48 protein-coding genes and 1 pseudogene are annotated in these 57,671 nt (G+C 60.9%); 25 read left to right on the top strand and 24 right to left on the bottom strand.

The window, feature by feature from the left end; translation table 11 throughout:
• Nucleotides 1-63: 63 nt before the first annotated feature.
• A complete protein-coding gene (locus ACFX5Q_RS22355; RefSeq protein WP_404281616.1) occupies nucleotides 64-2,022 on the bottom strand; it encodes a putative bifunctional diguanylate cyclase/phosphodiesterase in 1,959 nt (652 codons plus the stop codon).
• Between the two features lie 304 nt (nucleotides 2,023-2,326).
• Between ACFX5Q_RS22355 and ACFX5Q_RS22350 the strand changes: the two genes are divergently transcribed.
• Complete coding sequence (locus tag ACFX5Q_RS22350) at nucleotides 2,327-2,788, top strand: MucR family transcriptional regulator (RefSeq protein WP_404281451.1); 462 nt, start codon at nucleotides 2,327-2,329, stop codon at nucleotides 2,786-2,788.
• Nucleotides 2,789-2,791: 3 nt separating this feature from the next.
• On the opposite strand, the gene queC is transcribed toward ACFX5Q_RS22350, so the two are convergent.
• From queC to ACFX5Q_RS22335, 3 genes are all read right to left on the bottom strand, one after another.
• Entirely contained in the window at nucleotides 2,792-3,526 is a 735-nt protein-coding gene (gene queC, locus ACFX5Q_RS22345) for a 7-cyano-7-deazaguanine synthase QueC (RefSeq protein ID WP_404281449.1), read from the bottom strand.
• A gap of 922 nt (nucleotides 3,527-4,448) precedes the next feature.
• Complete coding sequence (locus ACFX5Q_RS22340) at nucleotides 4,449-4,661, bottom strand: cold-shock protein (RefSeq protein WP_404281447.1); 213 nt, start codon at nucleotides 4,659-4,661, stop codon at nucleotides 4,449-4,451.
• A gap of 654 nt (nucleotides 4,662-5,315) precedes the next feature.
• Nucleotides 5,316-5,828 carry a DUF309 domain-containing protein gene (locus tag ACFX5Q_RS22335; protein ID WP_404281445.1) on the bottom strand — a complete coding sequence of 171 codons (513 nt, stop codon included), beginning with the start codon at nucleotides 5,826-5,828 and terminating at the stop codon, nucleotides 5,316-5,318.
• Between the two features lie 346 nt (nucleotides 5,829-6,174).
• Between ACFX5Q_RS22335 and ACFX5Q_RS22330 the strand changes: the two genes are divergently transcribed.
• The 5 genes from ACFX5Q_RS22330 (at nucleotide 6,175) to nadC (ending at nucleotide 12,355) form a co-directional block, all read left to right on the top strand.
• A complete protein-coding gene (locus ACFX5Q_RS22330) occupies nucleotides 6,175-7,821 on the top strand; it encodes an MFS transporter (protein WP_404281443.1) in 1,647 nt (548 codons plus the stop codon).
• A 145-nt stretch (nucleotides 7,822-7,966) separates the two neighbouring features.
• Nucleotides 7,967-8,932, top strand: a complete 966-nt coding sequence (locus ACFX5Q_RS22325; RefSeq protein WP_404281441.1) for an NrtR DNA-binding winged helix domain-containing protein — start codon at nucleotides 7,967-7,969, stop codon at nucleotides 8,930-8,932.
• Nucleotides 8,933-8,995: 63 nt separating this feature from the next.
• Entirely contained in the window at nucleotides 8,996-9,970 is a 975-nt protein-coding gene (gene nadA / locus ACFX5Q_RS22320; RefSeq protein WP_404281439.1) for a quinolinate synthase NadA, read from the top strand.
• Entirely contained in the window at nucleotides 9,967-11,511 is a 1,545-nt protein-coding gene (locus ACFX5Q_RS22315; protein ID WP_404281438.1) for an L-aspartate oxidase, read from the top strand. The genes nadA and ACFX5Q_RS22315 overlap by 4 nt, the downstream gene beginning before the upstream one ends.
• Nucleotides 11,512-11,530: 19 nt before the next feature.
• Nucleotides 11,531-12,355 carry a carboxylating nicotinate-nucleotide diphosphorylase gene (gene nadC / locus ACFX5Q_RS22310; RefSeq protein ID WP_404281436.1) on the top strand — a complete coding sequence of 275 codons (825 nt, stop codon included), beginning with the start codon at nucleotides 11,531-11,533 and terminating at the stop codon, nucleotides 12,353-12,355.
• 871 nt (nucleotides 12,356-13,226) lie between these two features.
• Here the strand turns inward: nadC and pmtA are convergent.
• The 5 genes and pseudogenes from pmtA to ACFX5Q_RS22285 all read right to left on the bottom strand — a co-directional run bounded on the left by pmtA (nucleotide 13,227) and on the right by ACFX5Q_RS22285 (nucleotide 17,540).
• Entirely contained in the window at nucleotides 13,227-13,823 is a 597-nt protein-coding gene (gene pmtA / locus ACFX5Q_RS22305) for a phospholipid N-methyltransferase PmtA (protein WP_404281435.1), read from the bottom strand.
• A gap of 76 nt (nucleotides 13,824-13,899) precedes the next feature.
• A pseudogene (gene panC / locus ACFX5Q_RS22300) lies at nucleotides 13,900-14,788 on the bottom strand (pantoate--beta-alanine ligase).
• On the bottom strand, nucleotides 14,785-15,630 hold the full coding sequence (gene panB, locus ACFX5Q_RS22295; RefSeq protein WP_404281433.1) for a 3-methyl-2-oxobutanoate hydroxymethyltransferase: 846 nt from the start codon (nucleotides 15,628-15,630) through the stop codon (nucleotides 14,785-14,787). The pseudogene panC and the gene panB overlap by 4 nt, the downstream one beginning before the upstream one ends.
• Before the next feature lie 181 nt (nucleotides 15,631-15,811).
• Complete coding sequence (locus ACFX5Q_RS22290; RefSeq protein ID WP_404281431.1) at nucleotides 15,812-15,973, bottom strand: hypothetical protein; 162 nt, start codon at nucleotides 15,971-15,973, stop codon at nucleotides 15,812-15,814.
• A 436-nt stretch (nucleotides 15,974-16,409) separates the two neighbouring features.
• On the bottom strand, nucleotides 16,410-17,540 hold the full coding sequence (locus tag ACFX5Q_RS22285; RefSeq protein WP_404281429.1) for a Fic family protein: 1,131 nt from the start codon (nucleotides 17,538-17,540) through the stop codon (nucleotides 16,410-16,412).
• Between the two features lie 712 nt (nucleotides 17,541-18,252).
• On the opposite strand from ACFX5Q_RS22285, the gene ACFX5Q_RS22280 reads away from it, so the two are divergent.
• From ACFX5Q_RS22280 to ACFX5Q_RS22255, 6 genes are all read left to right on the top strand, one after another.
• Nucleotides 18,253-18,969, top strand: coding sequence for a hypothetical protein (locus tag ACFX5Q_RS22280; RefSeq protein WP_404281427.1), 717 nt, complete (start codon nucleotides 18,253-18,255; stop codon nucleotides 18,967-18,969).
• A 5-nt stretch (nucleotides 18,970-18,974) separates the two neighbouring features.
• Entirely contained in the window at nucleotides 18,975-20,165 is a 1,191-nt protein-coding gene (locus ACFX5Q_RS22275) for an ImmA/IrrE family metallo-endopeptidase (protein ID WP_404281425.1), read from the top strand.
• Nucleotides 20,166-20,386: 221 nt separating this feature from the next.
• Nucleotides 20,387-21,583 (top strand): abortive infection family protein, encoded by a 1,197-nt coding sequence (locus ACFX5Q_RS22270; protein ID WP_404281423.1) that lies wholly within the window; start codon nucleotides 20,387-20,389, stop codon nucleotides 21,581-21,583.
• Nucleotides 21,559-21,930, top strand: a complete 372-nt coding sequence (locus ACFX5Q_RS22265) for a hypothetical protein (protein WP_404281422.1) — start codon at nucleotides 21,559-21,561, stop codon at nucleotides 21,928-21,930. Before ACFX5Q_RS22270 ends, ACFX5Q_RS22265 begins: the two co-directional genes overlap by 25 nt.
• Before the next feature lie 133 nt (nucleotides 21,931-22,063).
• A complete protein-coding gene (locus ACFX5Q_RS22260) occupies nucleotides 22,064-23,236 on the top strand; it encodes a hypothetical protein (protein ID WP_404281420.1) in 1,173 nt (390 codons plus the stop codon).
• Nucleotides 23,237-23,694: 458 nt separating this feature from the next.
• The gene (locus ACFX5Q_RS22255) at nucleotides 23,695-25,038 is read left to right on the top strand and encodes a hypothetical protein (protein WP_404281418.1); all 1,344 of its coding nucleotides are present in this window, start codon (nucleotides 23,695-23,697) and stop codon (nucleotides 25,036-25,038) included.
• A 1,349-nt stretch (nucleotides 25,039-26,387) separates the two neighbouring features.
• Here the strand turns inward: ACFX5Q_RS22255 and ACFX5Q_RS22250 are convergent.
• From ACFX5Q_RS22250 to ACFX5Q_RS22240, 3 genes are all read right to left on the bottom strand, one after another.
• Complete coding sequence (locus ACFX5Q_RS22250) at nucleotides 26,388-26,744, bottom strand: hypothetical protein (protein ID WP_404281416.1); 357 nt, start codon at nucleotides 26,742-26,744, stop codon at nucleotides 26,388-26,390.
• Nucleotides 26,745-27,130: 386 nt separating this feature from the next.
• Nucleotides 27,131-27,712 carry a hypothetical protein gene (locus ACFX5Q_RS22245; protein ID WP_404281415.1) on the bottom strand — a complete coding sequence of 194 codons (582 nt, stop codon included), beginning with the start codon at nucleotides 27,710-27,712 and terminating at the stop codon, nucleotides 27,131-27,133.
• Between the two features lie 846 nt (nucleotides 27,713-28,558).
• The gene (locus tag ACFX5Q_RS22240; protein ID WP_404281413.1) at nucleotides 28,559-28,822 is read right to left on the bottom strand and encodes a hypothetical protein; all 264 of its coding nucleotides are present in this window, start codon (nucleotides 28,820-28,822) and stop codon (nucleotides 28,559-28,561) included.
• A gap of 224 nt (nucleotides 28,823-29,046) precedes the next feature.
• Between ACFX5Q_RS22240 and ACFX5Q_RS22235 the strand changes: the two genes are divergently transcribed.
• Together ACFX5Q_RS22235 and ACFX5Q_RS22230 are read left to right on the top strand one after the other, a co-directional pair.
• Nucleotides 29,047-29,259, top strand: coding sequence for a hypothetical protein (locus tag ACFX5Q_RS22235; RefSeq protein WP_404281411.1), 213 nt, complete (start codon nucleotides 29,047-29,049; stop codon nucleotides 29,257-29,259).
• Between the two features lie 67 nt (nucleotides 29,260-29,326).
• On the top strand, nucleotides 29,327-29,647 hold the full coding sequence (locus ACFX5Q_RS22230) for a hypothetical protein (protein WP_404281410.1): 321 nt from the start codon (nucleotides 29,327-29,329) through the stop codon (nucleotides 29,645-29,647).
• 28 nt (nucleotides 29,648-29,675) lie between these two features.
• Here the strand turns inward: ACFX5Q_RS22230 and ACFX5Q_RS22225 are convergent, their stop codons facing one another.
• Nucleotides 29,676-30,518 carry a hypothetical protein gene (locus ACFX5Q_RS22225; protein ID WP_404281408.1) on the bottom strand — a complete coding sequence of 281 codons (843 nt, stop codon included), beginning with the start codon at nucleotides 30,516-30,518 and terminating at the stop codon, nucleotides 29,676-29,678.
• A gap of 149 nt (nucleotides 30,519-30,667) precedes the next feature.
• Nucleotides 30,668-31,372 (bottom strand): SOS response-associated peptidase, encoded by a 705-nt coding sequence (locus ACFX5Q_RS22220; protein ID WP_404281407.1) that lies wholly within the window; start codon nucleotides 31,370-31,372, stop codon nucleotides 30,668-30,670.
• Between the two features lie 107 nt (nucleotides 31,373-31,479).
• Here ACFX5Q_RS22220 and ACFX5Q_RS22215 point away from each other — a divergent pair, with 107 nt between their 5' ends.
• Nucleotides 31,480-32,022 carry a hypothetical protein gene (locus tag ACFX5Q_RS22215; RefSeq protein WP_404281406.1) on the top strand — a complete coding sequence of 181 codons (543 nt, stop codon included), beginning with the start codon at nucleotides 31,480-31,482 and terminating at the stop codon, nucleotides 32,020-32,022.
• Between the two features lie 48 nt (nucleotides 32,023-32,070).
• Here the strand turns inward: ACFX5Q_RS22215 and ACFX5Q_RS22210 are convergent, their stop codons facing one another.
• The 7 genes from ACFX5Q_RS22210 to ACFX5Q_RS22180 form a co-directional block, all read right to left on the bottom strand.
• Entirely contained in the window at nucleotides 32,071-32,673 is a 603-nt protein-coding gene (locus ACFX5Q_RS22210) for a recombinase family protein (protein WP_404281405.1), read from the bottom strand.
• 765 nt (nucleotides 32,674-33,438) lie between these two features.
• Nucleotides 33,439-34,359, bottom strand: coding sequence for a PIN domain-containing protein (locus tag ACFX5Q_RS22205; protein ID WP_404281404.1), 921 nt, complete (start codon nucleotides 34,357-34,359; stop codon nucleotides 33,439-33,441).
• A 109-nt stretch (nucleotides 34,360-34,468) separates the two neighbouring features.
• Nucleotides 34,469-35,545: a hypothetical protein gene (locus ACFX5Q_RS22200; RefSeq protein WP_404281403.1), complete on the bottom strand. Its 1,077-nt coding sequence runs from the start codon at nucleotides 35,543-35,545 to the stop codon at nucleotides 34,469-34,471.
• 40 nt (nucleotides 35,546-35,585) lie between these two features.
• Nucleotides 35,586-36,923 carry a DUF6538 domain-containing protein gene (locus ACFX5Q_RS22195; protein ID WP_404281402.1) on the bottom strand — a complete coding sequence of 446 codons (1,338 nt, stop codon included), beginning with the start codon at nucleotides 36,921-36,923 and terminating at the stop codon, nucleotides 35,586-35,588.
• A gap of 358 nt (nucleotides 36,924-37,281) precedes the next feature.
• Entirely contained in the window at nucleotides 37,282-38,502 is a 1,221-nt protein-coding gene (locus tag ACFX5Q_RS22190; protein WP_404281401.1) for a multidrug effflux MFS transporter, read from the bottom strand.
• A complete protein-coding gene (locus tag ACFX5Q_RS22185; protein WP_404281400.1) occupies nucleotides 38,499-39,482 on the bottom strand; it encodes an aldo/keto reductase in 984 nt (327 codons plus the stop codon). The genes ACFX5Q_RS22190 and ACFX5Q_RS22185 overlap by 4 nt, the downstream gene beginning before the upstream one ends.
• Before the next feature lie 62 nt (nucleotides 39,483-39,544).
• The gene (locus tag ACFX5Q_RS22180) at nucleotides 39,545-39,940 is read right to left on the bottom strand and encodes a cupin domain-containing protein (protein WP_404281399.1); all 396 of its coding nucleotides are present in this window, start codon (nucleotides 39,938-39,940) and stop codon (nucleotides 39,545-39,547) included.
• 103 nt (nucleotides 39,941-40,043) lie between these two features.
• Here ACFX5Q_RS22180 and ACFX5Q_RS22175 point away from each other — a divergent pair, with 103 nt between their 5' ends.
• Nucleotides 40,044-40,937 carry a LysR family transcriptional regulator gene (locus tag ACFX5Q_RS22175; RefSeq protein ID WP_404281398.1) on the top strand — a complete coding sequence of 298 codons (894 nt, stop codon included), beginning with the start codon at nucleotides 40,044-40,046 and terminating at the stop codon, nucleotides 40,935-40,937.
• Nucleotides 40,938-41,119: 182 nt separating this feature from the next.
• A complete protein-coding gene (locus ACFX5Q_RS22170) occupies nucleotides 41,120-41,356 on the top strand; it encodes a DUF1127 domain-containing protein (RefSeq protein WP_404281397.1) in 237 nt (78 codons plus the stop codon).
• Here ACFX5Q_RS22170 and ACFX5Q_RS22165 read toward each other — a convergent pair.
• Nucleotides 41,320-41,856 (bottom strand): MarR family winged helix-turn-helix transcriptional regulator, encoded by a 537-nt coding sequence (locus ACFX5Q_RS22165; RefSeq protein ID WP_404281396.1) that lies wholly within the window; start codon nucleotides 41,854-41,856, stop codon nucleotides 41,320-41,322. The two genes, ACFX5Q_RS22170 and ACFX5Q_RS22165, sit on opposite strands and share 37 nt — an antisense overlap.
• Before the next feature lie 427 nt (nucleotides 41,857-42,283).
• On the opposite strand from ACFX5Q_RS22165, the gene ACFX5Q_RS22160 reads away from it, so the two are divergent.
• Genes ACFX5Q_RS22160 through ACFX5Q_RS22150 form a run of 3 tightly spaced genes read left to right on the top strand, consistent with a single transcriptional unit; the run spans nucleotide 42,284 to nucleotide 50,164 of the window.
• Nucleotides 42,284-43,720: an efflux RND transporter periplasmic adaptor subunit gene (locus tag ACFX5Q_RS22160; protein ID WP_404281395.1), complete on the top strand. Its 1,437-nt coding sequence runs from the start codon at nucleotides 42,284-42,286 to the stop codon at nucleotides 43,718-43,720.
• 28 nt (nucleotides 43,721-43,748) lie between these two features.
• The gene (locus tag ACFX5Q_RS22155; RefSeq protein ID WP_404281614.1) at nucleotides 43,749-46,865 is read left to right on the top strand and encodes a multidrug efflux RND transporter permease subunit; all 3,117 of its coding nucleotides are present in this window, start codon (nucleotides 43,749-43,751) and stop codon (nucleotides 46,863-46,865) included.
• Nucleotides 46,862-50,164, top strand: coding sequence for an efflux RND transporter permease subunit (locus ACFX5Q_RS22150; RefSeq protein ID WP_404281394.1), 3,303 nt, complete (start codon nucleotides 46,862-46,864; stop codon nucleotides 50,162-50,164). The genes ACFX5Q_RS22155 and ACFX5Q_RS22150 overlap by 4 nt, the downstream gene beginning before the upstream one ends.
• An 88-nt stretch (nucleotides 50,165-50,252) precedes the next feature.
• Here ACFX5Q_RS22150 and ACFX5Q_RS22145 read toward each other — a convergent pair whose 3' ends face one another.
• Together ACFX5Q_RS22145 and ACFX5Q_RS22140 are read right to left on the bottom strand one after the other, a co-directional pair.
• Nucleotides 50,253-50,687, bottom strand: coding sequence for a hypothetical protein (locus ACFX5Q_RS22145; protein WP_404281393.1), 435 nt, complete (start codon nucleotides 50,685-50,687; stop codon nucleotides 50,253-50,255).
• Between the two features lie 162 nt (nucleotides 50,688-50,849).
• The gene (locus ACFX5Q_RS22140; protein WP_404281392.1) at nucleotides 50,850-52,034 is read right to left on the bottom strand and encodes a Gfo/Idh/MocA family protein; all 1,185 of its coding nucleotides are present in this window, start codon (nucleotides 52,032-52,034) and stop codon (nucleotides 50,850-50,852) included.
• A gap of 121 nt (nucleotides 52,035-52,155) precedes the next feature.
• Between ACFX5Q_RS22140 and ACFX5Q_RS22135 the strand changes: the two genes are divergently transcribed.
• From ACFX5Q_RS22135 to ACFX5Q_RS22115, 5 genes are all read left to right on the top strand, one after another.
• A complete protein-coding gene (locus ACFX5Q_RS22135; protein ID WP_404281391.1) occupies nucleotides 52,156-53,046 on the top strand; it encodes a MurR/RpiR family transcriptional regulator in 891 nt (296 codons plus the stop codon).
• 71 nt (nucleotides 53,047-53,117) lie between these two features.
• Nucleotides 53,118-53,900 (top strand): SDR family oxidoreductase, encoded by a 783-nt coding sequence (locus ACFX5Q_RS22130; protein WP_404281390.1) that lies wholly within the window; start codon nucleotides 53,118-53,120, stop codon nucleotides 53,898-53,900.
• The gene (locus ACFX5Q_RS22125) at nucleotides 53,897-55,435 is read left to right on the top strand and encodes a mannitol dehydrogenase family protein (RefSeq protein WP_404281389.1); all 1,539 of its coding nucleotides are present in this window, start codon (nucleotides 53,897-53,899) and stop codon (nucleotides 55,433-55,435) included. The genes ACFX5Q_RS22130 and ACFX5Q_RS22125 overlap by 4 nt, the downstream gene beginning before the upstream one ends.
• 38 nt (nucleotides 55,436-55,473) lie before the next feature.
• Nucleotides 55,474-56,388 carry a sugar phosphate isomerase/epimerase family protein gene (locus ACFX5Q_RS22120; protein WP_404281388.1) on the top strand — a complete coding sequence of 305 codons (915 nt, stop codon included), beginning with the start codon at nucleotides 55,474-55,476 and terminating at the stop codon, nucleotides 56,386-56,388.
• Between the two features lie 54 nt (nucleotides 56,389-56,442).
• The gene (locus ACFX5Q_RS22115) at nucleotides 56,443-57,477 is read left to right on the top strand and encodes an ABC transporter substrate-binding protein (RefSeq protein ID WP_404281387.1); all 1,035 of its coding nucleotides are present in this window, start codon (nucleotides 56,443-56,445) and stop codon (nucleotides 57,475-57,477) included.
• The last annotated feature ends 194 nt before the right edge of the window (nucleotides 57,478-57,671 follow it).

Here is a 57,671-nt window from a genome sequence, read left to right as displayed (position 1 = left end):
ACGGAAAGTTTGCGACGGAATCGAAAAAACCGACCATCGCCGCCAAAGCGCCGGTCCTGCTTTTCAAGTACTTAGCTCCTGATCAAGCGGCTTCGCGGTAATGCCAGGAATGTCATCTATCCGGACAGGTTTCCCGATCAAATAGCCTTGAGCTTCATCGCATCCGAAGCGGCGCAGATAGTCGAGCTGTTCGGGAGTTTCCACGCCTTCGGCCGTTACCTCAATTCGAAGCTCATGCGCCAGCTGAACCAATGATCTTACAATCGCGGCGCAGTCCGCGTCGGTTAGCATATCCTGGACAAAAGACCGGTCGATCTTGAGCCGCGAAAGAGGCAATTTACGAAGATAGGTGAGGGATGAAAAGCCGGTGCCAAAATCGTCAAGGGCAACTGTGACGGACAGAAAACTCAACGATTGTAGTAATGAAATGGCGTCTTCAAAATCGGAAATCAGCACCGATTCCGTGATTTCGACCTCAAGTCGCTTTGGCTCTAAACCGGTCTCCGACAAGACCATTACTATTCCATCCAATAACGCCTTGTTCTTAAGCTGGACAGCCGACAGATTGACGGAGACCCGCAAGTCGCGCGGCCATTGCACCGCTGCCAGGCAAGCCGTGTTGAGAGCCCAATGCCCGATGGCGTGAATCAATCCGGTTTCTTCAGCGATAGCTATGAACTCCGACGGAGGGATCGCGCCAAGTGTCGGATGCTGCCACCGCAGAAGCGCTTCAAAACCTCGGATGCGATCGCTCCCGAGGTCGAGAAACGGTTGAAATGCGAGCCAAAGCTGGTCGTTGGCGAGCGCAGATGCCAGATCGCGTTCAAGGGCCTGGCGCCTTGCAGCAGCTTCATCGTCGCTTGCGCTGAAGAACTGGATGGAGCCCGCCCCCACCATCCTAGCCCTGTGTAGCGCGGTGTCGACGCACCGCAGGAGCTGGTTGGCATCCAAACCGTCAGTGGGCGCCAAAGCGATACCGACGGAGGCCCTGCAATATATCTCTCGCCCTTCGATCAAGAAAGGCGCGCGCATGACATCTATGATCTGTTTGGCCAAGGACCTGATTTGATCTGGCCTGATATCGCGCGCAGCGATTATTGCAAATTCGCCGCCCTCCAATCTGGCGATGCCATCGCTTTCCCGTGTCGATTTGCGAAGTCGCGCAGCCACTTCGACCAAAACGGCATCCGCCATGGCTCGGCCAAAGTGATCATTCACCTCGTCAAAATTGCTGAGATCGAACAAAAGCAGCGCAAAGTGCTGGTCAAACTGCTTTGCGTCCACCAACGCGTTGTCCAGCCGCTCGTTGAAGCTGAACCGGTTTGGCAAACTCGTCAAAACATCCCTGCGAATGGCATTTTCGCTTTCCGCTTGCAGAATGAAGCGTTGGGTAAATTCGGACGCGTGAGCAAGCACTGCACGAAACAGCGTAGTGGCGTAACTCACTATCAGGATTGCGACGGGCAGATTGACGGCGTCTTGTACCCACACAATTGCGACCGCCGAACCGACGAAGATCGGTAGCGTATACGCGATGGCCGCAATGGGAATCGTGTAAAAGGAAGCGGCGCCGCCCGCGATCATCCCCGCGCTCAGGCAGGTAATGACGACCTGCGCTGCGCTTGTTGCCCCACTAAAAAACAGAACGGGAAGTGCGCCCCACCAAGTGCCGAAAAGGAAGGCGTTGCGCACCAGGTTTTGCGTAGTGCGGCGAGACACCGACCTTGGTTTGACCGACTGAAACGAAGATCTCGCTCTTAGGCCGACGAAACCAGCGGCGACGATGACGACACTCGCCCAGAGGATGGCTTTCGTTTGGTCGGGCGAGCCCCAGACCGCCATGACAAAAGTGGCCGCATTGAGTATATTCGCAACCATGCCAAGAAGCGTGTTGCGAAGCACGATACTGACCTGCTCCGCCCTGATGCGGCCGGCAAGTGGTTCGATCGTCGAGGGCCCGCCAAAAACACGCAGGTCTCCCGCCAGAAGGTCACCGAGCCTTGCGGCAGACAGACGCTGCATCACTCTTTCACTCCCCCGCGGTAGAGTAGCCAGCTGCGTGTTGGGCGGTCCCCTAGCACTGAATACTTCGGAAAAAGTAAATTTCAACCGCAAATCCTTTGCGTTTCGATTGTCTCTCTCGGCCGTCGCCGAGATACTCGGCAATGCAGCTCAGGTTTGTTCCTCGGCTGGGTGGGACTGACCCAAGCCTGGCCGGCGAACGAGCATCGCAATAATCCTGCCGAGACATTTGTTGCTTTCAACGACAACCGCCACTATGAAGCAACACTTCGCCGACTGTGTTTCAAGCCGCCTGGAGAGTTTCATGACAGAAGCCGACAAAAACATCGACACCCTCATCGAGCTCACCACCGATGTCGTCTCGGCCTATGTCTCCAACAATCCGGTTCCGGTGGCAGATCTCCCTGCCCTGATCGGCCAGGTGCACGCGGCACTGCAAGGCACGGTCGGACGTGTCTCCGCAGAAGAGCCGGAGGCTCTCAAACCTGCTGTCCCGATCAGGAAGTCGGTGACACCGGACAACATCATCTGCCTTGAGGACGGGAAGAAATTCAAATCGCTAAAGCGTCATCTGTCGACCCACTATGGGCTGACGCCGGATGAATATCGCGCCAAGTGGCATCTGCCGGCGGACTATCCCATGGTCGCACCGAACTACGCCGCGGCGCGCTCGGCATTGGCCAAGACGATGGGTCTCGGACGCAAACCGAAAGAGCCGGAAACGCCGGCGCCGGCAAAGCGGACCCGCAAGAAGGTCGCGGCCTAGGTTTCATCTATCGAGGTTCGTTCCTGAACGCGCAGCCACTGGTGCGCTCCTGGTCCGTATTGCGTCCAACCAGAAGTCGGGGTCCGCGTAGTCGGTCGGATCTGCGTGCCCAGACAGGTGAAACGCCTCCCGGCGCTCAACGCAGGTGCCACACCGCCCGCAGTGACGTTCGCCGCCTTTGTAGCAGGACCAGGTCTGAGCAAATGGCGTGTTGTGCCGTGCACCGTCCGCGACGATCTCCGCCTTCGAGATGTTCACGTATGGGGCGTAAAGGCGAATTCTGGCATAGCCGTCGAGCGCCTGGTTTTGCATCACCTGGAAGGCGTCGATGAAGGCCGGACGGCAATCGGGATAAATGAAGTGGTCTCCACCGTGCACGGCCGTGGCGACGGCATCAGCGTTTTGTGCGGCGGCAACACCGAAGGCGACTGCCAGCATGATGGCGTTGCGGTTTGGTACCACCGTGACCTTCATGGTGTCTTCGGCATAATGCCCGTCAGGCACTTCCAGATCGTCGGTCAACGCCGAACCGGAAAGGCTGTGGCCGATTGCGCGGATGTCGACGATCTGGTGCCGGGTGTTCAGTCGCTCCGCACAGAGGGCGGCAAAGTCCAGTTCCTTCCTGTGCCGTTGCCCGTAATCGAATGACAGGAGGCCGGCAAGCGAGTGTTCCGCCGCCACCTTTTGTGCGAGCGAAACGGAATCCAGTCCGCCGGAGCAGACGACGAGAGTCTTCATGGTTAGAGTCCTTGTTTTGACCGGGTGGGCTGCGACCGGAGATTTCTCTGCGGCCCGAGTACTCCAAGCAGTCTGTTTTGTGAATGGGGCTGGACGCGATTTGACGCGCTGATCGTGCCGTCAAGCGCGTCCGAAGCCCCAGAACCAACTCGTGTTTGCTAAAACAGCGGCAGTTAAATTTAGAGCGTTTCGGCTTGCCGGAAGTTAGGGGCTCGGGCGGCACAACAGCGCGTGGCTTTTGGGGTGCTTGCAGGAAGACCGATGCGCGGACGTGGATGGATCAAGGCGTTGCGACAGGACGAGGTTCGGCAGGTGCGTGCGCGCATTGCCGAGATGGAGCGCGACCTCATGGCGACCACACCTCAGGGACGCCATCGACGTTTCGAAATCGGACATGAACTTCGCAATGCGAAGTTCCGCCTGGAGAGACTCGAGGAATGCATCGCCGGAATACCGAACAAATGTGAGCGTTAGGAAGCTTCGCCGCTCTCAATCCTTGCAAACGGTCCGAAAGGTCGGCGGCAGACCCAATGCCGTGTCCTCCGTTGGTCCTGCTCCAGGTACGCGATTAGGCTATGTTGACCAAGTGGATTGAACGAAGCCGCTGGGCGTCAGCGCGGGTCTCGCAAGGCGCCTGCTGTCTGGCATCCATCTCTCGGACAGAAGCTCGCAATTGGTGAGATGAACCCACGACGACGCATGATCGAGGAAATTTGGACCGTTCGCCGGACCTGCTCGAAAGGACGCGCGCCTGCGCGCCCCGGAAGGTGGTGCTAAGTTTAACGAGCTGGCCTCGGAGAGGCTCGCGCAGCCCGGTGCACGAGATATGGAAAGGGGGACCACCCCGCCTTCCCTTGCCAACATCCTGATTCTATTGGAATTCGCGAAGGCCTGCAGCAACCCGCTGTCCCGGCCTTCCGGTTCAACCAGCTTTACTGAGGCTGCCGGCCGAGGACTTGCCAGTGCGGCGGTCCTGCTCGATCTCATAGTTGATCTTCTGGCCGTCGGTAAGAGTCCTGAGGCCCGCGCGTTCGACGGCGGAGATGTGGACGAAAACATCCTGACCGCCATTGTCGGGCTGGATAAATCCAAATCCCTTGGTGCTGTTGAACCACTTCACGGTTCCAGTCGCCATATGCATATTCCTTCGTAACAATTGCAACGTGGGCTGGCATTGGGCCAGTCCGGTTTCACACTCGAGACGTCGGATTTAGACGCAGCAAAAACGAAAATTGCAAGACCCGGTTCGATCGCTCTGAAGGATTCGCCGCGGAGGCGCCCGACTTCGAAATCGCCAAGCGATAGAGATTGCACGTGGGTTCGTTGAGCTGCCTATTGGCCTCGTTCTAACATGCACCCAAAAACCGGCGGCATTTGCGACCAGACGGTTTTACGCTTTCCCGCCCAGATCGATCTTTCCGAACAGCCTGCCCGAAGGTGAGACTTTGAACAGTGGAAGGAGATTTGCTTTTGGCCGGTTTGGTCTCATTCGCCATAGCAATGTCACCTCTTCTGTCGAGATCAAACAGGGCGGCGAGCCGCGAATTGAGGAGAGTTTCGGAATTGCATCTTTTCGAAAGTATAGGGACGTTAATCGATGCGGCCAGCGCCGCGCTCGATAAAGGGGCGCGTTCTGCTGGATCATTTCAAAGTAACTCAGGAACCTTCTCCCGAGCCAGGATCGAAGCTGCCCATTATCAAATTGTTCATGACGGGGCCGCAGCACGTACGACGAAATAACGAAGACGCTTGAGCGATACTGTAGGGGCTTTGCCCATCAGAAGCTTTCCTATTTTGGTGCGAGAATGAAATCGAAGACTGGCTCAGGCTGGTTAAGCGTCGGCTCCCGCAGAACAGGCGGCGAAGTTGTGGCCGCTTCGGCGTATACCGCGAGCGCCGCGGGTGTCATTCCGAGTGCGGCCTCAAATCCCCGGCTCGGTAGATTTCCCAGCTGACGAAGAAGCGCCGCGGCCCTTGCCGCATGGCGCGCGGCAGCGACCCGCTTTCCCTCGCGGATTTTCACCCCGGCCGCCGCCAACAGGATCAATCCCTTGAAGAACAGGCGATGCTGAGTGCTTTGTTTCGCGGCGTGCCAAAGCGGCTCCCAAGCCTCATGAGCTTCCCAATAGTAGCCGTGGTTGAAAAGGTCGATTCCCCATCGAAACACATTGGAACTGAGTGCTTCGGCGACGGCCACGGCCACCGGATCGCTTTGGTAACTGTGACCCAAGGGGTGGCGCACCGGATGCGGATGTTTGCCAGGAAGGTATGCGTAGCTCGGGAAATTCTGTTCGGGCAGCAAGCGAGGACGTGGCATAGAGAGCCAGCAAGCATGAAAGCACGTTGCTGGCAATTCATGTCCCGTGGAGTCGGATGGATAGGCTCGGCGAAGAGAACTCGGGGATAATCTGGCCGCTGGGTCAGCTCCACTCCTGAGTGCCTCTGCGAGGGGGCCGGCTCTCCTGCTGGCGTGGTCCAGGCTTTCGTCGGCGCCAAGACCCGTTGATGTTTCGCTCGACGTCGAACGGGTCGTCGACGCGTCAAAAAAATTTCCCATCGGCATGATGTTTCCGCCCACCGCCGCCACGGTCCAGTCGCGATTACATGAGAGACACCGGACGATAACCGAAAGCAAAGGCTTGCAAGAGATGAGTAGGGTGGCCAGCTCAGATGAAGATTTTGCTGTGCCAACGACATTTGCGCCGCTCAGGAGCCCAACCTTTCGTTGGATCTGGCTCGCCACGCAGGTTTCCAGTCTCGGCTGGCTGATGCAGACTGTCGCCATCAGCTGGCTGATGGCGACGATCTCGACGTCCGATCTAATGGTGGCGCTGGTGCAGGCTTCGTCGAACCTGCCCGCGTTTATTTTATCCGTGTTCGCCGGTGCCCTCGCCGACAATTTCAGCCGTCGCAGGGTCATGTTCGCCGGCCGCTGCCTTATGGTGACCGCTTCTGCGATGCTGACCGCGTCTGTGGCGCTGGGCTTTGTCAGTCCGTGGATGATCCTCGGCTTCAGCTTCTTGATCGCGTGCGGCGGCGCTCTCAACGATCCCGCTTGGCAGGCCTCGGTCGGCGACATGGTGGAGCGGCGCGATGTTCCCGCTGCCGTCACGCTCCTCTCCGTCGGCTTCAACACTGTCCGGACCGTGGGCCCGGCACTTGGCGGCATCGTGGTTGCCTCGTTCGGGCTTTTGACCGCTTTTACCGTGACCACCTTCACCTATCTGGTCCCATTGGGGACTATATGGCGCTGCAAGTGGAAGGTTCGCTCTTCATCCCTTCCACGCGAGTCGATGAGGACTGCGATCTATGACGGGCTGCGCTTCACGGCGATGTCGTCGGAAATCAAGACGGCGATCGTGCGCGGAACCCTATTTGGCCTGGCGAGCATCGCCATTCTCGCGCTACTGCCGCTGGTTGTCCGCGATCAGCTGGGCGGAGGGCCGCTTGCCTATGGCACGCTCATGGCCGGCTTCGGCACAGGCGCCGTCTTCGCCGGCCTCTCCAACAGCCTGTTCAGACGGAACTTGTCGCAGGAACGGCTGATGAGGCTCTCCTGCATCGCCTGCGCGGCCTGCTCGCTTTCCCTTGCACTGACCTCTTCGATTGCAGTGGCGGCTATTGCGCTCGCCTTGGGCGGCGCGGGGTGGGTCACTGCCTGGTCCGGGGTTGGCGTGAGTGTGCAACTGGCGAGCCCGCGCTGGGTCGTGGGGCGCACGATCTCAATCTACTATGCCTTGATCGACGGTGGCATCGCGGCCGGCAGTTGGGTGTGGGGCACGGTGTCCCAGAACTATTCCGTGGCTTGGGCGCTGGAGGGCTCCGCCGGAGCTCTGCTGATCGTCGCTGCAGCGGGTGTCCTATTTCCTCTTCGCGAGCGCCGCGAGTCCGAGCCCGATCCATTGGAGGAATTCGACGCCCCAGCTGTCGCCCTCAATTTGAAGCCGAGAAGCGGGCCCATCGTCGTCAAGGTCGAGTATCTGATACATGAGAAAAACCTCGAGGCTTTTCTCGACCTCATGCGGGAGCGCCGGCACGTACATAGCCGCGTCGGCGCTCGGAATTGGACGCTCCAGCGCAACCTTCAGAAGCCTATGCAATGGACAGAGACATTCCGCACGCCGACCTGGACGGACTACCTTCGATTAAACCATCGTCTCACGGAAGTAGACAAGGAACTGGACGAGCGTATCTCCCAGCTACACGCGGGAGAGGAAGCGCCTCAATTGACGCTTTCGATTGAGCGACCAACAAGCTCGGCCCGCAAGCCAGAGCTTCACCTTCTCCGGCACTGAAGCCTGACTTCAAATCTCAGGCACCAGCGATCGCTAACCGCTCAAGGTGGCGTGGCAGATGTTGACGCGCCGACGGTTATCGTAGAAAACCAATTAAATCGGTTCAGCTGCTTTCGTAGGAGTTCTGCGAACCAGTTCAGGGATCATGGCCCATCAGGCAAAGGCAACCAGAAAAGGCCGAGCTGAAGGCAAGACGAACGACGCCGTCAAAGCGGACCTGATCGCCGTGGTCGTCGCCGTGAACAACGGCGATCCTCGCGTTCTGACCATCCCGCAGGCAAACGCGCTGCCGTCAGGTCCGTTCGAACTCGCTCACCGTTCGCTGCAGTCGGGCCTCAGGGGATGGGTCGAACAACAGACCGGCCAGCCGCTCGGCTACATCGAACAGCTCTACACCTTCGCCGATCGCGACCGGATTGGCGCCGAGGAGCGCGTAATCTCAATCAGCTACCTTGCGCTCACACGGGACGAAGAGGCACGCGCCTCGGCCAGGCGCTCCTGGGCAAGCTGGTACGAGTATTTTCCGTGGGAGGATCATCGCTCCGGCACGCCGACGGTAGTGCTGGAACATCTGCGGCCGCGCCTGAGGGAATGGGCGGATGGCGCTGACGACGCCGCCGCCCGGCTCGATCGCCGGCGGCGGGCGGCGATCGCCTTCGGCTTCGATGATCGATCTTGGAACGAAGAACTTGCGCTTCAGCGCTATGAGCTTCTCTACGAGGCGGAGCTGGTGGAGGAAGCGGCACGCGGCGGACATTCAACCACACCCGCTCCGGTGCCGAGCAGATCCATGATCGCCGATCACCGCCGCATCCTGGCAACGGCTATGACGCGGCTGCGCTCCAAGATCAAATACCGGCCAGTCGTGTTCGAACTGATGCAGCCGCTCTTCACGCTCTTGCAGCTTCAGCGAACCGTGGAGGCGCTTTCCGGCAGGCTCATCAACAAACCGAACTTCCGCCGTCTCATCGAGCAACAGGAGCTGGTTGAGAAGACCGGGGAGACGACCGCCGAAACCGGCGGAAGGCCAGCGCAGCTTTATCGCTTCCGCCACGCCGTTGTCGACGAGCGGTCTGTAGCCGGGACAAAATTGCCGCTCACGCGGGCTTGACATCCTTATAGTCACAACGATTATAAAGCTCATTATAATCAAGTGGACTATAACGGAGGCTCGATGAGCACCATCCTGCCTTCGGCCGCGTCCCTGTACGACCGCGTTCGGCGCGTTATCCCCCCGATCGAATGGTCGACCTTTGTGGACGACATCGAGGCCATTCTGGCGCTGAAGCGGGAGCGCAACGCAGTCATCCTGGCGCACAACTACCAGATACCGGAGATCTTCCATTGCGTCGCCGACATCGTCGGCGACAGCCTGGCGCTGGCCCGCAAGGCGATCTCGACCGAAGCGGATGTCATTGTGCTCGCCGGCGTGCATTTCATGGCCGAAACAGCCAAGCTGCTCAATCCCGAGAAGACGGTCCTCATCCCCGACCTGAACGCAGGCTGTTCGCTGGCGGAGTCCATTACCGCCGAGGACGTGCGCCTGATGCGTCAGCGCATCCCGAATGTGCCGATCGTCACCTATGTCAACACGTCTGCCGCCGTGAAGGCCGAGTCCGATATCTGCTGCACCTCGGGCAATGCTCGGGCCGTGGTGGAATCGCTTAGCGTGCCTCGCGTCATCATGTTGCCGGACGAATACCTGGCCAAGAACATCGCCGCCGAGACGGATGTCGAGATCCTTGCCTGGAAGGGCCATTGTGAGGTGCACGAGCGCTTCACTGCCTGCGACGTTCGTGAATTGCGTCAGGCACATCCTGGCGTCGTGGTGCTAGCTCACCCCGAGTGCCCGCCCGAAGTGGTGGCCGAGGCCGACTTTTCCGGCTCGACCGCGGCCATGTCCGACTATGTCGGGCTGCAAAAGCCGCCACGCGTAGTGCTGCTGACGGAATGTTCGATGAGCGACAATGTCGCGCTCCAGCATCCGGAGCTCGAGTTCATCCGGCCCTGCAATTTGTGCCCGCACATGAAGCGGATAACACTCGCCAACATCCGTGCGGCGCTGGAGCAGAACCGCCATATCGTGACAATCGAGCCGGAAATCGCCCAGCGCGCGCGGCTTGCGGTCGAACGGATGCTGGCACTTTGAGCGCCGATGTCCGCAGCTTCTTCGGGCGGCCCATTATCATTGGCGGCGGCATCGCCGGGCTCATGACCGCGCTTCATCTGGCGCCGGAGCCAGTGCTTCTTCTGTCCAGGACCCTGCTGGGGGCCGACACGTCGAGCACCTGGGCACAGGGCGGTCTGGCCGCGAGCCTCGGTAATGACGATGATACGGCGCTGCACCTTGCCGACACGCTTACCGCAGGGGACGGGCTCTGCGACAGAGACATGGCGGACCGCGTCCTAAAGGCAGCGCCTGCTGCGATCGAAGGGCTTGCGGGCCTCGGGGTCCCCTTCGACCGGACGCTGAAAGGGTGTCTGCGCCTCGGATTGGAGGCCGCGCATAGCCGGCGTCGCATCGTTCATGCGCATGGCGACGGCAGCGGGCGTGAGATCATGCGTGCCCTGATCGCGGCCGTGCGTTCCACTCCATCGATTGTTGTCCTGGAGGGCGTGGAAGCGCGCCGGCTGGCGGTGAGCGACAATGCGATCCGCGGCGTCTGGGCGAGCTGTTCGCTAGGATCGGTCTTCTTCGCCTCACGGCGCGTCGTTCTCGCCACCGGTGGGATCGGCGGATTGTTTCTCGATACCACCAATCCATCTGGAAGTTGCGGACAGGGCCTGGCGCTTGCGGCCCGCGCTGGGGCTGTCCTTTCCGACCTTGAGTTCATCCAGTTCCACCCGACTGCGCTTGACAGGTCGGAGCGCCCGATGACGCTGATCAGCGAGGCTGTCCGCGGCGAAGGGGCCGCCCTCATCGACGAAGCCGGCCGGCCATTTCTCGATGACATCCCAGGGGCGGAACTTGCGCCTCGCGATGTCTTGGCGCGCGCCGTGTGGAACCACCTTGCGAATGGCCACCGTGTCTTTCTCGACGCGCGGCAACGGCCTGGCCCGGAATTTGCGCGACAGTTCCCGACAATCGCGTCTGCCTGCCGTGGAGTCGGCATCAATCCGGCGCGCGATCTCATTCCCATTCGTCCGGCCCAACACTACCACATGGGTGGAGTGGCCGTGGATGGGTCCGGCCGCACCTCCGTCAAGGGGCTGTGGGCCTGCGGCGAAGTTGCCTCGACCGGACTGCACGGCGCCAACAGGCTCGCCAGCAATTCCCTGACCGAGGCGGTCGTGTGCGCCCGCTGGGTCGCTGAAAGCGTTGCCGGAACCCCTGCGCGCAGAACAAAGCCTGCGTTTGGAGACGATTACCCATCGCCAGATCCGATACCCGTGCGTCCTTTCCTGTCGCCCGCACTTGGCATCGTCCGGAATGGCGAAGGTTTGAAAGCAGCCGCATGCGCCTTGTTGCCGTTTGCCGAAAGCAAGGATGCGGCAGCGGATCCGGCCGCAGTCGGGCTGATGATCGCGATTGCAGCGTTGCGGCGCCAGGAAAGCCGAGGTGCTCACTACCGCACGGATTTTCCCCATCAAGCACCCGACGCCAGACGGTCCGAAATCACACTCGAAGCGGCCCTAGGGGCAGCGCGGGAACTGGCACACTCCCCAGCGCTGGCAGGCCTCACGTCATGACCTCAGCCCGCCCGCCATCATGCTCGAACCGCTGGTGCGGGCAGCCCTACTAGAAGACCTCGGCAGGGCCGGTGACATAACCACGGACGCCATTGTGGCACCCTATCACTATGCAAGGACCGTGCTGGCGGCGCGCCAGTGCGGGATTATCGCGGGGCTCGATTTGGCCAAGCTCGCCTTCCGCCTGATCAGTCCCGACGTTGAAATCTCGGTGGAGCGGCCAGACGGCAGTAGTGTCGTGGAAGGAGAGGTCATCGCATCGGTGGTTGGCCCGGCCCGGGCCATTCTCACCGCCGAACGCAGCGCGCTCAATTTCTTATGCCATCTGAGTGGCATTGCTACAGCAACCGCGTCGATTGTCGCAGCCGTTCGCGAATACCCTGCGAAGATCGTTTGCACCCGCAAGACCACCCCGGGTTTGCGGACTGTCGAAAAATACGCCGTGCGCGCTGGTGGCGGTTCCAATCACCGTTTCGGCCTCGACGACGCCATCCTGATCAAAGACAACCACATCGCCATCGCCGGCGGGATCCGTGCGGCCATCAAGCGCGCGCGAAATAGTGCGGGTCATCTCGTCAAGATCGAAGTCGAGGTCGATACGCTGACCCAGCTGGAAGAGGCCCTGACGCTCGCACCCGACGCTGTCCTGCTCGACAACATGTCGGTTGACGAATTGCGCCAGGCGGTGTCGATGGTCGCCGGTCGAGCCATCACCGAAGCATCGGGCAGGATTACCGCGTCAACAGCGCCAGCCATCGCCGCCGGCATCGATCTTATCTCCATCGGCTGGCTGACGCATAGCGCGCCGGTCCTCGATATCGGACTTGATTATCGAGCGGCCTGATAACCCGAGCAAACACATGGATCCATCGGCGTTCGAACCGGCATGAATCAGGCGACGAAGATAGGGCCACGATCAAGAACCAATCCGCTTCGACACGCCGCGCCTTGCCGTATCGATGCGCGGCACGGGGTGCATGATTGCCAGCACAATCGCCGCGCAAGAAGCCTCTCGAAGACAGTGTGCGCGGAGCCAAGTTTTTTGTCTTCGAGAAGCCGCAAAAGAATGGAGTCACATGCGAGCGACCGTTTTGCGGCGGCTTGCCGATCTCCAATGAAAGCGCCTCGTAAGGACAGGAAGAACTCCCGTTTCCTTTTTCTAGGGTCCGCTGAAAAGTCTTCAGCCTAAACATGACTATTGTGGTTCGCCTGTCGTATTTCCCAAGGCCATCGCACGGTAGAGTGAACGCGTTTCGCCGCGCGCGGTAGGGAATGGCAGAATGTCACGCCAAGCACGGCAAGACGGCGCAGAGCGTCACGCTCTAAAGAAGAGGTCTATTGTTCAGAGGGAATCTTCGTCATGGGTCCGGCGATCGGGAGGTTCGGCCGGGTGGATGGACGACGGCTATGACGCGCTCAGGAGATAGATGGCAGGATCCACGCCAGGTACCTGCGCGGATCGCCTCCAAAAAATGGCGGGCCGGTCCCGGTATCGAGACGCCGTCGCGAGATTTTCGCGGCCGTGGTGGCTTCGCTGTCTCTTGTCCGCAGGGCGAAGCGCATAGCCGATGAGTGAGCACCTGCCTGTGGGCAAAGGTATAGCGGGCTCCCAAAACGGTGGCAGCGACAAAGCGCGATCGATGCGAAGTCGTCGCAATCATCGTCCCGTGCCTCAGCACGATTTGCGAACTGCAGCCGTCTTCCGCCGCGCGCCGTCAGACTGCTCGTCGATAAGTCCACAGCTGTGCGGGCGGGATGTTACGGACGACGAAATCATAGTGAGACACGACGTAGCGGTCGGGCATTTTGATCACCGGCGACAAAGGTCCGTAGGTGATTTGAATCACCGGTCTGCCAGCGGGTATGCGGGCCAGCAGATCCTCGAGCAGGCCAACACGCTGTTCCATCGGAAAGCTCAGTAGCGGCACCGCACTTATGACGCAGTCGAATTGCTCCCCGCTCCGTTCATCCAACACTTCTCCCAGAGCAAACGCATCGCCCAATCGACAATCCACGCCCGGAAAGCGTCGCGTCAGGCGCTGATAGAAATCCTTGGAATATTCGACCGAAATCAGCTGATGCGGCTTGATGCCCCTTTCCAGGATGGCCTTGGTGATGACGCCGGTTCCTGCGCCAAGTTCAAGAACCGGCAATCCGGATGCCGGGTTAATAACACTTGCCATACGACGGGCGGCATGAACGGACGTTGGCATGAGCGCGCCCACCCGATTCTTGTCCTTTTGCCAGCCCTTGAAGAATTGCACTTCCTCTTCAAACTTCCTGCCGAGGCGCTCCTTCAATCGAAAGACCATATCCACTCCCAGCTCAGGCCATTTGTCTGGCTCATTTCGACGACGCACCTTTGTACAAGCGTTGCGACATTTTAAATCATGCGGCATTGGCTGCCGCGATCACCTCGTCTTTGCGCTGCCTGGGCAGCACCTCGACGTTATCGATAAGCCGCGTACCGCCGAGCCAGGCCGCGGCAATCAGGCGTGCAGGCCGGTCTGCAGCCGTGAGGGGCGATAGGTCGTCGTCAGCCCTCAGTTCGAGATATTCGACCTCGTCGTAACCGGCAGCGAGGATCGCTCGCCTAGCCTCGGCAAGCACAAGCTCTCCCCGCACTGCCGCCGACAGCCGCTCGGCCGCCGCGGAGAGGACTTCGGGGAGTTTTGGCGCTGCCAGGCGCTGTTCGGCCGAGAGCCTGACATTGCGCGATGACATCGCCAGGCCGTCAGCTTCGCGGACCGTCGGACAGGCGACAATCTCGATCGGAATATCGAGATCGCGGACGAGCCGGCGAACGACGTGCAGTTGCTGGAAATCCTTCGGCCGAAGAAGGCGAGATCAGCGCGCGTCTGGAGAAAGAGCTTGGCGACGACGGTTGCCACGCCGTCGAAATGGCCGGGACGGAACGCCCCGCACAGGCCCCTGGCTCACCCCGCCCACCGACACCGTGGTGGCGAACCCTTCCGGATATACGTCCGCCGCATTCGGCGCGTAGAGGAGATGAGCGCCGAGTGGAGCGAGCTTGGCGGCATCGTCATGCTCGGTGCGCGGGTAGGCCGCGAGATCGGCAGAGCTGTTGAACTGTTTTGGGTTGACGAACAGCGTCACGATAACCCGGTCGGCCTTGGCGAGTGCGGCACGTACCAGGCTCAAATGGCCTTCATGCAAGGCACCCATGAGGCACGACAGCGACTTTCAAGCCATTCTGACGCCATGCCGCGACAGCAGTGCGCAACTCGGCGACGGTTCGTGCGATCGGAATGCTCATGCCGTTTCTCCACTATTTACCGTCCTTGGCGCATCGCCGAAGACATGCTCGTCCGCTGGAAAACTGCGGTCGCGCACTTCCTGCGCGTAAGCCGCGATCGCCGCCTCGGCGATCTCACCGAGTTCGGCATAGCGCTTGACGAATTTGGGCCGGAAGTCGCCGAAGATGCCCAACATGTCGTCGACGACGAGGATCTGCCCGTCACAGGCCGCTGAGGCGCCGATACCGATGGTCGGGATCGCTATCTCTCCGGTGATGCGGCGGGCGAGCGCCTCGGGGACCTTCTCCAGCACCACCGCGAAGGCACCGGCCTCGGCCACCGCGAGGGCATCGCTGCGGATGCGCTCGGCATCCTCGCCCCTGCCCTGCACACGATAGCCGCCGAAGGTATTGACCGCCTGCGGCGTCAAGCCGACATGTCCCATGACCGGCACGCCGCGCCCAGCGAGAAAGCGGATCGTCTCGGCCATTTCGTCGCCGCCTTCGAGCTTGACTCCCGCGCAGCCGGTCTCGGCCATGAGCCTTGCCGCGTTGCGGAAGGCCTGCTCAGAGCCTTCCTCGTAGGAGCCGAACGGCATGTCGACGACCATCAGGGCCTGCTCCAGGCCACGACGCACGGCCCGAGCGTGCATCACCATCATCTCCAGCGTTACGCCCAGCGTCGACGGCATGCCGTGGAGCACCATGCCGACGCTGTCGCCGACCAGAACAATGTCACAATGCCTATCAACGAGCTTTGCGATCGGCGTGGTATAGGCCGTCAGGCAGACGAGCGGCGTTCCACCTTTCCGCAAACGAATATCCGGCGGTGTGATCGCCTTGGTGTCAGCAACCGCACTCAAACGAGGGATCCTTCCCCAACGGTACCAACCATGGTTGCCGCGTTTGGCACATTTTTGTGCAGGTGCGAAGAGCCAAAATTGCGATGGCGCGTAGTGTTCACGCGCCGACAGTTTCGTAGAGTTTCAATTAAATCGGTTCAGCTGCGTCAGCGTACCTCTGGCAGTCCAGGGATCATGGCCATCAGGCAAAGCCAACCAGGAAAAGGCCGATCGGGAGCAGGCCAACGACGTCAAAGCGGTCCTGATCACCGTCGTGGTAGCCCTGACGAATGGCGAGCCAGGCGGGCTCACCATCGGGCAGGCGAATGCTTTGCCGTACGTCGTCCGAGCCCGAGGGACTCATCGCTCAGTCGTTGCTTTTGGGATGCCCGGTCATCCTCGAAATCGCCCCCGCGCCGCCCGCTAAAGCACAGCAAACACCCGGATCCAGCGCGTTGGCTGCGGTCGGCAGCCACCCAGGCCTTTTGCGGGTGGATTTGCGAGCTCGCTGGGTCGTTTGCTGCCCGAGCGCCGCCCGGTAAGCATAAAAGCCCAAAAGCCATCCAGCCTGCTTGTCTGATTCGTGAATATGGCTTCCGGGGTTGTGTCGGGGGGCATCACCGACCCGGCCGCCCTGGGCAATTTCCATTGCCATCATAAAGGATCGCGTCCGCGGTCACTGCAGTTGCCCGTGCGGCAGCGGCAAGCCTATCAGGAAGTGCCACGAAGCGAACGTCAGGGCACTGCGTTCAGTGCCTAGGTCCGTGCTGGCCTCATCGACTTACCCGCCAAGGCGCCGGCTAGACATGTATGGGCGCATCGCCGCCCAAGCTCGCCAGCGAATAGCTCGTGCTGCGTCCGCCTGCCTCATCCCTTACAAGTACGCCGCGTGCCATGAGGTCGTTGATGTCGCGTAGGGCCGTGTCGGGCGAGGTCTTGGCGAGCGCCGCCCATTTCGAAGAGGTGAGCTTGCCTTCGAAGCCATCCAGGAGCCGATTTACGATCTTGCGTTGGCGCTCGTTGAGTTGCTGGCCGGCCAACGCCTCCCAGAAACGGGCCTTTTGAAGCACGTTACCCAGGATTTGCTCTGCACCGCTGAACGCGCGGTCGAGGCAGGCCAGGAACCATTGCAGCCAGTCGGTGATGTCGAGGGCTCCTTTCTGGGTCCGTTCGAGGATGGCGTAATAGTCCTTCCGCTCCAGACGGATCTGCGCAGACATACTGTAGAAGCGTTGCGAACTGCCTTCCGATCGCCCCAGCATCATGTCGGCGATGGCCCGGGCGATGCGGCCGTTGCCGTCCTCGAAGGGATGGATAGTGACAAACCACAGGTGGGCGACCGCCGCCTTCAGCACGGGGTCTAACGGCACTTCGGCATTGAACCAGTTGACAAAGGCAGCCATTTCACCTTGGAGCCGTCCCGCCGTCGGGGCTTCGTAGTGTACCTTCTCGCGGCCTATCGGACCGGACACGACCTGCATCGGCCCTGACGCCTGATTGCGCCACGCGCCGACAATGATCTTCGTCATCCCGCTCCGGCCGGTCGGAAACAGCGCCGCATGCCAGGCGAACAATCGCTCATCTGTGAGCGGCGCCTGATAATTCTGGGTGGCGTCGAGCATCATCTCCACCACCCCCTCAACGTTCCGATCGACCGGCGCCAGCGCACCGATGTCCATGCCGAGGCGACGGGCGATGGAAGAGCGCACTTGCTCCTTGTCGAGAACTTCACCCTCGATCTCACTGGACTTGAGCACGTCCTCGGTCAGGGTCTGCAGAACAGCTTCGGCCCGCAGTTCGAACCCGAGCGCCTCCATTCGGCCCAGCAGCCGGCCCTGCCGATGGCGCACCGCAGCCAGTTGCTCAGCTAGACCCTGACTGTTCCATTCGAACCTAGGCCAACCCTCAAGCTCATGGATATAGGTGGGCATATTCTCCGCACTCCTTGCGGCGAATATAGCGTATATTCGCCGCAGACACAAGATTATTCACCGCATGATACGCGGAGAATAGAGCCGTAAAGCTCCGCAAAGCGATCGCCGCGGAGCATCTGGTGCGGATGAGAGCCCGGCTCAAAAGAGGCGTAGGTATCGGCACTCCACGACCCGACAAGCGATCCGGCATCCGGCGTAGCGCGGACCTCTGACGTGGGCTAACTCAAATCACCCGGAATAGCATTCTCACGAGGGACCTGTGCGCCAGCGTAATCGCGGCGAGCACGCATGAGGTGCTCCAGAGAATTGTGGAACTGGCGTTATGATTGGCAGCAGACGCGGAGCTGACCGGCAATGATTGGGACCGAGAACCGAACCGGCAGCTTTCGATGACTAGCAAGCGATAGAAGACCTTTACCCGGTCGAGCGGAGGTCGAGATGTGGCGCAGCCTCGCCGCCGGTTATACGCTGCGCCTCCAGCCCTTTGATGCCGCCGATTGCGGCGGCCATGACGTCATTGGCGCCGACGCCGTGAGTCGGAGGTAATCGCCACGACCCGAGTCGTTCGTGATCCTATCAGGCGCCCACAGATCGCAGGCGCAGCCCGGATTAAGTGTGCATCCCAATATACAGTGATTGCAAAGTGCAAAATTTTATGACACGAATCCTTCATAATGCGAATCTGGCTTCATTGGGCGCGGAGACACCTATGGTGGATGATGAGCAGCAAGCACATATTCTGGACGGGATCCGGCGCGACGTGCCGCGCGCGCTGTTTGTTGATGTCCAGCAGGACTTCCCTATAGGAGCTCGGCAGGCTGAGATGTCAGTCGCGGTGTCGACTGAAACGACAACCGGAGGTGTGTCGTTGTCCCGCAAGCGACAGTCGAAGGCGGCAGGGCTCGTCCGGCATCAGGTGTTGGACGAGATGTTTGAAAAGGCAATCGTCCGCAACGGCGGCGAATTCGTGAGCCGGGTGAAGGTGGAGTTTGGAGCGGACGAGGTGCGGGAACTGCCCGTGTACCTTACGACCGGGCGCTTCGGCGGTACTCTGGTCGGATTCGCGTCCCATCGCCTTGGGGACGACGCTCCCGTGAAGAATGCAACGCGGTTAGCTCTGTGCAGCGGGAACCGGGGGCTGGACGGCGATCTGTTCCGCTCCCGGGAGAGCTTCACTGATCGTGAACGCTTCGTTGTGACTATGGTCCAGCGCGATCCGTTCGCCATCGGCAAGCTGGCTTCGATTTCGGTGGGTGTCGCCGATACGAAGGTTGAGCAGTTTATCGTCCTGGAAAAGATCGAGGAATTCCTCGCAGGATATGGGGCGTCGCGGGAAGCTCCGAAGCGTGGTATCGCGCTGCGATCGGTCATCAGGAGCTTCAAGGACACGATGGCCGGGATGGAGAGCGACCAAGCTGAGGGCTGAGAATATTGCGTAGCGGCGTAAAGGGATTTGACGGGCAAAAGCTCGCAGAAGCAAGGCTGGCACGAGGGATCACCTCTCGCAAGGCCCTTGCCGACATGATGGGGCGCGCACCCAGCACAGTTATCCGCTGGGAAGATGGCGAGACCGCTCCGGAAGGCCCTGCACTGGAGGAACTGTCGAAGGCACTGGCGGTCCCGGTCGATTTTTTCTTATCGCCCCGCCCAGATGTCGGAACCACTTTTTTTCGATCGCTCGCGAGCGCACTGAAGGCGGATCGCTCAATCCAGCTCGCACGATTATCATGGCTTGAAGACATCACGGCAGTTGCCGGCCATTACGCATTTCTCCCTGAAGTCGACCTGCCAGATTTCCTCAACGGTGTCGGCTACCGAAGCCTGCGGGATGAAGATTTGGAGGACATTGCTCAGGCAGTGCGAGAGCACTGGGGAATCGGATTACGGCCAATTCCAAACATGATAGCTCTGTTGGAACAGATCGGCGTCGTGGTGGCCAGCGAGCCGATGGAGACAACGCAGTTGGACGGTCTTAGCAGGTGGGGATCCGACCGCCGCCCATACGTACTTCTAGCCGCCGACAAGCAGTCCTTCGCGAGAAGGCAATTTGATGCCGCGCATGAACTGGCTCACCTTTTGCTGCACCGTGCGGTAGCAGAGGATGAGTTGGTCGAGAACTTCAAGCTAATCGAAGACCAGGCTCATCGCTTCGCCTCAGCTTTGCTTCTTCCTGCGAGCCAGTTTCCGGCAGAGGTCACCAGTGCCTCACTTTGGGAACTGGAGCGTTTGAAGGTTCGTTGGCGTGTGTCCATCAAGGCTCAGATCATGCGGCTCCAGCGCCTCTGCATTGTTGATACTGAGGGCGCGACCCGACTTTATAGGAGCTACAGCGCAAAGGGCTACTCGGGATCCGAACCCTACGATGACTTATGGCCTTTGCAGCAGCCTTCGTTACTGGCAGATGTATTTCGGACCCTGGTGGATGACGGCGGGCTGTCCAAGGAGGAGCTTCGGCGCGATCTGCCGTTGTTCGCTCATGATGTTGAGAGCTTGGCTGGACTTCCGCCGGGTTGGCTTTCGCAAGAGCCGGCTCGAGTCGTGAAGCTGAAGCCTGGATCACCAACCCGCGGCGAGGAACGAATCGGCCAGCTTGGCGAGATCATACCAATGTCGCGCCGATAATAAGCGGACGTACGGCAAACAATGGGCGGTTTTCTGCCCGTCCGCTTAGAAGGCGTAAGCTGCCTTTGATGTAGTTACTCGATGCTGGCGATCCGCATCTCGATGGACGAGCGCGGTTGCAGTATCAACAGTGTCTTCATACGGCGGCTGCAGTGCAGCGTTGCAGAATCATAAGAGCGACCACGGCTTCGGCTGGCACCAATGCCGAGCTTGCATGTAAATTGAAGGACAAGGATCTCGCAGTGAATCGGCAGGCAGTGCAGCAGTATTCGACGGCGGCGGTCAAGCAGCTTAGAAATGCTTTGGCAGGTGCTATCTCTGATTTCAGCGCCAACGAAGTGCCTTCTCTTTGCGGTCGTCTCGGGCTTCGAGAAGGGGACCGCGAGGAGTCGTTCAAGAGCAAGTTCAAATACGCGGAACGACGTCTGATCGAGAAATCGGCGGCCGAGTTGATCCCGATCGCGGCGAGGCTCCTCGAAGAAGTAAATTCCTACGATGTGTCCGAGGCCCTGGCCAAACTTCAGGAAACCAATCACGCCACCGTTTCTGAACTGACCCGCCGCCGCATTATGGCGATCTTTGACAAGCGGCCATACAGCACCGAATTTGAAGAAATCGAGTTCATCCGTCGAGTTTGGCCCACAGGCCAGATGCCTTCAGTGTTCCAGAATGCGCCTTCTGAGCAGACATTGGACGATGATCTCTTCAACGCGATCGTTCGAAACAATGATTGGGGTAACCGAGAGGTCCTCGACGTGGTCGGCTATCTGAAGTGCTCGCAGAAGCAATTCTTTCGCTTTCTGGAAGAGGTCACCAGTCCTCTCACGCAGTCGCCCGAGATCCAGCCCGAACTCGCCGCGGCGATCAATGAGCATCTGCGCCATGACGGCTATCGGCTGACCATTGTCCGGCGGCTGTCGGGCAGTCCCGTGTACGAAGTGCAACCAGCCGCTATCGGCAGCCCGGCAGATGACACGATCTCGCAGGTGCTTGCGGACTTCGAGCCGGATACGGTGGCCGTGCGCTGGACCCAGGCTCTCGATCGCCGGGATACCGATCCTCAAGGGGCGATCACTCTGGCCAGGACGTTGCTCGAAGACGTGTGCAAGTGGATCATCGTCGAGGCGGGAGAGACGTTCGAGGAGAGGGACGACCTGCCAGCTCTGTATCGGAAACTGGCGAAGATCCTCAACCTGGCTCCCGACGGACACACTGAACCCGTTTTCAAGCAGATCCTTGGAAGCTGTCAATCGGTGGTGGAATCCTTGGGGTCACTGCGCAACAAGATCGGCGACGCCCACAGCCCGGGTCCGAAAAAGGTGAAGCCTGCCGCCCGTCATGCACAGCTCGCCGTCAATCTGTCAGGGACGATGGCCACGTTTCTGGTGTCGACGTGGGCGGCGAAGAAGGGCGTATAGCTTGTTCACAGATCGACGCTTCTGGTTCCCTGCAGATCATGATATTTGCCTTCCACTTTCTTGGCGAAGCCAGCGCAGGGGCAATGACGTTCCGGGTCCTTTCCAACGGCGGCAACTGCGACGGATGCGAATGGTTGCGGCGGATTGCGAGATCACACCGGATTCGCCCGCCAAGCTGGATTCCGGCATCTTTAATTGGGCGGCAAGCAGTGACTGGCAGCTTCCGGACAATCTTGGGGAAAGCTGAAGTTCGGGAGCCGGCCCAATCGCGCAAGAAGTTATCACCGGCAATGATAGAGCGACTTGATATCAAGAAGGGGGCGCTGGTCGTTTGCCTGGCGAGCTGATCTGGAAACCCGGTCGTCGTAGGTCTGTTGGCCCTTTTGCCAGACCGATCCACGGGCTGGTACAGCTTCAATGCACGTCGCAGCGAGGCTGTAGCTGCGCGAGACAGACGAGTAGAACGGAGAATTCTAACTGATGTACGGACAACGCGCGCGGTCCTTCGTAGCCAAATGTCCGCATCCATACTGCGGAGAACCGCACCAGTACGTTGAGATCACCTTCCCGATGATCAACGATCGCGGCGGATGGGTGATTGAGTGTAAGAAGTGCAAAAAGCATTTCACCGTCACTCTCAGGAATCCTACAGAATCGATCGCTAAAGGATTTTTGATCGCAGACTGCTGGGACGACGATGACGGTGAATACTTAGGCTCGGCGCCGTCAGCGGAAGAGATTGCCAAGTTCTCACTCGACATGAACCCAGACGTCCTGAGATTCAATTACGGACAGAGCGCTATCTATTACTGTTCTGACAATGGCGACGAGATGGAAAGTTCCGCCTTGGCGCAGCTGCGGAGTATGCTGCCTTACGTGCATGCCGAACTTGCCAAAGCTCAGAACTTTTCATTGGCTGGCAGATCACCCGATGTCACACATGTGGCAGTTCGGCTCAGGGTGCCGTGCGCGTGTGGGGCCACGCACCACGCAGTCTTTTACTGTCCCTTCCGGCTCGACTTGTTGCCACAGGCAGAGGACATGCTTCTCGCGGACGTGGAAGGGACCTCCCTTGAGGAGAATCTAACCGGGATTTTTTCTAAGTCCTTCCTCATGGACGCACTCGAGAAGTTGGTCGCCCGCTGGCGGCTCAAGTTTGATCAGGTCGTAATCGCTAGCCCGTTTATCGCCCACCAGTATATGACCAAATCGCAGAAGCTCGAGATTTGGGAGTGGTTGCTTGGTATTCTGGATCCGAGCCGCACAACCTTTATCACCCGTGCAACAAGCTACAATGATTACAAGGCCGCACTCTTAGAGACGGGCCTTGACCATAAGGTACTCGTCGATTTCGGCCTCGAAAACAGGATCGTCGCCGCTGACGCAAAGAAGCAGGATTTTCACGCAAAGGTCTATATCGGCCTCGGGGAGACGTCCGAGGTCTTAAGCGGATCTGCCAACCTTGTGCGTGGCCCGTCGTTTGAGAATGCATCGTTTTTGAGCCTCACAAAAGAGAGGATAAGAAAACGCTATCTGGATCCCCTCGGTGTCGTCCTTAAGGCACCAGCTCCACGTGCCAAATACCATCTGTTGATTGAAGAAAGGGACGGTAAGTGGCGCGCGGACTTTTTGGCCGGGGCGTCACCGATCTAGCTAGGTTGACACCCCTGCTTGAGGCCGGCGTAGCATCATCGACAGGATGAAGCGTGACTACCACTGCGAAGAGGATAGCCGCAGGTCTGTCGCAGCGTCGACCTTCAGCGGGTGCCACCAGGTTGGCCGAGGCTGAAGCTCTGGATGTGCCCGCTTGCGTTCGACCAACCTTTGCTCAATGACCTTTGAGCTTGGCGCGATCGAACATCATGTAGTGGTAGCTGCGTAACAAACCGTGTAACAAACATCCGAAAAAGGTCAATAATTTCAATATGATAGGCATGGAATCGAAAGACGCTCTCTCCGCCAGCTTTGCAGAATTGTCATAACTAGCTGAAAATAATACGCTTTCAAAAGAACACTCCAGTGGCGGTGCCCCATGGCGGTGCCCCAAAATAGTCGAACCGGCCCACCGAAGAGTTAGCTATCGTTCCGACTCAGGCAGGGGTGGGAATCATATGTCGGGGCTCTCCAAGCGCTGGGCAGGCAATCTATTCGGTACGAACACGGGAAACCTCTACTGCGAGATTTCCGGCCCCGAAAAGGCCTTTCAGATTCGGCTTCGCGTTATGGACCCTGTATTCGGCCTGACAGTTTATGACGGCGAGGGCAGCTTCGACGGGACGGCCCTCCATTTTACCGGAAAAGTTGTCCAATCGGAGCCCGGTGTTGCGACATCGCCAATTCGGGGCGCGGGTCAGCTTAGCTCAAAGGGTTCAATCACCGGCGACTGGCAATCCGAACTCGGGCATGCCGGTACGTTTATCCTTCACCCTCACGACGCTGCCGGCATTGCCGAAGCCGCTGAAGATATGCGCGGCACAGTTCACACCGAAACCAGGAAGCTCGGTGCGATCCGCCTGTATCGCTCTGATTTCAATGAGATTGTTTCTGCAATCCGCAAGGACTTCAAGGTCGGCCAGCTGTTTGTCACGTTTAGCGACCGGAAGACCCGCCAGACAATGGCTCTCGACCAGTTCATTGATGCGAGTAAGAACCTTTCGACTATCCGCTATTTGCGACTGAACGTTCAGGAAAGGGAAACGGAATTTATCAACCGGGTCGTGGTCGTGGAATTGGATGCAGACGGCGAAAACGCGATCTTGGTACAAGGGGGCCAAGAGTCCTGGGCCCGTGGTGAGGCCGACTTCCTGAAATCGGTGGTTGACCGTGGTATGACCCGGACGATCACTTCTATCAAAAGGTTTGGACTTAACGTCAACGGCGTGATGTTTGTGGTCGGCATAGCCGCATTGCCGGATTTGACATTCACAAAGCGGCTGCTGTTTCTGGCTGTTTTGTTCGCCCTGATTGGCGCCATTTTCACCCTGCACAAGGCCCTGATTAGCAATGCTGCGGTCTTCATGAACGAAGAACGACCACGAACTCTCCGAGCTTACTCAGAGCAAGCTATCTCAGTAGTAATTGCAACGGTAGCCGGCACGATTGCTGCGGCAGCCTATGGTGCACTCAGCGGCAATCTGGTTGCTGCACTCAAGGCATCGGCGGCGTCCTGTGGGCACGCCCTAGCGGCTAATTGCCCCCTTCAATCGAACGAGGAAACCGCGTCGTATTCGGAGATGGCCCTGGGTCGTTTCTCGCTTTTGGCCTGCCCGTTGATACGCTCTGTCTCGCCGGGTGCTTTGGTGGCGGATTGCCCCCGCTCAACGAACGCGCCGGCAGACCACTTTCGCTGCAACGGGGATGTCGATCCCACAATATGCGGGCGCAGCAGTTTCCATAGTGGATTTGGCATACCGCCCCGAACTCAACGGGACCATCACCCCATCGTGCATCGGTAGGGCCGCAATCCCCATCCTCGACAGCCGCAGCAACACGGCAACCAAGATGCAGCTCTCGGTGAACATCAAGTCCATCGCGATGTCTTTGCCAAAGAGCGGCACAAGGGCCGGGTGCTTAGAGCCAATTGCCTCAGCCAGCCTCCTCCCCGTCCAGCCCGCAGGCAGCAACTCCTTTACGCCACTCGGCAGGCGGGTCATCTCGTTCGAAGACGACAGCATGGCCGCAAAGCCCGCCTTCACGCCGGCACGGTGCCCCTCCAGGCCTGGGATGGCGTAAAGGTCACCCTCAGGCGGCTCAGCCCCTACCCGCGCATAGGCGAGCCTTGGGAACATGCTGGCAAAATCGAGGTCGGCAATCGGCTCCCCGTTGATGCGAAGGTCAGCCCGCAAGGCCTTCGGCATAGATTCCCAGAAGCCCCCGTAGAGCCTGCCATGAAGGTTGAAGGCGTGCGGATCGGTAACGTTGCGAAGGGTGAAGTGGCGAGCCAGCCTGATGCCTGCTTGGCGGTAGCCTTGAAGCTCTATCCGCTGGCTGGTGAGGAAGGCGTTGATCTCCTCCATCTCCCTCCTCAGTTGGTGGGTCTCTTCGGTGTCCTTGTAGTCCACCAGCTCGAAGGGGAGCTTCTTGCCTATGGCATCACGGCCCATCCTCGCGGCGAGCCATATGGTCTCCTCTCCTTGTGCTCTCCCCACCTCCTCAGCCCTAGCCCCAAGCAGAGCCTCAAGCAGCTCTCCGGTGGCCTCTATCCCTGTCCTGCGCTTCTTGATGTGGGCTGGGTGCTTGACCACTAGGCCCAGGGCAGCCATTGCGTCGATGACATGGGGGAGGTGCCCAAAGCCCCTGCGATCATAGCGGGACAATGAGGTGTGGCGTAGGGGGATGGCGAGCCGCCTGTGCTCAGGGTGAGCTTGATGCATAACTGCAAGGTTGGCCACCAGGCAGGATACGATGTTGCTGACCCTCTCCACCTGCTCCTGCTTGGGCTGCCTGGTGCGGGCTTGATGTCCCCTTGTGGGGGCTTGAAGCACTTGCTTGGCGATGGGCTCGGAGAGGGCCTTTAGGTGTGGTCCCTCGCAGGTGGCCCAAGGGTCGAACCAATGGTCGGTGGGGGAGGAAAGATCATCCATCAATGGCAGTCACACAGCGGGGGAACTTAAAGCGTTGGCCATGAGCTGGCAGCGATTGGGTGGGGGCCGGAAAAGGCAAGGCCCCGAGGACCACCACCACGGCGCACCACAAGGGGAATGGGGGGACTTAAGCTTGTCGTGGTCCTCCAGGCGGTTTCAACATGTGAGCACCCGGATGCCGCAACCACGTCACTCGATCGTTTGCCTTTGCGCACCATCCGCTAGGCCCGGCACTTTTCCCAACTGGGTCGCCATCCGGGTAGATGCGACGGGTGCGGGCCAAAACGTTTCGTCTTGATGGCGATGATTTCTGGGACTGCCTCGCGAGCCAGTGGCTCTCCTGCCTTCTCCAGCTTCTCTCCGATCTTTCGCAGCACGATTCCCGAAGATCTTGGGTAAGCGTGAAGCTCCGTGTGAACGTCCGGCCCCAGCGGGTTGAACATCTCCCAGCTTCTGTGCGTCCCGCTCGCGAGCCGGTGGACCGCCTTGGCAGCCTGCACGATCTTGAATTCCTGGGTGCGATGGGACCCAAGGTCGTCTTCGATCAATGCGCCTACGCCCAAATAGATGGCCAGCAAGCGGCGGGGCTCAATGCCAGCCTCTCGCAGTCGGGCGAATGCAACACGCGCTCTGTAGCTTGCTGGTTGCCCACGCAAGTTCATTGCAGGGTCAACACGCCCCGCGCCTGCAAGGATGTGGGCTAAGTCCTCCATGGCAGCGGCAACCGCACCGTGTGGCGGAAACTCTGCAAGCCACTCGGACGCGGCAATGACGTAAGGCCTAAGCTCGGCCGCTCGATAGGTTGCGCACCAGTGGGAGCCGTGACGAGCCTTGTGCTGCAAGTGGTATCGGCAATGGAAACGAGCACGCCCGGCCCCAGTCGCCAGCGCTGTTGGTCGCTGACATCCTGGAACCGAACAATGCGCGATGCTTCCGTCAAACGGGTTGCTCGCGATACTCAAGGCTATTCGGCCGCCTCGGACAAATCGAGGGTTCCACGGTCTAAAGCATCGAGAAGCTCGGCCAGATTGGCGAGGTAGGCTTCGAGTTCGCGTGGCGCTAGGTGTGCCTGCGCGAGAGCCTTGACGTGAGAAAATACTTCCTCGCGGGCGGCTCTTTTTGCGTGGCCGTCAGGCACGAAATAGCTGTTGGCGGCGCTGTAGTCGCTCTCGATTTCCAACGCCTTCACTGCGGTGCCTTCGTCTGCCCCCGTGAGGTATCGCCGTACGGTCGGGTTGCGGTCGGCGGCTTCCCTCAGGGAAAGCTTTGCATACGCGCGGCTGTTAGGACCGGACCCGTTTGCATTGGTCACTACGCCATGCCCAAAGCGCGTCGTCTCGGCCAAGATTGCCATTTCGAGCGGCGGCAAGATCATGGGAAGCGGGTGCTTGATGCCCACAACTACGTGGACCCGGTCGTCCAGGAAGTACGGCGTGCCAGCCCACTCGGGGAGGAGCCTTAGGGCTTCTTTCCAATCCACCCTGAGACGCTCGATTGTTATCAGCGGGGTGTCTCGAAAGGGAGGCCGATCATTTTGTTTCTTCATGTTTGCATTGCCTATTTTTGTTGAGACTCCTCCCTCCGCCGATATGTCACGAGAATCGTCGGAATGTCAAGATTAAATTCCGTAATTTTCGGAAATTCTATAGAAGACAACCTCGTATATAGGCATCGACTCTCCGGACAACTGGTACTCATAGGGGGATAGACAGGTATAGCCCAAGGGCGTTCGGGCCGGCATGCTCACCCATGTGACCAGTAGTAGGCAGTAGTACTTGTATCACCCTAGCATGACCCCATCATAACTAGGGACATCTCCCCCCACTAGGTATAGCCTTTGGCACAGCACTACCCAGGGCATGGCACACCCACCACACCTACGGGTATGGCACCGCCCTCGCACAGGGGCACAGCACCCTCCCCAAGCCAGGACATCCCCGGCAAAGACACCCCTCAACGACAGGACCGGCCGCCCCCTTTACTAGTGGAGTTCATCCACCCCCTCGGCACCAAGGCACCACGCAGGCCACTCACCAGGCACCAAGCACCAGGCACCAGGCACCAGGCACCAGGCACCAGGCACCAGGCACCAGGCACCAGGTACCAGGTACCAAAACAGCGCCCCGAAGCGGGCAGCCACAGCATTCGTGACCGCGCAAGCACTTCGCAGCGGACCACCTTGCATTGCCTTAGCTGTCGGTTAGACTCGCCTGCGAGTGCTCACGCGGCGCTTCGGGGTGTGGAAACCCTGAGTTCAAAACATGACGCCGAAAACATCGGTGTCTGTCCCTCGTGGGGTGGCGCATTGATACCAGAACAGGTGACGTACCGGTCTGCATAGGCGCCGCATCGGGTATGCCGCAGTGCCGCCCTTGGTCTCACTAAGTTCGCTTTATTCCATGTCCGGCACGTCGCCACCCACAAAGAGTGTCGTGGGTTCCCCGTATTCGCCAAGCGAGGGGTTGGCATCACGCGACCACGCGATCACACCAGCATGCTTTCCCGCGAGGCCCTTGGCGGTCCGTATCGCCCGGTCCTCGGTCTGCTGCTCGGCTGGCCCGTAGACTGGTTGGAGGTCGCCGGTCTCATCACGGTCGAAAGCGGTGACGACGATTAGTTTCGGTGCCTTCTGCTGCGGAAGGACGTGATCTGACATGCTGTTGCCTTTCCTTGGGCCGCTGGTTAGTCGGTCCCGCCGCGCTGCCGCCGATGCCACCCCCGGCTAAACCCATAGCTCACGGCTGGAGCCCATAAGGCCACCTCCCGCTCCAACGAGGCGTTGACGGCGAGGAGTGCCTTCACGGCCTCTCGGGCATCCCCGCCGTAGGCTGCAATGACCTCATCGACTGCAAACTCCCAGTCCATCGCAGGAGGATCGACTTGCTGTTGCTCGGCTGGCATTGCTCTGTCTCACAGGTGGTTTTCGCCGTCGCCGCGATGCAAACCCCATCCGGCATCTTTGCCGCAGCCGGGATGCTCGCACCAATGATGCTGGACGCCGGGCGCTGTGACGTGTTCCGGCCCTGGAAGCCTGATTTCGTCACTAACTGTGCCGTCCATATGGTTACTCCGAACGCAGCATGCTTGCAGTGAACAAAAACGGAACAAAATTGTCAAGGATGAATTGACTGGGGAGAGGAATGAGTTCCTAAATTGGGTCATGCCTGACATTGACGGAAGACAAAAGCGGGGCGGCGCTTGGACCCTCGGCAATGCCCATGATATCGGGCAGCTCGTGCTCGTCCGCTGCGGGCTCTGTAACGTCAAGCGCTGGTATCAGCCGAGCGACCTCAGGGAAATATTCGGGGACATCGAGGTCGAATTGGTGGGGGGCAAAATGAGTTGCGAGCGGTGCGGCAAGAACGACTGCATGCATGCCGAGACGCAAAACCCAACGGCACGGGAGAGGCAGGGCATTCGGGTTCGGCGGCTGGCCGAAATAAGGACTGTGAGGCGGATCGTGTGGCGTGACGAAGCCTGAGAAGCAGCTCTTTCGAGCCGTTCACATCCTACTTCGGGTTAGTTCTTTGTGCCTGCATCGGACGCCATTGAATTAAGATTTGGTCCCCGCAGCGTTCACAATCAAAACCAACATGCTGATCTGTGCGCAGATTCTCTACCTTTTTCTTGGGCACGTCTCTTTGGTGGCCGCACTTGCGACAGACGATGGCGAAGGTTCTACGTCCAAAAGACAAGGAGCCTTCCTCATATTCGTAACTCTCATCACATTGCGGATTGATGCAGCTAACAGTCTGGCCGTCTTTAAGCAGGCTAAGTCGCCTTCTATTCTTCGCGCCGCAGGAGCAATAAAACGAGACTTCCTCACCAAAACCCGAAGACAAAAGTGTTCCCGCACTGATCCGTCTTATCTCGTCAAGGGTTTCAGAAACCTTTGCTCTAATCTTTTCTGGATCACCATACCGATCAACCGGAGTATCTTTGCTTTCAGGAACGCTTATATGCAGCGCGAGATTTGCCAATGCGTTCCACAGTTTTCCTAGCAAACTAGGATTAAAGCCCACATGCGTCCCAATCGGAACGAACTCCATCGCCTCATATTCCTCAACCGTTGGAGGAGATGATCCTTCTGGGCTCGGCTCTGTCGAAACAGAAAGAGTGAATGTCGATGCAGCTTTTGAGTCAACTTCTTGGATTAAGATGTTCACGATATCTCGCGGCTGCCAACGTTTTAGGTCATCATGCGATATGTAGTCATGCGCAACCCTCAACCGCTCATAACAAATCCGCTCAATCGCTAGACGACACTCTAGCGCGGCGTAGGTCAGACTTGCCTCCGAGCCCTCCAGAAGCAAATTCTCTATGGCGGAAATTGAAGATTGAAGATTGATCATTTCGGAGGAGCATGAGAGCGCACAGTTGCCAGATCGGCGATCAATAACATATGAGGGCTATTAGGCCAAAGTCAGCATGACCCGCGCAGCGGCTGCCGTTGCGCTAGTGTTGGCTTCTCGGTTTCGCGACGGTCATGGTGTGGTCCTAACTAAAGCAGCGAACTTTGAGCCGGAGCCTGCTGCGGAAACTTGATCTGCGTGGCCGGCTTCTCGACAATCATAAGGGCATCGTCCGGTGCCGCGCGTTGTAGCCGCCTTGCCTCCGACCACGGCGCGGTAAGCCACGTCTCCGTCTCCTCTTGCGTCCTCAGGATGACCGGCATGGCCTTCTCGTGGATCGGCTTGATGAGGGCGTTGGGTTGGGTCGTCATGAAGCCGTAAAGCTCAAAGTCGCCGGGGCCGTCCTTGACCCTACGGACACCCTGCCACCGGGTCCACAAGCCGGCGAAGAAGAACAGCGGGCGCTCATCAATCAAGGCAAACCAATAGTTCCGCTGTATGCCCGTCTCGGGGTCCTTGTCGCCCGGCGTGGGGCTAGGTTCGGCGAAGCTCGTCACCGGCACCACACAGCGATGCTCGATGCCGACGTATCGCTGCCAATGGCCATACTGCGGATTGCGGATGTTGGTCGTGCCATAGTCCGCCTTGCCCTTTACCCGCTCGGCCGGCGTCGGCATTCCCCAAAGCAGCTTGGCAACCTCGCGCTGGCCATCGGGGGCGTTGCGGACCACAGGGCCGGGCATATTGGGATAGATGTCTAGGGAGGGCTCTAGGTTGCCCATGATGTCCTGCATGGCGCGGGTCCACTCGCGGATGGCATCTTGGCTGGTGGTGATGTTGTAGAGATTGCACATGAACCCGAATGTGCCCTAAGTGCCCTCGCCGTGCTAGGCAATTGCCTTGCAACCCATTGGGGCACCGAATCGGGCCAAGATGGAACAGTCTTTAGGGTAGGACCAAAATGCTCAAATCCATTTTGATGGCGGCAGCGCTGGCAGCTCTTCCGTCGCTTGCATATGCTATGGATGGCGGGAAACTCGAAGACCTTTTGGAAAACATTTGCATTGGCGGCCGCCTGGACGAGAGCCTGCTCGGCCCAATGGTTAAGCAGACGGCGCAGTTCTATAAAATGGAGGTGACAGAGCTTGCTCTTGATGACTTGCGACTAGCAATGCCAGAGGCAACTTCAGGGTGGGGTCTAAATGACGGGGATGAGGCATTCATCGTCAGCTTCGCGCGTAAACCGGCGAACCCTGGGACGAGCCAAAGCTGCACCATCACTACTGAAAACTCCAACGCGTCCGGGATTAAGACATTCATCGAGCAGAAATTTAGAAGCCGAAAGATGGCTGAAGAGATACAGGGTTCATCGTTGGTGATCGCGTATCAATTGGATTTAATAGGCTCCCCAAAGCCACTTTTTCTTAGCATCCAAATCTCCAAATCGGCAGACCCTCGACTGCAATTCACGTCCGTCTCAGTCTACGATGTCCCAAACCCTTAACGCTCGCCCTCAGCCGGTTTTCGCCACCGAAAGCAAGGCAACAAATATCTAGTTCCCAACCCCATGCTCGGCCAGAATTCGAAAGACCGAAGCACGGCTAATACCTAGGGCTGCCACAATGTCACCTGCGGACTTGCCTTCCGACTTAAGGCGCAACACCTCGCCGGCTTGACGCCGGGCGGTAGGCTGGCGACCAACGTACTTCCCTTCTGCCTTTGCCTTGGCGATTCCTTCCCGCTGCCGCTCTAGCATCAACTCTCGCTCAAATTCCGCGATGGAGCCCAGCAGGTTCAGCATCAGCTTTCCGGTGGGAGTGGTGGTGTCGAGGTTCATGGCGAGGATGCGAAGGCCCACACCTTTCGCTCGCAGCGTTTGGGTGATTACCACGAGGTCAGCCACAGAGCGGGCTAGTCGGTCCAGCTTGGTGACGAGGATCGTATCGCCTTCTCTTACCCAATCGAGCGTGGCTTGGAGTTGGGGCCGCGTGTCAGCCACGGAGGAAAGCTCCTCGCGGAAGACTTTTGAGCATCCTGCTGCGGCGAGGTCGCGAAGCTGAGCTTCAAGGCCGGCCTTTTGATCGGTGGTGGAAGTGCGGGCGTAGCCTACGAGGGTGGCAGTGGACATTGCGCAAGTCTCCATTTGGATAGCCATGTGAGACCATTATGCGAGACTTTGCCGAAAACTGTCAAGAGACTACTTATGTGAGACTCGAAGCAGCCCCTTCTGGGAGACTCACACGGGCTTGCCCTAGTGAGACGGCTTGTCCCACGCTCACGGCCCTCTCCGCGCTCCCCCTAAACACCAGCAGAACCCGTGCGGGACGATCGCCAGAGCGCGTTCGCAATAAGAGCCGCAAAGTTGACCGTGCTCTATGGATTTGAGAACCCACCCCGGCCTAAGATGGCGGCCACATCAGGAAGGGACGAAACGTGCGCCGCCAGCTTATTTTAATTGTTTGCCTACTATGCGCATCGCCAGCGTACGCCCAAGCCATAGACTCCAGCTCAGTGTGGAGAGACGCACTCGCACTTTCTGTGTTACTGGGCCTAGTGGTCTTGGCTGCCGTGCTTATTAGGAGAGCACTGCGCCCGGGTGCCTTGGATACCCTGGCAGTCGCCATCGTGGCCCGACTGATAAAGGTAAAGCGCCGAATAGGTCGGTCTTGGACGGAGATTGCGCGTCAAGCTCGTGACCGAGCAGACCAGTAGGGCGCAAGACTATGACCAGACTACTTGGTGGCGCTAGGAGTTCAGGCCCTTGATCGGGCGTGGGCTGGGTGGGTGGGCAAGGACTAGCTCAGCGGCGGGCTGCCACAAAGCCGGCAAAACGTGGCGGCGGGAGGGGCACGGGGGGAAAGCTCGCCGGCGCCCTCACGAGATGGGGTCTCAAATGGGCGACCCAAATTTCAATGCCGCGCTAGTCAAAGGGAGTTATAGGATTGCGATCGCTGGGTGGCTCCCCGATCAACTCGCGATAGAGCTTTTCAAATGCCTCGCGAGACATCCCACGAGGTACCCGTAATGGCTGCTTTTCAAGGCTTCCGAACAAGTCGTTACTATCGTCTCGGATGATCTTGCGTTCTTCCTGCTCGTCTTCGGGAGCGACCATTTCGTCCAACTTTCGCAACGCATCCGTCAAACGATTGGTAAGTTGGATATTCCTCTTTCGGCTGACCCTGTCCTTGAACTCACGACGCAGCCAGTCGTTTAGAAACATGTCATTCCCGTACGAAACGCCGAAATCTCCATCTCGCGACACAATCATTACGCTGTGGTTTTCGGTGCTATTTTTCGCACAGCGAATAAGCCACTCCCAATTTATTGCATCACCAATGGACGTATCATTGTTCTTGCGAGGAGGATATCCAAGCACAAAGCGCTTTCGAGCCAGGTTCCTAATCTCAAAACGCTGAGGGTCCGGCCTGCAGAGATTGAGCGGTGATTTGTGATTGAAGATACGATTGACAAGATTGAACACCGGATCATTGTGAAGTGGGTTGGTCAAGATTTTCTCGACCTTGGTTCGAATTTTTGAGAACTGTACTTGCGCCTCACTTAGGTTTTTCCCAAGCATCTTTACAGGCTGATAGTCTGTCACAATTGGCGGAACAGAGAGTTTTGACGGCTTATTGAGTTTGCTGATGCTGTCTACGATAACTTTCTGGCGGTTCTTCAAAAACTCCATTCGAATTTGGTCGCCAGTTATTATCGAATCTCTATGTCGATCAAGAGCCCTTAACTGGCGGTCTGCGCTCTCACCGCCGATGCGATAGAAATCTAAGAAGATGTTCGTATCGATAAATATCAACCAACTTTCTTTAGCCACCAATTTTGCCATGATTCACCCCCAACCCGGCGGGGATCATAGCTCATAGTTGAGAGCTGACAAATAGATTGCTCTCCGCCAGCCATACTAGATTGGGGGACCGCGCTAGAACGATCAGATGTTAGGTCATTCCAAAAAGCTGGCGTGCCGCATTCTGTAAGATCATCGCTGGCGTGGAGTTGTTAGGGCGAAACGGAACCTCAACGTACAGCCCGCCGTCTGGTTCGCCCCGAAGCACCAACCCCATGTCGTTGTAGAAATCCAGCATCACGTCGAAAAGGTTAGCATAGATGGCAAGGCTGTCGTCCCAGCCGCTGGGATGCCTATCGAACATTACTCTAAGCTCTTGATGCATTCGCTCCCAGATAGACAGGAAGTCGGACTCCACTAATGCCTGATGCGCCTCTTCCGAAACCTGCTCTAGAGTCTTTTCAAGTCCATCTAGGTACCCAAGCACGTAAGCGGCGGCCTTCACCAGGAAATCACCATGGCGCTGGAACAAGGCCATCAACGCCTCTAGGTCGGCATTGGTGCGATAGGCCAGAACGTGCCCATTGACCGCCGGCTTGGTTCGTTGAATGGCCTCCTTCAACATATCGATCATTTCATCAATCACCTCATCGCTTGCGGTGATGGACGAAACTCGATTGGCAAAATACTCAGACCATGCGGCTTCCGCGAGCGGCCCGGTAAACATATCCGCACCAGACCACACCTTGCCCAGCATTGAGGCTGGCATGGCGTCTATCTTCTTGTTGTCGTCGTGAACGTGGCAGAGTTCGTGGTGGAGCATATGAAGGATGCGCCCAAACCAAGTCTTTTGCTCCTCATCTAGAGTCTCATAGTCTTGGCCCAGAATCGCGAACATATTGGCGTCAAAAACAGGCACAATCTCAAGCCCACCGCCTTCAAGCCGCAGAACGTGAACCTTAGCCACACCGAGAGCATATTCTTCTTGGGTGTGCCCAGAGTTGCGCCCAGCGCTACCCAAGAGTTGTTCCAAGTCGTCGCCGTAATTTGTGGAGAAGACCATGCGGCGCATTCGCCGAAGGTCGAGCGGCCTGGCCGGATCGATATCCCGCAGCTGAGGCACTAGCAGCGCGACCCGCATGGCAAGTTCATTGGCAGCACCATCTTCGAGACCGGCGACGGTGATCATTTCAAGTCTGGCGTCAGCAGGGCCAACGTCCTCTTCCATTCGCGCTCCCCGCGACTCGTTTCTACCGTCCATTATATCCTTAATGAGGTTGGTGGTCAGCGGTGGGTAGCTTCACCGCCTCCACAAGCGCCCTCTTGGCCTTCTCGGGGTCTTGCCCCGCGTACCCGTGCTGGCTTAGGTCAAGGCTCTTCGCGCGTTCGCTGTCCGTATGCCCGACCACCCACGCGATGGTCCACTCGTCAAAGCCCTCTGCACCAGCAAGCATGGCATCACGAGCCTTGCGGATGAACCAGCGGCGGAACGAGTGGAAGTCCACGTTGCTCTTGGCCTTGTCGTTCGGCCGCTCATCGACCCCCACTTTCCGGCGATACCGTGTGAATTGCTTTGCGGCCGGGTCGGAGCGGGTCTCACGTGATTGGGGGATAGGCGGCAGCTCGTCAAACAGGTAGTCGCCGTCCTTTTTGCCGGCCGTGCGGCGCTTGACGATCTCCACTAGGCCGCTGTGGATTGGCACCGCGCGGCGGGCGCTGTCGCTCTTACCCGCCCAAACCTTGAAGGTCCCTTCTCGACAATCGGACACCTGCAATTGGCAAATCTCTTCGATCCTCATTCCGCTCAGCGCCCCCACTGGCATTAGGTCATTGAGCAGCGGTCCGCCGTCACCATTGAGCAACTTGACCATCTCCGCATCTGTGAACGGGCGCTTGCCTCTATCCGTCTCCGCTCCACGTGCTTGCCTTCGCTCTGCGGGAAGCTTTTGGCCATCCCAAGGATTCTCGCCGGATGGTAGATGCCCCTTGTCGAGGAGCCATGTCCAGTATTGCCTGATGAACCCGAGATACGCCGTGGCCTTCTGTCGGCTCCTTCCTACTATCAGGGACTCAGACAGGAACTTGCCGGCGTTCACCCGTCTCACAGCCTCAAGGGCGACAGGTAGCTGACTGTCACGAAGCCAATCACCAAGCCAACTTAACACCCTTCGGAAATCCCCTTCAGATTTCATGCGGTAGCCTTGGTGCTTCAGGAACTCAGTCGCATGGTGATCCAACGGCGTGACCTGTCCGCTAGCGAGAGCAAAGAAGGCCTTCGCAGTGTCTAGGCCTTTAGTCTCCTCAAGCTCATGAGCCCGCAAATTGATCGCATACTGGGTGCCCTCATCGTCCATTGAGAGCCTATGCCGAAGGGCTTCCGCCTCCACAGGATCGTTTGTGGCCAAGACCTTCTCGGCTGCCGTTATGACACCCTTGAGGCGGGACACCACGGGCCACTTGCGGGCATCCGCATCTTTGAGATCGGCGGTGTGGAGGGGGTGCGTAAGCTTCCCTCGCCCGATCAAATCCCGAACCCGAGCGGGCACCTTGACGCGGACCCGCCACTGCTGCCCGTGCCATTCCAGATATTGCCTTTGGTTAGCCATTTCGGACCCCGGTGCCCCACGTTGGTGCCCCACAGGTGAGTCTTCAAAGCCCAGAAGTCAAGGGATGCAAGGGGTTCAGGGGCTTGGAGGAGAGTGTCCCGCTCTCTCCGCCATTCAATATTCCTAATAGTCTTTTTATTTCGATGACTTAACTGACTTCGGTCAGTGCCTGCAGGCTGAAACATTTCTCATCTGTGCAACAAACTGCCAGAAATTCGATATCGCACCATGCCGTGATGAATTCGGTCCTCAGACCAGATCGGGCACGCGTTCCACCGGCGGAGGTCCTTCGCAATCGGAATTTTGCGCCGGCCCGCGACCCCTGCAGGGCGCGCATCGGCCGCCATGTCTCAAGCCGTTACCCTTTGCGAGTTACTGTGATAACTTGGGCAGTCCGCCGCGCCATCACAATGCTGGCAAAGCAGCCTATGCCCGCCAAAGCCATGACGATGCCCATCGGCGCCGGCGTTCCGTTGGCGAAGAGCCCGACCAGTGCCGAACCGACCATGCCGCTGCCATACTGGATGGCGCCTACCACTGCTGACGCCGCGCCGGCACGTTGCTGTACGCTTGAAAGCGCCCCAGCTACCGCGTTGGCAAGGATTAGCCCGTTCATTGCCGTAAACAGAAACTGTGTAACGATGAGCCCGGCAACGCCGCCAATGCCTGTTGTCGTGACGATGGCCAGTGCAGTGCCGAAAACGGCCGCTCCCAACGCTCCAGCAAAGAGCATCCGATCGCTGCCAAGGCGAATGACGAGGCGCGCATTGACGAAGTTGGCGGCCATCAGCCCCAGTACGCCCGACGAGAATATCAGCCCGTAAAGCTCGGGGCTGAGACCATGATAGGCGATGTAGGCAAAGGCGCCGCCGGCGATGTTGGCGAACACCCCGACATAGAAGAACCCAACTGCGGCCGCATAGCTGACCAGCACTCGGTTGCGCAGGACCGAACCGTAACCTCCGACAGCCTGCCAGAACGTGTCTGGATGTCGCTTCTCGGCCGGCAGTGTTTCCGGCACCGTCAGGATGGCTACCGCGGTGGCAATGCCGATCGCGACCAGCGTCCAGAAGATGGCTTGCCATGATGCTGCGGCGAGGATCTGCGCGCCCATGCTCGGTCCCAGCAGCGGCGCGATCGCCATCACGGTCATCAGGGTGGACAGCACTTTGGCGGCGCGGTCCCGGTCGTAGAGATCGCGTACCATGGCTCGCGCCAGAGCGACGCCGGCGCTGGCGCCGAGGGCCTGCACGACGCGCCAGCCGATAAGCTGCCAGCCATCCGTCGCCAAGGCACAGCCGGCCGAGCCGATGACGAAGACGACGAGGCCGAGTGCCACCGGTCCGCGCCTGCCGAAACGGTCGCTGACCGGCCCCCAGAACAATTGCCCGAAGCCGAAACCCAGCAGGTATCCGGAGATGGCAAACTGCAGCGTGCCCTCGGTGGTGGCGAGCGCCACCTGCATGGTGGGCAGCGCAGGCAAGAACAGGTCGGTCGAGATCGACGCGAAGCCGAGCAGCACCGCAAGGATGAACAGCAGGCGGAAGCCGCCGGGCTCGGAGGTGGTGCCTACGCTCACAGGCCCGATCGCTTCATGAGGTCTTCCGGATAGCGCTCCCCTTCGACGCGGTAACCGGCCGCCCCGATCTCGATCAGGTCGGCTTGGCTGAGCTGTATGTTAAGCGCCCCGATATTCTCCTCGAAGCGCGCGAGCGTGCGGGTGCCGAACAGTGGCACGATCCACGGCTTCTGCGCCAGCAGCCAAGCGAGCGCCACCTGGGCGGGTGTGGCGCCGTGCCGCTCACCGATGCGGCGGATGAGAGCGACTAGCGCCAGGTTGGCCTCGCGGGCCTCCTCGGCGAATCGGGGAATGCGGTTGCGCAAATCGTTGCCGGCGAATTGGGTCGAGGCATCGATCGTGCCGGTAAGGAAGCCCTTGCCCAGCGGGCTGAACGGGACAAGGCCAATCCCCAAATCCTCAAGCGTAAGCAGGATCTCGACTTCGGGCTCGCGGGTCCAGAGCGAATATTCGCTCTGCAGCGCCGCTACGGGATGTACGGCATGTGCGCGGCGAATCGACTTGGCGCCGGCTTCCGAAAGGCCGAAGAAGCGCACCTTGCCCTCGGCGACGAGGTCCTTGACCGTGCCGGCGACGTCTTCCATCGGCACATCGGGATCAACCCGGTGCTGATAGTAGAGGTCGATATGGTCGGTGCGCAGTCGCTTTAGACTTCCTTCGACGGCGCGGCGAATCTGGGCTGGCTTGCTGTTGACGCCGCCGCGATGCTCGCCGGTATCCTGGTCGATGTCCCAGCCGAACTTGGTCGCGAGGGTGACCTTGTCGCGGATGTCTGCAAAGGCCTCGCCGATCATCTCCTCGTTGGTCCAGGGGCCGTAGGTTTCAGCCGTGTCGAAGAAGTCCATGCCGAGGTCGACCGCCTCGCGCAGCAGGTCTATCATTTCCGCCCGGTCCGGGATGTCGCGGGTCTTGCCGTAGCCCATGGCGCCCAGTGAGAGCGCCGAGACCTCGAGGCCCTGCCCGAGTCTGCGTTTTTTCATGCTGTCCTCCTAGATATCGCCGGGGCCGTAGAGCACTGTTCCTTGCATGGTCGAAATTCCTTTCACGCGCCGTATTGCTGGTCGCTGACCTTCTCGAGCCAGTCCACGACTTTGCCGTCCTCCGCCTCCTGCAGCGCGATGTGGGTCATGCCCACCGTCGGGGCCGCGCCGTGCCAGTGCTTTTCGCCCGGCTCGAACCAGACTACATCGCCGGGCCGGATTTCCTCGATCGGCCCACCTAAACGCTGGCAGCGGCCGACCCCGGCGAGGACGATGAGCGTCTGCCCGAGCGGATGGGTATGCCAGGCGGTGCGGGCGGCCGGCTCGAAGGTGACGGTGGCGCCCTGGACTCGTTCGGCGTTCTGCTTGGCGAGCAGCGGGTCAATGCGGACCGGCCCGGTAAACCAGTCGGTGGGGCCTTTGGCGGATGGCCGTGAGCCGGCGCGGACGATGTCCATGGCTATGTCCCTCTCGTGCAGTTTGATGAGGACAAACCTATACGCAGCGCACTCCATCGATTAGATAGTTCAATCTTGATGTAGCTGTGAGCTAAACTCATCAATGCCGAGAGACAACATCCACGAGATGGTCGCCTTCCTCGCCGTCGCCAGAGAGCGCAGCTTCACCAAGGCCGCCGGCAAGCTGGGTGTGACTGCATCCGCGCTGAGCCATTCGATCAAGGGGTTCGAGGAGCGGCTGAAGATTCGGCTGCTGTCGCGCACCACCCGTGACGTATCGCCGACCGAGGCTGGTGAGCGCCTAGTGCGCTCTGTGGGGCCGCTGCTGGAAGCAATGGAGGCGGGGATCGCCGGCCTCAGCGATCTCGCCGAACGCCCGGCGGGGACCATTCGCATCGCCTGCAGCGACTATGTGATCAGTTCGATCTTCCGGCCGGTGCTGGCCACGTTCCTGCGCGAATACCCCGACATCCAGGTGGAAATCGCCGTCGACAATGGCATGACCAACATTGTGGAGCAGCGCTTCGACGCCGGAGTGCGGCTCGGCGAAGCGTTGAGCAAGGACATGATTGCTGTGCGCATCGGGCCCGACTGGCGCTTCAGCGTGGTTGGTTCGCCTGCCTATTTCGAACGCCGGTCGCCGCCAGAGACGCCGCAGGACCTCACCAACCATTCTTGCATCAACATGCGCCTGCCAACTGCAGGCGGCATCTATGCCTGGGAGTTCGAGAAGGACGGGCGCAAGCTCAATGCGCGGGTCGAAGGCCAGCTGACTTTCAACAGCGTGCTGCCGATCATCGAGGCGGTGCTGGACGGCCACGGCCTGGCCTACGTCCCCGAGGACCTGGCTCGGCCCTACATCGCCGACGGACGCATGCGGGAGGTACTCGCGGATTGGTGCCCGCTTTGCCAGGGTTACCACCTCTACTACCCGAACCGGCGGCAGTCCTCGCCAGCCTTCAATCTGTTCGTGGAGGCGCTTCGGCGCAGTGCTTGAGGCGCGCTACTCAGGCGTCGAGCGCACGTTGACACCTGCAACATCTCGACCGAGCTTCAATCGAAATGCCACCAATTCCACGCCGGTTCCGACGCGGGCTCCAACGCTCGGCCCCTCGGTCGTCCTTCATTGTCCTTCCATCGACGGCGCGAATGGTCGCGTCGCCAAGGATGGAGACGACAATGACGACGATGGATCATGGAAGTTACGAAACCGGCCGGAGGAAGCTCGACATCCTCGGCTTTGCCGGCCGCGCTCTGGGCCTAGCCTATCATGCCATGAAGATGCGCAGCGATCGCGCCGCGCTGCATGAAATGCCGGACCATATGCTCAAGGATCTCGGCATCAGCCGCTCGGACATCGACCGTTACACCTCCGTGCGCTACGCCCTTTCCCATGGCGAGAGGTTCGATGCCTGAAGGACCCGCTCCCTCCCGGTATCTTGTGACGCCGCGTCAGCCGGCGGTTCGACCCCGGCTTCGACCAACTGGTCGAGTAGCAGGGCCGCAACGCGCAGGATCTCCCTTTCGGAGGGGGTCAGGACCTTGTTCATGCTTTCCGATAGCCAGGCGTTCTGGCGGTCGGCGTCGCGCGCCAGCAGATCGTGCCCGTCCTTGGTGATTTCGATCAGGAACTGGCGCCGGTCGATCTGGTCCTGCGTGCGCCGGATCAGTCCGCGTTCGTCGAGGTCGGCGATGAGCCTTGTGAGCGACTGAGGCTGCAGGCGTTCCAGGGAAGCGAGATCGGACGCCGTCATCGACCCACCGATCCGCTCCAGCCGCCGCAGCAGGCCGAGCTTGGCCGCGCTGACGCCATGGCTAGACCGCATCAACCGCAATTGTCGTCCCAGCCCAAGAACGCTGCGCCTGACAACATCTGCTGTTTCCAGCATCCCCGTCGGATCGTCGTGCCGGTCCATGCGATGCCTCCCGCTCCTTTTCGCGTTGGCGCGTGCGAGTGCCACCTTGCCACCATCGGCCAGCAGGTGTCGCACCAAGGTCAGCGTCTCCCGCAGGCAGCTGCGCACTTGCGCATGTGGTCCTCAGCACCAGGAGAAAGGCTGCAGCAAAAGTGCGCCATGCGGCCGGGCGGCGAAGGCCAATACCTTACGGGAATTTAATTTAGTACGCAATTGCGTAGTAAAATTCGAGAGCGTACGGTTTCCTGCGGGTGGCGCGGAGCCCATAGGATTGCGAGCAGGAATTCAATGAGGCCGTCTCTGACAGGGTGCTTGCTGCCTCTATGGGCTCGTGCCCGGCCGGATACGGTTCGCGGGACAGAAGTGGCGCTGTGCTTCTTCGCCGCCACACTCGCGAATGTCGCGCCTTCCACGGAGCAAAACCGTCGTGGACGATGACGTCGGCAATCGGCTCCTCTCCCAGAGCGAACAGGCAACGCAGCGCATAAAGCCCCGCCGGCGCGGCTGGATCGTTCTGCTCCTAATACTGGCCGCCGCCGGTGGGCTTGCCGTTTGGCTGCATCCGTTTTCGCGACCGCAGCAGGCAGCCGATGAAGATCGCGGCGGCCGTTCCGGCCGCAACCGGCTCACTCCACAGCCGGTGGCGGTCGCTCCCGTTGCCACAGGCAGCATTCCCATCGTCTTCGACGCGCTTGGCACGGTGACCTCGCTGTCCACCGTAACCGTGCGGCCGCAGGTCAGCGGCCAGATCACCCAGATCGCGCTGAGCGAAGGACAGATGGTCAGGAAAGGCGACTTCCTGGCCCAGATCGACGACCGCAACTTCGTCGCCTCGCTGCATCAGCTCACCGGCCAGCTCAAGCACGACCAGGCGTTGCTCGATGATGCGCGACTGGATCTGAACCGCGACGAAAAGCTGACAACGAACGCCATCACCATCCAGGCCGTCGACCTTCAGCGCGCCACCGTCGAGGCCGATGAGGGCACCGTCGCTTCCGACCAGGCGCAGATCGAGGCCGTCCAGCTCAACATCTCCAATAGCCATATCGTCGCCCCCGCTGACGGCCGCCTCGGCCTGCGCCAGGTCGATACCGGCAACTACGTCACGCCGGGCGACGCCAACGGCATCGTGGTGATCACGCAGATGCAGCCGATCTCGGTGATGTTCTCGCTGCCGGAGGATAGCCTTTCAGCGGTGACCGATGAGATGCGAAACGGCGCGACGCTGCCGGTGACGCTGTTCGACCGCGATGATGTTCAGCAGATCGCCTCGGGCACCTTGCAGACGGTCGACAACCAGATCGACCCGACGACAGGCACGGTGAAGATGCGCGCCATCTTGGCCAACGCAGATGGGGCGCTGTTCCCGAACCAGTTCGTAAATGCCCACCTGCTGGTGCGCACGCTGAGCAATGTCATGGTGGTGCCGAACGCGGCGATCCAGCATGGCGCGCCTGGAACCTTCGTCTATGTGGTCGGCGCCGACGATACGGTTTCCGTCCGGCCGATCGCCACCGGGCCCGGAGATGCCACTGCCACGCAAGTTCTGTCCGGGCTCTCGCTCGGCGACAAGGTGGTCGTCGACGGAGTCGACCGGCTGAAGGACGGCGCAAAGGTCACGGTCCCGGATGCCGCCACCCCGGCGATCGCCCCATCAGCGACGGCGCCGGCTGCGGGCCAGGCACCAGTTGCCGGGCAGGCACCGGCGGCGCCAACCGCTGGCCAGCCGCCGATGCAAGGCGCGCCTCCTGCAGCCACCAATGCCCCAGGCGCCCAGCAGCGCCACCACCGCCACCGGAAAAGCGGCGCGGGCGGCGGCACCGGCACAGGCGGTTCGGGCGGTGCGGGCGGCGACAATGGATGAGGATCGGGATGCTGGCCCGGACGGCAGCCTGAGCCCGTCGCGGCCGTTCATCTTGCGGCCGGTGACGACGACGCTGCTGATGGTCAGCATCCTGCTCGTCGGCATGATCGCCTACCTCTTCCTGCCGATTTCGGCCTTGCCGGAGGTGGATTACCCGACGATCCAGGTGCAGACCCTCTATCCCGGCGCCAGCCCCGACGTGATGACCTCCTCGGTCACCGCGCCGCTGGAGCGCCAGTTCGGGCAGATGCCGGGCCTCGACCAGATGTCGTCGAAAAGCTCGGCCGGTGCCTCGGTGATCACGCTGCGCTTCAGCCTCGATCTCAGCCTCGACATTGCCGAGCAGGAGGTGCAGGCGGCGATCAACGCGGCCGGCAACCTGCTGCCCGCCGACCTGCCGGCGCCGCCGATCTACGCCAAGGTCAATCCGGCCGACGCGCCGATCCTGACCCTGGCGGTGATGTCCGGCACCTTGCCGCTGACGGAGGTCGAGAACTACGCCGAAACCCGCCTGGCGCAAAAAATCTCCCAGGTTCCCGGCGTCGGCCTCGTCAGCCTGAGCGGCGGCGAGCGGCCGGCCGTGCAGGTGCGCGTCAACCTCAAGGCGCTGTCGGCGATGGGTCTCAACATGGATGATTTGCGCACCACGATCGGCAATCTCAACGTCAACACGCCGAAGGGCAGTTTTGACGGGCCGAGCCGCTCCTACACCGTCAATGCCAATGACCAGATCAGCGACCCGAAAGCCTATTCCGACGCCGTCATCGCCTACCGCGACGGCGCCCCGGTGCGGCTCTCCGCGGTGGCCGACATCGTGCAGGGCGCCGAGAATTCCAGGCTGGGCGCCTGGATGAACGGCACGCCGGCGATCATCCTCAACGTGCAGCGCCAGCCGGGCGCCAACGTGATCCAGGTCGCCGACTCCATCAAGACGCTGCTACCGCAGCTGCGCGCCGGCCTGCCGCCGTCGGTTCAATTGAGCCTGCTGACCGACCGGACCGATACGATCCGCGCTTCGGTCCACGACGTCGAGTTCGAGCTTGGACTTGCCGTGCTTCTGGTGGTGCTGGCGATCTTCCTGTTCCTGCGCAATTTGCCGGCGACGATCATCCCCAGCCTCTCGGTGCCCCTGTCGCTGATCGGCACCTTCGCGGTCATGTATCTTTGGGGGTTCAGCCTCGACAATCTGTCGCTGATGTCGCTGACCATCGCCTCCGGCTTCGTCGTCGACGACGCTATCGTGATGATCGAGAACATCTCGCGCTTCATCGAAGGCGGCGAGCCCCCGCTCGACGCAGCCTTGCGCGGCTCCTCGCAGATCGGCTTCACCATCATCTCGCTGACGGTTTCGCTGATAGCGGTGCTGATCCCGCTGCTGTTCATGGGCGACGTGGTGGGCAGGCTGTTCCACGAATTCGCAATCACGCTCGCCATCGCCATCGTCATCTCGGCGATCGTTTCCCTGACCCTGGTGCCGATGATGTGCGCGCGCCTGTTGCGGCACCAGCCGGAGCGGCGGCAAGGCTGGGTGGCGCGCAAGAGCCAGGCGGCATTCGACGCCGTCACCTCGGCCTATGCGGCAGCGCTGCGCTGGGTGCTGGACCACCAGACGTCGATGCTGCTCGTCGCAGTGGCGACGCTGGCACTCACCGCCTATCTCTACATCGTCATCCCCAAGGGCTTCTTCCCGGTCCAGGACACCGGCGCCATCGAGGCGGTCACCGAAGCCGTCGGTTCGGTCTCCTATGCCGACATGGCGGCCCACCAGCAGGCGCTGGCGGCGGCGATCCTGAAGGATCCGGACGTGGCGAGCCTGTCGTCCTTCATCGGCGTCGACGGCCAGAACCTGACGCTGAACAGCGGCCGCATGCTGATCAACCTCAAGCCGCGCGACACCCGCACCCTCGACGCCAGCGCCATCATCCGCCGGTTGCGGCAGGAGACTTCAGGCGTCACCGGCATCTCGCTCTACATGCAACCCGTGCAGGATCTCACAGTCGATACGTCGGTCAGCCCGACGCAGTACCAGTTCGTGCTGCAGGACGCGGATCCCGCAGAGCTCGCCGACTGGGCGTCGCGGCTCACCGCCAGCTTCGCCCGCCTGCCCGAGCTGGCCGACGTCGCCAGCGACATGCAGCAGAACGGCCTTGCCGCTGACATCACCATCGACCGCGCCACGGCGGCGCGTTTCGGCATCACGCCGGCGACCGTCGACAATGCGCTCTACGACGCCTTCGGCCAGCGCATCATCTCGACCATCTTCACCCAGTCCAATGAGTACCGGGTCATTCTCGAAGCCGATCCTTCGGTCAAGGAGACGCTGGCCTCGCTGAATTCGATCTACCTGCCGTCGGCCGGTTCCGGACAGGTACCGCTGTCGACGATCGTCAGCGTCACGGTCAAGCAGTCGCCGCTGCTGGTCAGCCATCTGGCGCAGTTCCCCTCTTCCACCATCTCCTTCAACCTGGCGCCCGGCGTCTCGCTCGGCCAGGCGACCGAGGCGATTACCGCGGCCGAGCGCGCGCTAGGCCCGCCGCCCAGCCTGGTCACCGGCTTCCAGGGTGCGGCCCTCGCTTTGCAGAGTTCATTGCGCAACGAGTTGCTGCTGGTGCTGGCGGCGGTCGTGACCGTCTACATCGTGCTTGGCGTCCTCTATGAGAGCTTCATCCATCCGATCACCATCCTGTCGACGCTGCCGTCGGCGACGGTCGGCGCACTCGTCGCCCTGATGATCGCCGGGCACGACCTCGACATTATCGGCATCGTCGGCATCGTGCTCCTCGTCGGCATCGTGAAGAAGAACGCCATCATGATGATCGACTTCGCGCTGCAGGCCGAGCGGCGGGAAGGCCGCAGTCCGCGCGAGGCGATCTACGAGGCGAGCCTGCTGCGGCTGCGCCCCATCCTGATGACCACCATGGCCGCCCTGTTCGGTGCGCTGCCGCTGATGCTGGGCGGCGTCGCCGGCTCCGAACTGCACCGGCCGCTCGGCATCACCATCGTCGGCGGGCTGATCGTCAGCCAGGTGCTGACGCTGTTCACGACGCCCGTCATCTATCTCGCCTTCGACCGGCTAGCGCGGCGGGTCGGTCGGACCGGCGCAACCAGGGATGCCGCGCTGGAGCCCGGCCGGTCGGCATCGTGAATTTCTCCGCACCATTCATCGCCCGACCGGTGGCAACCACCTTGCTGACGCTCGGCCTCGCCGCGGCGGGCCTGCTGGCTTACTTCCATCTGCCGGTCTCGCCGCTGCCGCAGGTCGATTTCCCGACCATCTCGGTGCAGGCCTCGATGGCGGGTGCCAGCCCGGACGCGATGGCTGCCGACGTCGCCTCGCCGCTCGAGCGCCATCTCGGGCAGATCGCCGACGTGACCGAAATGACCTCGCGCAGCAGCACCGGCTCGACCAACATCGTGCTGCAATTCGGTCTCGACCGTGACATCGACGGCGCCGCCCGCGACGTCCAGGCCGCCATCAACGCCGCACGCGCCGACCTGCCGTCAGACCTGCACAGCAATCCGCGCTATCGCAAATACAATCCGGCCGATGCGCCGATCATGATCCTGGCGCTCACCTCGCGGACGCTGACGCCCGGCCAGCTCTACGACACCGCAGCCACGGTGCTGCAGCAGAAGCTCTCGCAGGTCGAAGGCGTCGGCAATGTCGATCTCGGCGGCAGCTCGCTGCCGGCCGTGCGCATCGAGCTCAACCCGGGCGCGCTGTTCAACTACGGCATCGGTCTGGAAGACGTGCGCGCCGCCATAGCTTCGGCCAATGCGCACAGCCCGAAGGGCGACATCGACGACGGCGCGCAGCGCTACCAGCTTTACACCAACGACCAGGCGAGCCACGCCGCCGACTATCGCGACCTGGTGATCGCCTGGCGCAACGGCGCCGCGGTGCGGCTGCGCGATCTCGCCGATGTCGAGGACTCGGTCGAGGATGTCCGCAATCTCGGCCTCGCCAATGGCGCGCCCGCCGTGCTTCTCGTGCTCTACCGCGAACCGAACGCCAACATCATCGACACCGTCGACAAGGTGCGCGCGGTCATTCCGCAGCTCGAGGCGTCCATCCCGGCCGATGCGCATCTCTCGGTAAGCAGCGACAGCAGCACGACGATCCGCGCCTCGCTGTCCGACACCGGCATGACGCTGGCGCTCGCCATCGGGCTCGTCGTGCTCGTCGTCTTCTGCTTCCTGCGCGACTGGCGGGCGGCGCTCATCCCAAGCGTCGCGGTGCCCTTCTCGCTGCTCGGCACCTTCGGCGCCATGTACCTGCTGGGCTATACGCTCGACAATCTGTCGCTGATGGCCTTGACCATCGCCACCGGCTTCGTCGTCGATGACGCCATCGTCGTCCTCGAAAACATCATGCGCCATGTCGAAGACGGCATGCCGCGACGGCAGGCGGCACTTCTCGGCGCCCGCGAGGTCAGCTTCACGGTGCTGTCGATGAGCGTGTCGCTGATCGCCGTCTTCCTGCCGATCCTTCTGATGGGCGGAATCCTTGGCCGGCTGTTCCAGGAATTCGCCGTGACGCTGTCGCTGGCGATCGTCATCTCGCTCGTGCTCTCGCTCACCACCACACCGATGATGTGCGCGCATTTCCTGCGCCTGCCGCAGACGCGCCGATCGCTGCTCGCTCGCCTCGGCGAGGGCGCGTTCGAGCGACTGCGCCGCTTCTACGGACGCTCGCTTGCCTGGGCGCTCGACAATGCCGTGATCGTGCTGGTCATTCTCTTCTGCGCAATCGCCCTCAACGTCTATCTCTACGTCGTGGTGCCCAAGGGCTTCTTCCCGCAGGAAGACACCGGCGAACTGGTCGGAGGTATCCGTGCCGACCAGAGCATTTCCTTCCAGCTGATGCGGCAAAAGCTGACCGAGCTGCAGTCGATCGTCCGGAGCGATCCGGCGGTGGCCAATGTCGTGGGTTTCATCGGCGGCCGGCAGACCAATTCCGGCTTCGTCTACGTCACCTTGAAGCCGCAGGCCGAGCGAGCGCCGTTGCAGGCGGTGGTGACGCGCCTGCGCGCAGCACTGCAGCAGGTGCCGGGCGCCCAGCTGTTTCTGTTCCCGCGGCAGGAGATAAGGGTCGGCGCGCGCCAGAGCCTCGCCACCTACCAGTATTCGCTGCAGGCAGACTCGATCGCCGAGCTCGACGTGTGGGCACCCAGACTGCTCGATGCGCTGAAGCAGGCGCCTGAGCTCGCCGACGTCAATTCCGACCGCGACGCGGCAGGCCTGGAGACCAATTTGTCGATCGACCGCGAAAGTGCCGCCCGGCTCGGCGTCAGCACCTCGGCCATCGACAACACGCTCTACGACGCGTTCGGACAGCGCCAGGTCTCGACGATCTTCAATCCGCTCAACCAGTACGAAGTTGTCATGGAACTGGCGCCACGCTATTTGCAGGATCCGTCGGCGCTGTCGCGCATCTATGTCAGCACCTCGGGCGCTGCCGCCAGCGGCACCCAGCGCACCAACGCGCTGGCCGGCACGGTGACGGCCGCCGCCAGTACGCCGGCTTCCGCCGCATCACTTGCCGCCAGCGCATCCGTCCGCAACCAGGCCATCAACGCCATCGCCGCCATCGGCCATTCCAGCGCCTCGAGCGGTGCGGCGGTCAGCACGGCGCAGGAGCACATGGTGCCGCTGTCGGCCTTCAGCCACTACGCACCCGCCACCATGCCGCTATCGATCAGCCACCAGGGCCATTTCGTCACCACGACGATTTCGTTCAACCTGGCCGAAGGCGCTTCGCTCGGCGATGCAACGGCGGCGATCGACCGGGCGATGGCGACGCTCAAAATGCCGGAGTCGATCCATGGCGCGCTTGCCGGGACGGCGCTGGCCTTCCGCTCGGCGCTGACCAACGAGCTGCTGCTCGTCGCCGCCGCGTTGGCCACCATCTACATCGTGCTCGGCATGCTCTATGAGAGCTACATCCATCCGATCACGATTCTGTCGACGCTGCCCTCGGCCGGACTTGGCGCGCTGCTTGCGCTTGAACTCACCGGGATGGATTTCAGCGTCATGTCGCTGATCGGCATCATCCTGCTGATCGGCATCGTCAAGAAGAACGCGATCATGATGATCGATGTCGCGCTGCAGACCGAGCGCAAGGAGGGTGCCGCACCGCGCGAAGCCATCTACAGAGCGTGTCTGACGCGTTTCCGGCCGATCATGATGACGACCTTCGCCGCCCTCCTCGGCGCGCTGCCGCTGGCGCTCGAAACGGGTACCGGGGCGGAGATAAGGCAACCGCTCGGCACGGCAATAGTCGGTGGCCTGATCGTCGCCCAGATGCTGACGCTCTACACGACGCCGGTCGTCTATCTCTGCCTCGATCGCCTGCGTCTGTCGGCGGCACGCCGGGCAGCACCCACTGTGCAAACAGCTGGGATTCGCGCCGACGCGGACTTGATGGTGCCGGATATTCCTTGACGATTGCGCTCATCTGCCCCGTGAGGCGGTGAACTGTATCCATCGCCTCACGGATATGACCCCTTGCCGCTGCGCAAGAACCTGTTCGTCAAAGCATGAATACTCCCCGCAGCCAGGCGAAGAAACCGAACTTCCCGGACACTGCCGCGCGGACGCGCGTCGCCGCCCATCGAGCCGGCATCGTCGCGCCGACATGGCAATGGCAGACGATTTCGTGCAACTGCCAATCGGTCAGTTCGAAGAAGCGCTTGGCTTCACCGTAAGTATCCTCCTTCAGGCCTTGCGCGCGAAAGATCGGATCCTCGAATGCCACGGTGATGGGTGAGCCCGCGGAACGCATTCTGTCGCGGACCTCCGCGCTTATGTATTCGGTGCCGGCAAGCGCCCCGAGGCACCGGTCGGGATTTTGCTCCAGAAGTTGCGCCCAGCGCTCGAGGCGTTGGCCTCGAGTGGCAATTAGAAGCGTTGCTTCGGCGTGAACGTCGGCAACGCTTTGCAGTTCGTCAAGTGTTTGGTGTTTCACGGCCGCCTCCTACCAGCAGGTGATTCACCCCAACCCCAGAGTGGAATTATGGCACTCCGCGAGGTCGGCAAGACCCGGCATGCGCGGTGCAAAAATATCCTCGGATCAGGCCATGGAACCGTGCAGCCGACGCCTTCGAAACATGGCGATCAAGGGACAGATTTACCCAAACCGCGCTGGCGTCCACGCCCCGCCGCCGGCGTTCGATTCAACGGTCGCCGCGACGAACTTCACGCCACGCGCACCATCGACGACATCGGGCACCTGCGCCGCCCGCGCCGCATCGACGGCGGCACCCGAACGGTGGGCGCGGACGATGTCGGCGGCATCGCGGTAGAAGTTGGCGAAGGCCTCGATGTAGCCTTCCGGGTGGGCGGCCGGCATGCGCGACACACGGCGGCTTTCCTCGGTCGAGCCATGCCCGCCGCGCACCAGCGTGCGCGCCTCTTCGCCATAGCGCGAGAAGCGCAGTTCTTCCGGCCGCGTGCCCGACCATTCGAGCCCGGCCTTGTCGCCATAGATGCGCACGGAAAGGTCGTTGTAATGGCCGGGCGAAGTCTGGCTGGCCAGGATCGTGCCGCGCGCGCCGCCTGTCCAGCGCACCAGCACATGCGCATTGTCGTCGAGCCGCCGACCCGGCACGGCGGTGAACAGATCGGCCGAAACCGCCTCGGCCTCGCAGCCCGAAATGAAGCTAGCCAGGTTGAAGGCGTGCACACCAATATCGGCGAGCACCGCGGACTGCCCGGCGCGCGCCGGATCGGTGCGCCACTCGGCCTGTTTCTGGCCCTGCGCGTCGATCGGCTGCGTCAGCCAGTCCTGGATATAGGCACCGTGCACGGACACGATGCGGCCAAGCTCGCCCGCCGCCACCATCTCGCGCGCCTGCCGGACCATCGCGTAGCCGGTGTTGTTGAGGGTGACGACGAACCGGCGGTTTTTCGCCCGCGCCAGCGCCACAAGCGCTTCGGCGTCGGCCAGCGTCGTCGACAACGGCTTGTCGCAGATGACGTCGATGCCGGCCTCGAGGAAAGCGGTGGCAATCGGCGCATGCAGATGGTTGGGCGTGACGATGACCACGGGCTCGATGCCGTCGGGCCGTGCCGCTTCCGCCTTGGCCATGGCATGATAATCGGCATAGCTCCGCTCCGGCGGGATGCCGATCTCTGCCGCGGACGCTGCTGCATTCCCGGGATCCGAGGACAGCGCGCCGGCAACCAGCGCGATCTGGTCGTCGAGGCGCATGGCGAGGCGATGCACCGCGCCGATGAAGGCATTGCGGCCGCCGCCCACCATCCCGACCCTAAGGCGTTGGCGCGTCGATCCGTCCGATGTTGCATAGACCATGACTTTTCAAACTCCTTCCGGATTTTCGATAGCGTGCATAGCCTGAAATGCCGCTAGCATTTTCGAACACGATTTCCAATTTCCATTTTGTAAAACGATCGTACCGCGCTAGCGTGAAGCCATGAGCGGAGCGCAAAAATCATCGGAACGGTCCAGCATCCACGAGGCCGCGACCAGGAAACGGGGACGCTCGCTAGCGGCGCTTGGCTACACCAAGCCGCAAACCTACGAGGAACTGCGCGCCGTGCTGTCCTCCGGCACCGTGCATTTCCCGAAGCGGCTGCGCCAGGTTGCGATCTTCCTGTGGCAGCATCCGAGCGATGTGGCGTTGGGCACCATCGCGCAGGTCGCCGAGCAGGCCGGCGTGCAGCCTTCGACCCTTGTCCGCTTCGCGCAGATCTTCGGCTATGCCGGCTTTTCCGATTTCCAGGGATTGTTCAAGGACCATATGAAAGGCTCCTGGCCGGAGCGTGCGGGCGCCGAACGTACGGCAGAGCCCAACGCCAATCTGCATTTTCTAAACGGCATGGTCGGCGCGTCGCAGGCCTCGCTCGGCCGCATCGACAATAGCTTCGACATGGAGAGCTTCGACAAGATGGTCGCGCTGCTCGCCGCCGCCGACCTGATCTATGTCATCGGCAGCAAGCGCGCCTTTCCTGTCACCACCTATCTCTCGCTGACGCTTTCGCAACAGGGCGTGCGCAATGTGCTGGTTGACAATGTCGGTTCCACCGCGCTCGATCAGGTCGGTTGCATCGGCAAGCGCGATGCGGTGCTGGCGGTGAGTTTCAGCCCTTACAATTCGATCACGCCTGATCTGGTCGCCGTCGCGCATGAGCGCAAGGCGCGCATCGTCACCATCACCGACAGCACCTTCTCGCCGCTGGTCAACTTGTCCGACATTTGGCTGGAAGTCGTCGAATCCGACTTCGCCGGCTTCCGTTCGCTGGCTGCTTCGTTGGCCGTCGGCATGGCTTTGGTCCACGGCGTCGTCGCACGCCGGACAGCATGACCGGAACGATTGACTGAAAGGAATTGTCGTTCCATATTTAAAAAAATAGAAACCTTGTTCCGGGAGGATGAATGGACGTTCGGCTCGACGGCAAGGTGGTGCTGGTCACCGGCGCCACGCAAGGCATCGGCCTGGCGATATCAGAAACGCTGGCGCGCTCCGGCGCCGAAGGCCTGCTGATCACCGGCCGTGAGCCTACGCGCGGCAAGGCCGCGGCGGCATCGCTCCGCGAAATGGGCACGCCGACGGAATTCGTCGCCGCCGATCTCGCGGACCCCGAGGCGCCGGCCCAACTGGTCGCGGCATGCCTTTCCCGTTTCAAGCGCATCGACGGGCTGGTCAACGCCGCCGGCCTCACCGATCGCGCCTCTTTCCACGATGCCGGCCTCGACGACTGGGAAGCGTTGTTTGCCGTCAACGCCCGCGCGCCTTTCTTCCTCATGCAGGCGGCCATCGCCGATATGGTCAAGCGCGGCCAGGGCGGCGCAATCGTCAACATCCTGTCGATCAACGCGCATTGCGGCTCGCCCGAGCTTGCCGTCTATTCCGCCACCAAGGGAGCGCTGGCGACGCTGACCAGGAATGCGGCCAACGCCCACCGCTTCGACCGCATCCGCGTCAACGGCATCAATGTCGGCTGGACCGACACGCCCGCCGAACGCATCATGCAGGCAGAGACACTCGGCCAGGGTCCGGGCTGGCTCGACGCCGCCAATGCCGCGCAGCCATTCGGCCGGCTGCTGACGCCGAACGATATCGCCAACCTTGCCGTCTTCCTGCTTTCCGATGCGGCCGGGCCGATGACCGGCGCGGTGATCGACCAGGAACAGTCGGTGATCGGGGCGAATCGGTGAGCGCCACCGCCGCGCCCGAAATGCTTGGCCCGGAGCTGCTTAGCCGGCTTCCAACTTCCGTCCAGCGGCCATCCTATGACCGTGCGGCCCTCATACCGGGCATGGCCCATATCGGCATAGGCGCCTTCCATCGCTGCCACCAGGCTGAATACACCGACGATCTTTTGTCCCGTCATTTCGACCGCTGGGGCGTGGTCGGCATCAACATCCGCCCGCCTCACCTGTCGGAAACGTTGGGCCGGCAGGGCGGCCTCTACACACGCCTGATCCGGCAGGACAATCATGTCGAGGCGCGCATCATCGGCAGCATCATCCGCGTTGTCGACAGCCAGGATAGCGCCGCGCCGGCGTTGGAGGTGCTGGCTTCGGCCGACATCGAGATGGTCACCATGACGGTGACCGAGAAAGGCTATTGCCATATCCCGTCGACCGGCGTGCTCGACCTCGATCACCCTGACATCGTCCATGACCTCGCCAACTCGCATGTACCGCGCAGCGTGCCCGGCATTCTGGCGCGGGCGCTGGAACTGCGTAGGACCTCGCATGGGCGGCCGGTGACGCTGCTCTCCTGCGACAACATCCCGGCCAACGGCGTCATCCTCGGGAATGTCGTGCGGGCGATGGCCGAGCGGAGTGGCAATGGGCTTTCGGACTGGATCGCCGCCAATGTCGCCTTTCCTTCGGCCATGGTCGACCGCATCGCACCAGCAACCACGCCGGCCGACATCGACACCGTCGAGCAGCGCTTCGGCTATCGCGACGCCGCCGTGGTCGTCGGCGAACCGTTCCGGCAATGGGTGATCGAGCAAAAATTCGCCGGTCGCGTGCAGCGCTGGGATCTTGTCGGCGCCAGCTTCGTCGACGACGTCACGCCGTTCGAGCATCTCAAGATGCGGGTGCTGAACGGTGCGCAGACGACGCTTGCCCATCTTGGCGTGCTCTGCGGCTTTGAGCACACGTCGGATGCCATCGCCGATCCGCTGCTCGCCACGTTCGTCCGCCGCATGCTGACCGAAGAGACGCTGCCAACGCTCAAGGCGGTGCCTGGCATTTCTGCGCCTGCCTATATCGAGCAAAGCCTGGCGCGCCTCACCAACACCGCGATCCGCCATCGCAACCACCAGATCGCCACCGACGGCTCGCAGAAGATCGTGCAGCGTCTGCTCAACCCGATCCGCGACCGGTTGCGGCAGGGTAGGAGCATCGCCCTGCTGTCGGTGCCCGTCGCCGGCTGGATGGCCTATCTGATCAAGGCCGCCCCGCGCTTCGGCAAGTGCTGGCAGGTGTCCGACCCCTTTGCCGGAAGGATCTCGGCCCTCGCCGACCGCATCGGCGCCGACACCAAGGGGCTCGCCGACGCCATTCTTGCGATAGACGCGATCTTCGATCCGTCACTGGCCACCAACACTATGTTCCGCACAAATGTCATCGCCGGGCTCGATGGTCTGCTGTCAGAGAATCCGCTGGCCTTTGTCAGACATGCCTGCACTGAGCCAATAGATGCGCGGTTGAAGCGACCAACACGATCTGCATAGTACGATAGGTCGTGAAGTTCACGACCAGGGGAGGCATCATGAAACTTGGACTGCTCACAGCACCATTTCCGGATACTCCACTCGCCGAGGTCGCCGACTGGGCAAGCTCGGCCGGCTTCGAGGCGCTGGAGATTGCCTGCTGGCCGAAGTCCTCGGGCGACAGCCGCCGCTATGCCGGCACCAGCCATATCGACGCCACCGCGACCTCGGCCTCGCAAGCCAAGGAGATCGCCGCCGCGCTCACCGAGAAAAACCTGTCTATGTCGGCGCTCGGCTACTATCCCAACCCGTTGCACCCCGATGCGGCGCACCGCGAGGGTGTGATCGATCATCTGAAGAAGGTGATCGTGCTGGCCGGGCGGATGGGCGTTTCGCTGGTCAACACCTTCTGCGGCGGCGATGCCTCGAAGCCCGTCGACGTCAATTGGGAAGAAGCGCTCAAGGTCTGGCCCGCCATCATCGCCCATGCGCGCGACCACGGCGTCAGGCTCGCCTTCGAGAACTGCCCGATGATCTTCAGCTATGACGAATGGCCGGGCGGCCACAACATCGCCTATTCGCCGCAAATCTGGCGCCGCATACTCGAAGCCTTCGGCGGCGATATCGGCATGAATTTCGACCCGTCGCACCTGGTCTGGCAGATGATCGACCAGGCCCGCTTCATCCGCGAATTCGGCGCCTACATGCTGCATGTTCATGCCAAGGATCTGATGATCGATCATGATGGACTCTATGAGGGCGGAACCCTCTCGGCCGGCATAGGCTGGCAGGTGCCGCGCATGCCGGGGCTCGGCGATGTCGACTGGAACGTGATCTTTTCCGGCCTCTACCGCGCCGGCTACGACGGACACGTCATCATCGAGCACGAGGACCGGCGGTTCGAGGGGAGCGACGACAAGGTCAAGCGGGGCTTCCTGCTCGCCCGCGACGTGCTGCGCCCCTTCGTGAAGTGACGGACAAACGGCTTTAAGACTGAAACCAAAAGATCAATGTGGAGGAGTACTGAAATGAAAAAATACCTGACCATGGTCCCGCTACTTGCCGGCGTGGCCTTCCTGGCCTCGGTGGGCGCCTCGTCCGCCGAGGGCAAATACACGATCGGCATCTCCAACACCGTGCAGGGCAATGGCTGGCGCGAGGAGATGATCTGCGCGATGAAGGCGCAGGCGCTCGCCTCCGGCGAGGTGACGAAGCTCAACATCGCCCACCGCAACACCGACGCCGCCGGTCAGCTGGAGGACATCCGCAACCTGATCAGCGCCAAGGTCAACGCCATCGTCGTCAACCCGGCCGACCCGGCCGGCATCAAGGCTGGCCTGGAGGAGGCCACCAAGGCCGGCATCGTCGTCGTCGCCGTCGACCAGGCGGTCACCGAACCGTCCGCCTACATCATCTCCAACAACCAGGAACAATACGCCTATCTCGGCGCGAAATGGCTGTTCCAGCAGATGGGCGGCAAGGGCGAGGTGGTCTATATGCGCGGTGCCGCCGGCGCTTCCGCCGACAGCGACCGCGACAAGGGCTTCAAGAAGGCGCTTGCCGAATTCCCCGATGTAAAGGTCGCGCAGGAGGTGTTCACCGGCTGGCAGCAGGACCAGGGCAAGCAGCAGATCCTCTCCTTCCTTGCCACTGGCGCACCCTTCAACGGCATCTGGACCTCAGGCATCGACAACGTCATCGTCGACGCACTGGTCGAATCGCAGGCACCGCTGGTGCCGGTGGTCGGCGCCGACAATGCCGGCTTCGTTGGCCAGCTCAGCTCGGTCAAGGGCCTCGTTGGTGCTGCGGTCACCAACCCCGGCTCGATCGGCGGCGCCGGCGTCACACTTGCCTTGCAGATCCTAAACGGCAAGAAGCCGGCGCAGCAGACCGTGCTGGTCGAGCCGCAGCTGTGGGAGAATGCCACCGAGGAAGGCAAGGCCAAGCTCAAGGCCGCCGCCGACTCGTCGCTCAGCCCGGAATGGCCGGTCTCGATCTCGATCCCGGACTGGACGACCTACACGAAAGAGCAGATCGTCGCCTGCAAGGGTCCGGGCGAGTAGGCGCTGATGCGAATTGCATAGCGAGGATGGCAGGCTGCCGTCCTCGCTATGCGAGGTTCGATAGATTAGCGCTCTACGGCGCCCCCCTCTGTCCTGCCGGACATCTCCCCCACGAGGGGGGAGATTGGATGTCGCGACCGCTTCGCCAATTTTCAGCGTTGCAAGACGAGAGCCGGCGCCGCAACTGCCAAACT

The sequence above is a fragment of the Mesorhizobium sp. IMUNJ 23033 genome (assembly GCF_044778005.1).
GTDB classification, from domain to species: domain Bacteria; phylum Pseudomonadota; class Alphaproteobacteria; order Rhizobiales; family Rhizobiaceae; genus Mesorhizobium; species Mesorhizobium amorphae_A.
The sequence above is the reverse complement of the archived record's forward strand: the minus strand, read 5'-3'. Positions and strand labels throughout refer to the sequence as shown.

What these genes read in the sequence shown, in the direction of transcription:
- ACFX5Q_RS22260 (WP_404281420.1), top strand. Translation starts at nt 22,064, where the DNA reads ATGTACGGACAACGCGCGCGGTCCTTCGTAGCCAAATGTCCGCATCCA.
- ACFX5Q_RS22175 (WP_404281398.1), top strand. Translation starts at nt 40,044, where the DNA reads ATGCCGAGAGACAACATCCACGAGATGGTCGCCTTCCTCGCCGTCGCC.
- ACFX5Q_RS22185 (WP_404281400.1), bottom strand. Translation starts at nt 39,482, where the DNA reads ATGAAAAAACGCAGACTCGGGCAGGGCCTCGAGGTCTCGGCGCTCTCA.
- ACFX5Q_RS22200 (WP_404281403.1), bottom strand. Translation starts at nt 35,545, where the DNA reads ATGGAAGAGGACGTTGGCCCTGCTGACGCCAGACTTGAAATGATCACC.
- ACFX5Q_RS22255 (WP_404281418.1), top strand. Translation starts at nt 23,695, where the DNA reads ATGTCGGGGCTCTCCAAGCGCTGGGCAGGCAATCTATTCGGTACGAAC.
- nadC (WP_404281436.1), top strand. Translation starts at nt 11,531, where the DNA reads ATGCTCGAACCGCTGGTGCGGGCAGCCCTACTAGAAGACCTCGGCAGG.
- ACFX5Q_RS22120 (WP_404281388.1), top strand. Translation starts at nt 55,474, where the DNA reads ATGAAACTTGGACTGCTCACAGCACCATTTCCGGATACTCCACTCGCC.
- ACFX5Q_RS22240 (WP_404281413.1), bottom strand. Translation starts at nt 28,822, where the DNA reads ATGTCAGATCACGTCCTTCCGCAGCAGAAGGCACCGAAACTAATCGTC.
- ACFX5Q_RS22355 (WP_404281616.1), bottom strand. Translation starts at nt 2,022, where the DNA reads ATGCAGCGTCTGTCTGCCGCAAGGCTCGGTGACCTTCTGGCGGGAGAC.
- nadA (WP_404281439.1), top strand. Translation starts at nt 8,996, where the DNA reads ATGAGCACCATCCTGCCTTCGGCCGCGTCCCTGTACGACCGCGTTCGG.
- ACFX5Q_RS22290 (WP_404281431.1), bottom strand. Translation starts at nt 15,973, where the DNA reads ATGAGTCCCTCGGGCTCGGACGACGTACGGCAAAGCATTCGCCTGCCC.
- ACFX5Q_RS22330 (WP_404281443.1), top strand. Translation starts at nt 6,175, where the DNA reads ATGAGTAGGGTGGCCAGCTCAGATGAAGATTTTGCTGTGCCAACGACA.
- ACFX5Q_RS22130 (WP_404281390.1), top strand. Translation starts at nt 53,118, where the DNA reads ATGGACGTTCGGCTCGACGGCAAGGTGGTGCTGGTCACCGGCGCCACG.
- pmtA (WP_404281435.1), bottom strand. Translation starts at nt 13,823, where the DNA reads ATGGTCTTTCGATTGAAGGAGCGCCTCGGCAGGAAGTTTGAAGAGGAA.
- ACFX5Q_RS22205 (WP_404281404.1), bottom strand. Translation starts at nt 34,359, where the DNA reads ATGGCAAAATTGGTGGCTAAAGAAAGTTGGTTGATATTTATCGATACG.
- ACFX5Q_RS22180 (WP_404281399.1), bottom strand. Translation starts at nt 39,940, where the DNA reads ATGGACATCGTCCGCGCCGGCTCACGGCCATCCGCCAAAGGCCCCACC.
- queC (WP_404281449.1), bottom strand. Translation starts at nt 3,526, where the DNA reads ATGAAGACTCTCGTCGTCTGCTCCGGCGGACTGGATTCCGTTTCGCTC.
- ACFX5Q_RS22220 (WP_404281407.1), bottom strand. Translation starts at nt 31,372, where the DNA reads ATGTGCAATCTCTACAACATCACCACCAGCCAAGATGCCATCCGCGAG.
- ACFX5Q_RS22170 (WP_404281397.1), top strand. Translation starts at nt 41,120, where the DNA reads ATGACGACGATGGATCATGGAAGTTACGAAACCGGCCGGAGGAAGCTC.
- ACFX5Q_RS22225 (WP_404281408.1), bottom strand. Translation starts at nt 30,518, where the DNA reads ATGATCAATCTTCAATCTTCAATTTCCGCCATAGAGAATTTGCTTCTG.
- ACFX5Q_RS22135 (WP_404281391.1), top strand. Translation starts at nt 52,156, where the DNA reads ATGAGCGGAGCGCAAAAATCATCGGAACGGTCCAGCATCCACGAGGCC.
- ACFX5Q_RS22325 (WP_404281441.1), top strand. Translation starts at nt 7,967, where the DNA reads ATGGCCCATCAGGCAAAGGCAACCAGAAAAGGCCGAGCTGAAGGCAAG.
- ACFX5Q_RS22140 (WP_404281392.1), bottom strand. Translation starts at nt 52,034, where the DNA reads ATGGTCTATGCAACATCGGACGGATCGACGCGCCAACGCCTTAGGGTC.
- ACFX5Q_RS22165 (WP_404281396.1), bottom strand. Translation starts at nt 41,856, where the DNA reads ATGGACCGGCACGACGATCCGACGGGGATGCTGGAAACAGCAGATGTT.
- ACFX5Q_RS22115 (WP_404281387.1), top strand. Translation starts at nt 56,443, where the DNA reads ATGAAAAAATACCTGACCATGGTCCCGCTACTTGCCGGCGTGGCCTTC.
- ACFX5Q_RS22210 (WP_404281405.1), bottom strand. Translation starts at nt 32,673, where the DNA reads ATGGCTATCCAAATGGAGACTTGCGCAATGTCCACTGCCACCCTCGTA.
- ACFX5Q_RS22350 (WP_404281451.1), top strand. Translation starts at nt 2,327, where the DNA reads ATGACAGAAGCCGACAAAAACATCGACACCCTCATCGAGCTCACCACC.
- ACFX5Q_RS22245 (WP_404281415.1), bottom strand. Translation starts at nt 27,712, where the DNA reads ATGAAGAAACAAAATGATCGGCCTCCCTTTCGAGACACCCCGCTGATA.
- ACFX5Q_RS22340 (WP_404281447.1), bottom strand. Translation starts at nt 4,661, where the DNA reads ATGGCGACTGGAACCGTGAAGTGGTTCAACAGCACCAAGGGATTTGGA.
- ACFX5Q_RS22215 (WP_404281406.1), top strand. Translation starts at nt 31,480, where the DNA reads ATGCTCAAATCCATTTTGATGGCGGCAGCGCTGGCAGCTCTTCCGTCG.
- ACFX5Q_RS22285 (WP_404281429.1), bottom strand. Translation starts at nt 17,540, where the DNA reads ATGCCCACCTATATCCATGAGCTTGAGGGTTGGCCTAGGTTCGAATGG.
- ACFX5Q_RS22195 (WP_404281402.1), bottom strand. Translation starts at nt 36,923, where the DNA reads ATGGCTAACCAAAGGCAATATCTGGAATGGCACGGGCAGCAGTGGCGG.
- ACFX5Q_RS22280 (WP_404281427.1), top strand. Translation starts at nt 18,253, where the DNA reads ATGGTGGATGATGAGCAGCAAGCACATATTCTGGACGGGATCCGGCGC.
- ACFX5Q_RS22230 (WP_404281410.1), top strand. Translation starts at nt 29,327, where the DNA reads ATGCCTGACATTGACGGAAGACAAAAGCGGGGCGGCGCTTGGACCCTC.